The 57,671-nt window shown below is 40.2% G+C and carries 51 protein-coding genes, 1 other RNA gene, 1 pseudogene and 1 other annotated feature (1 of these 54 running past the window's edge); of the genes and pseudogenes, 5 read left to right on the top strand and 48 right to left on the bottom strand.

The features are described 5' to 3' along the window. Both mfd and pth read right to left on the bottom strand, forming a co-directional pair. A protein-coding gene (mfd, locus tag ACJYYY_RS00265; RefSeq protein WP_408868980.1) for a transcription-repair coupling factor crosses the window boundary here: on the bottom strand, window positions 1-1,415 show its 5' end (the start). 2,116 nt of this gene lie to the left of the window's left edge; only the first 1,415 of its 3,531 coding nucleotides appear in the window; its start codon is at window positions 1,413-1,415; the stop codon falls past the left edge of the window. Window positions 1,416-1,431: 16 nt separating this feature from the next. Further along, window positions 1,432-1,998 (bottom strand): aminoacyl-tRNA hydrolase, encoded by a 567-nt coding sequence (gene pth, locus ACJYYY_RS00260; protein WP_035315468.1) that lies wholly within the window; start codon window positions 1,996-1,998, stop codon window positions 1,432-1,434. A 303-nt stretch (window positions 1,999-2,301) separates the two neighbouring features. On the opposite strand from pth, the gene ACJYYY_RS00255 reads away from it, so the two are divergent. Beyond that, on the top strand, window positions 2,302-3,186 hold the full coding sequence (locus ACJYYY_RS00255) for a cation diffusion facilitator family transporter (protein ID WP_408868979.1): 885 nt from the start codon (window positions 2,302-2,304) through the stop codon (window positions 3,184-3,186). A gap of 53 nt (window positions 3,187-3,239) precedes the next feature. On the opposite strand, the gene ACJYYY_RS00250 is transcribed toward ACJYYY_RS00255, so the two are convergent. Next, a complete protein-coding gene (locus ACJYYY_RS00250) occupies window positions 3,240-3,860 on the bottom strand; it encodes a 50S ribosomal protein L25/general stress protein Ctc (protein WP_035315466.1) in 621 nt (206 codons plus the stop codon). A gap of 182 nt (window positions 3,861-4,042) precedes the next feature. Between ACJYYY_RS00250 and ACJYYY_RS00245 the strand changes: the two genes are divergently transcribed. Further along, complete coding sequence (locus ACJYYY_RS00245) at window positions 4,043-4,984, top strand: L-lactate dehydrogenase (protein WP_035315464.1); 942 nt, start codon at window positions 4,043-4,045, stop codon at window positions 4,982-4,984. A 47-nt stretch (window positions 4,985-5,031) separates the two neighbouring features. On the opposite strand, the gene ACJYYY_RS00240 is transcribed toward ACJYYY_RS00245, so the two are convergent. From ACJYYY_RS00240 to ACJYYY_RS00105, 28 genes are all read right to left on the bottom strand, one after another. Then, window positions 5,032-5,988 carry a ribose-phosphate diphosphokinase gene (locus tag ACJYYY_RS00240; protein WP_408868978.1) on the bottom strand — a complete coding sequence of 319 codons (957 nt, stop codon included), beginning with the start codon at window positions 5,986-5,988 and terminating at the stop codon, window positions 5,032-5,034. A 15-nt stretch (window positions 5,989-6,003) separates the two neighbouring features. Continuing rightward, window positions 6,004-7,380: a bifunctional UDP-N-acetylglucosamine diphosphorylase/glucosamine-1-phosphate N-acetyltransferase GlmU gene (gene glmU, locus ACJYYY_RS00235; protein ID WP_035315462.1), complete on the bottom strand. Its 1,377-nt coding sequence runs from the start codon at window positions 7,378-7,380 to the stop codon at window positions 6,004-6,006. Between the two features lie 180 nt (window positions 7,381-7,560). Next, window positions 7,561-7,875: a septation regulator SpoVG gene (spoVG, locus tag ACJYYY_RS00230; protein ID WP_035315461.1), complete on the bottom strand. Its 315-nt coding sequence runs from the start codon at window positions 7,873-7,875 to the stop codon at window positions 7,561-7,563. Between the two features lie 130 nt (window positions 7,876-8,005). Next, entirely contained in the window at window positions 8,006-8,824 is an 819-nt protein-coding gene (purR, locus tag ACJYYY_RS00225; RefSeq protein WP_035315459.1) for a pur operon repressor, read from the bottom strand. 377 nt (window positions 8,825-9,201) lie between these two features. Then, window positions 9,202-9,456: a biofilm formation stimulator Veg gene (gene veg / locus ACJYYY_RS00220; RefSeq protein ID WP_408868977.1), complete on the bottom strand. Its 255-nt coding sequence runs from the start codon at window positions 9,454-9,456 to the stop codon at window positions 9,202-9,204. Window positions 9,457-9,782: 326 nt separating this feature from the next. Then, the gene (gene rsmA / locus ACJYYY_RS00215; RefSeq protein WP_035315457.1) at window positions 9,783-10,670 is read right to left on the bottom strand and encodes a 16S rRNA (adenine(1518)-N(6)/adenine(1519)-N(6))-dimethyltransferase RsmA; all 888 of its coding nucleotides are present in this window, start codon (window positions 10,668-10,670) and stop codon (window positions 9,783-9,785) included. Further along, on the bottom strand, window positions 10,667-11,230 hold the full coding sequence (gene rnmV / locus ACJYYY_RS00210; RefSeq protein ID WP_035315455.1) for a ribonuclease M5: 564 nt from the start codon (window positions 11,228-11,230) through the stop codon (window positions 10,667-10,669). The genes rsmA and rnmV overlap by 4 nt, the downstream gene beginning before the upstream one ends. A 107-nt stretch (window positions 11,231-11,337) precedes the next feature. Further along, complete coding sequence (locus ACJYYY_RS00205) at window positions 11,338-12,330, bottom strand: 3D domain-containing protein (RefSeq protein WP_408868976.1); 993 nt, start codon at window positions 12,328-12,330, stop codon at window positions 11,338-11,340. Between the two features lie 355 nt (window positions 12,331-12,685). Continuing rightward, entirely contained in the window at window positions 12,686-13,459 is a 774-nt protein-coding gene (locus ACJYYY_RS00200; RefSeq protein ID WP_035315454.1) for a TatD family hydrolase, read from the bottom strand. Window positions 13,460-13,518: 59 nt separating this feature from the next. Further along, entirely contained in the window at window positions 13,519-15,522 is a 2,004-nt protein-coding gene (gene metG, locus ACJYYY_RS00195; RefSeq protein ID WP_035315452.1) for a methionine--tRNA ligase, read from the bottom strand. Window positions 15,523-15,601: 79 nt separating this feature from the next. Then, window positions 15,602-16,480 (bottom strand): 16S rRNA (cytidine(1402)-2'-O)-methyltransferase, encoded by an 879-nt coding sequence (gene rsmI / locus ACJYYY_RS00190; protein ID WP_408868975.1) that lies wholly within the window; start codon window positions 16,478-16,480, stop codon window positions 15,602-15,604. Between the two features lies 1 nt (window position 16,481). Beyond that, window positions 16,482-16,751 (bottom strand): GIY-YIG nuclease family protein, encoded by a 270-nt coding sequence (locus ACJYYY_RS00185; protein ID WP_408868974.1) that lies wholly within the window; start codon window positions 16,749-16,751, stop codon window positions 16,482-16,484. Further along, window positions 16,738-17,484: a tRNA1(Val) (adenine(37)-N6)-methyltransferase gene (locus tag ACJYYY_RS00180; protein ID WP_035315450.1), complete on the bottom strand. Its 747-nt coding sequence runs from the start codon at window positions 17,482-17,484 to the stop codon at window positions 16,738-16,740. Before ACJYYY_RS00180 ends, ACJYYY_RS00185 begins: the two co-directional genes overlap by 14 nt. Before the next feature lie 66 nt (window positions 17,485-17,550). Next, a complete protein-coding gene (yabA, locus tag ACJYYY_RS00175; protein ID WP_035315449.1) occupies window positions 17,551-17,916 on the bottom strand; it encodes a DNA replication initiation control protein YabA in 366 nt (121 codons plus the stop codon). A gap of 17 nt (window positions 17,917-17,933) precedes the next feature. Beyond that, a complete protein-coding gene (locus ACJYYY_RS00170) occupies window positions 17,934-18,749 on the bottom strand; it encodes a stage 0 sporulation family protein (protein WP_035315447.1) in 816 nt (271 codons plus the stop codon). After that, window positions 18,750-19,760, bottom strand: a complete 1,011-nt coding sequence (gene holB / locus ACJYYY_RS00165; protein WP_051457041.1) for a DNA polymerase III subunit delta' — start codon at window positions 19,758-19,760, stop codon at window positions 18,750-18,752. A gap of 176 nt (window positions 19,761-19,936) precedes the next feature. Beyond that, window positions 19,937-21,412, bottom strand: coding sequence for a peptide MFS transporter (locus tag ACJYYY_RS00160; RefSeq protein ID WP_035315446.1), 1,476 nt, complete (start codon window positions 21,410-21,412; stop codon window positions 19,937-19,939). 63 nt (window positions 21,413-21,475) lie between these two features. Continuing rightward, on the bottom strand, window positions 21,476-21,805 hold the full coding sequence (locus ACJYYY_RS00155; RefSeq protein WP_035315444.1) for a cyclic-di-AMP receptor: 330 nt from the start codon (window positions 21,803-21,805) through the stop codon (window positions 21,476-21,478). 13 nt (window positions 21,806-21,818) lie between these two features. Beyond that, window positions 21,819-22,469, bottom strand: a complete 651-nt coding sequence (gene tmk / locus ACJYYY_RS00150) for a dTMP kinase (RefSeq protein ID WP_408868973.1) — start codon at window positions 22,467-22,469, stop codon at window positions 21,819-21,821. 193 nt (window positions 22,470-22,662) lie between these two features. Continuing rightward, the gene (locus ACJYYY_RS00145) at window positions 22,663-22,905 is read right to left on the bottom strand and encodes a DUF2508 family protein (RefSeq protein ID WP_408868972.1); all 243 of its coding nucleotides are present in this window, start codon (window positions 22,903-22,905) and stop codon (window positions 22,663-22,665) included. Between the two features lie 21 nt (window positions 22,906-22,926). Further along, a complete protein-coding gene (gene recR, locus ACJYYY_RS00140; RefSeq protein ID WP_035315440.1) occupies window positions 22,927-23,523 on the bottom strand; it encodes a recombination mediator RecR in 597 nt (198 codons plus the stop codon). A 113-nt stretch (window positions 23,524-23,636) separates the two neighbouring features. After that, a complete protein-coding gene (locus ACJYYY_RS00135; RefSeq protein ID WP_408868971.1) occupies window positions 23,637-23,957 on the bottom strand; it encodes a YbaB/EbfC family nucleoid-associated protein in 321 nt (106 codons plus the stop codon). Window positions 23,958-23,973: 16 nt separating this feature from the next. After that, on the bottom strand, window positions 23,974-25,722 hold the full coding sequence (gene dnaX, locus ACJYYY_RS00130; protein ID WP_035315439.1) for a DNA polymerase III subunit gamma/tau: 1,749 nt from the start codon (window positions 25,720-25,722) through the stop codon (window positions 23,974-23,976). Between the two features lie 245 nt (window positions 25,723-25,967). Then, window positions 25,968-26,232: signal recognition particle sRNA large type (gene ffs, locus ACJYYY_RS00125), an RNA gene on the bottom strand. 57 nt (window positions 26,233-26,289) lie between these two features. Then, the gene (gene cydC / locus ACJYYY_RS00120) at window positions 26,290-28,041 is read right to left on the bottom strand and encodes a thiol reductant ABC exporter subunit CydC (protein ID WP_035315438.1); all 1,752 of its coding nucleotides are present in this window, start codon (window positions 28,039-28,041) and stop codon (window positions 26,290-26,292) included. A 1-nt stretch (window position 28,042) separates the two neighbouring features. Beyond that, window positions 28,043-29,752, bottom strand: a complete 1,710-nt coding sequence (gene cydD, locus ACJYYY_RS00115) for a thiol reductant ABC exporter subunit CydD (RefSeq protein ID WP_408868970.1) — start codon at window positions 29,750-29,752, stop codon at window positions 28,043-28,045. Then, a complete protein-coding gene (cydB, locus tag ACJYYY_RS00110; protein WP_035315436.1) occupies window positions 29,752-30,765 on the bottom strand; it encodes a cytochrome d ubiquinol oxidase subunit II in 1,014 nt (337 codons plus the stop codon). Before cydB ends, cydD begins: the two co-directional genes overlap by 1 nt. After that, a complete protein-coding gene (locus tag ACJYYY_RS00105; protein ID WP_035315434.1) occupies window positions 30,755-32,173 on the bottom strand; it encodes a cytochrome ubiquinol oxidase subunit I in 1,419 nt (472 codons plus the stop codon). The genes cydB and ACJYYY_RS00105 overlap by 11 nt, the downstream gene beginning before the upstream one ends. Before the next feature lie 386 nt (window positions 32,174-32,559). On the opposite strand from ACJYYY_RS00105, the gene guaC reads away from it, so the two are divergent. Next, complete coding sequence (gene guaC / locus ACJYYY_RS00100; protein WP_408868969.1) at window positions 32,560-33,540, top strand: GMP reductase; 981 nt, start codon at window positions 32,560-32,562, stop codon at window positions 33,538-33,540. Between the two features lie 404 nt (window positions 33,541-33,944). Then, window positions 33,945-34,190: pseudogene (locus ACJYYY_RS00095) on the top strand (IS3 family transposase); the annotation flags it as partial. Between the two features lie 67 nt (window positions 34,191-34,257). Here the strand turns inward: ACJYYY_RS00095 and tadA are convergent. Further along, on the bottom strand, window positions 34,258-34,773 hold the full coding sequence (gene tadA / locus ACJYYY_RS00090) for a tRNA adenosine(34) deaminase TadA (RefSeq protein WP_035315433.1): 516 nt from the start codon (window positions 34,771-34,773) through the stop codon (window positions 34,258-34,260). A 135-nt stretch (window positions 34,774-34,908) separates the two neighbouring features. On the opposite strand from tadA, the gene ACJYYY_RS00085 reads away from it, so the two are divergent. Next, on the top strand, window positions 34,909-36,483 hold the full coding sequence (locus ACJYYY_RS00085; RefSeq protein ID WP_408868968.1) for an acyl-CoA synthetase: 1,575 nt from the start codon (window positions 34,909-34,911) through the stop codon (window positions 36,481-36,483). Window positions 36,484-36,817: 334 nt separating this feature from the next. On the opposite strand, the gene ACJYYY_RS00080 is transcribed toward ACJYYY_RS00085, so the two are convergent. From ACJYYY_RS00080 to dnaA, 16 genes are all read right to left on the bottom strand, one after another. Continuing rightward, entirely contained in the window at window positions 36,818-37,450 is a 633-nt protein-coding gene (locus ACJYYY_RS00080) for a histidine phosphatase family protein (protein ID WP_035315431.1), read from the bottom strand. Window positions 37,451-37,467: 17 nt separating this feature from the next. Next, entirely contained in the window at window positions 37,468-38,742 is a 1,275-nt protein-coding gene (serS, locus tag ACJYYY_RS00075; RefSeq protein WP_035315430.1) for a serine--tRNA ligase, read from the bottom strand. Window positions 38,743-38,803: 61 nt separating this feature from the next. After that, window positions 38,804-39,032, bottom strand: a binding site (T-box leader). Window positions 39,033-39,096: 64 nt separating this feature from the next. Beyond that, the gene (locus tag ACJYYY_RS00070; RefSeq protein ID WP_408868967.1) at window positions 39,097-40,449 is read right to left on the bottom strand and encodes a D-alanyl-D-alanine carboxypeptidase family protein; all 1,353 of its coding nucleotides are present in this window, start codon (window positions 40,447-40,449) and stop codon (window positions 39,097-39,099) included. 115 nt (window positions 40,450-40,564) lie between these two features. Then, window positions 40,565-42,202, bottom strand: a complete 1,638-nt coding sequence (locus ACJYYY_RS00065) for a CocE/NonD family hydrolase (RefSeq protein ID WP_035315427.1) — start codon at window positions 42,200-42,202, stop codon at window positions 40,565-40,567. Between the two features lie 330 nt (window positions 42,203-42,532). Then, window positions 42,533-44,008: an IMP dehydrogenase gene (guaB, locus tag ACJYYY_RS00060; protein WP_035315425.1), complete on the bottom strand. Its 1,476-nt coding sequence runs from the start codon at window positions 44,006-44,008 to the stop codon at window positions 42,533-42,535. An 84-nt stretch (window positions 44,009-44,092) separates the two neighbouring features. Continuing rightward, window positions 44,093-44,341, bottom strand: coding sequence for a hypothetical protein (locus tag ACJYYY_RS00055; protein ID WP_035315424.1), 249 nt, complete (start codon window positions 44,339-44,341; stop codon window positions 44,093-44,095). Between the two features lie 67 nt (window positions 44,342-44,408). Next, window positions 44,409-44,729, bottom strand: coding sequence for a cytochrome aa3 quinol oxidase subunit IV (gene qoxD, locus ACJYYY_RS00050; protein ID WP_035315422.1), 321 nt, complete (start codon window positions 44,727-44,729; stop codon window positions 44,409-44,411). A gap of 18 nt (window positions 44,730-44,747) precedes the next feature. Then, on the bottom strand, window positions 44,748-45,362 hold the full coding sequence (qoxC, locus tag ACJYYY_RS00045) for a cytochrome aa3 quinol oxidase subunit III (RefSeq protein WP_035315421.1): 615 nt from the start codon (window positions 45,360-45,362) through the stop codon (window positions 44,748-44,750). After that, window positions 45,362-47,362 (bottom strand): cytochrome aa3 quinol oxidase subunit I, encoded by a 2,001-nt coding sequence (qoxB, locus tag ACJYYY_RS00040; RefSeq protein ID WP_408868966.1) that lies wholly within the window; start codon window positions 47,360-47,362, stop codon window positions 45,362-45,364. Before qoxB ends, qoxC begins: the two co-directional genes overlap by 1 nt. 51 nt (window positions 47,363-47,413) lie before the next feature. After that, window positions 47,414-48,424 (bottom strand): cytochrome aa3 quinol oxidase subunit II, encoded by a 1,011-nt coding sequence (gene qoxA / locus ACJYYY_RS00035; protein WP_051456805.1) that lies wholly within the window; start codon window positions 48,422-48,424, stop codon window positions 47,414-47,416. Window positions 48,425-48,972: 548 nt separating this feature from the next. Next, on the bottom strand, window positions 48,973-51,441 hold the full coding sequence (gene gyrA, locus ACJYYY_RS00030) for a DNA gyrase subunit A (protein ID WP_035313235.1): 2,469 nt from the start codon (window positions 51,439-51,441) through the stop codon (window positions 48,973-48,975). Between the two features lie 35 nt (window positions 51,442-51,476). Next, complete coding sequence (gyrB, locus tag ACJYYY_RS00025; RefSeq protein WP_035313237.1) at window positions 51,477-53,417, bottom strand: DNA topoisomerase (ATP-hydrolyzing) subunit B; 1,941 nt, start codon at window positions 53,415-53,417, stop codon at window positions 51,477-51,479. Then, the gene (gene recF / locus ACJYYY_RS00020; RefSeq protein ID WP_035313239.1) at window positions 53,407-54,555 is read right to left on the bottom strand and encodes a DNA replication/repair protein RecF; all 1,149 of its coding nucleotides are present in this window, start codon (window positions 54,553-54,555) and stop codon (window positions 53,407-53,409) included. The genes gyrB and recF overlap by 11 nt, the downstream gene beginning before the upstream one ends. Before the next feature lie 11 nt (window positions 54,556-54,566). Further along, entirely contained in the window at window positions 54,567-54,785 is a 219-nt protein-coding gene (yaaA, locus tag ACJYYY_RS00015; RefSeq protein ID WP_035313240.1) for a S4 domain-containing protein YaaA, read from the bottom strand. Window positions 54,786-55,025: 240 nt separating this feature from the next. Beyond that, a complete protein-coding gene (gene dnaN / locus ACJYYY_RS00010; protein ID WP_035313241.1) occupies window positions 55,026-56,171 on the bottom strand; it encodes a DNA polymerase III subunit beta in 1,146 nt (381 codons plus the stop codon). Window positions 56,172-56,327: 156 nt separating this feature from the next. Then, window positions 56,328-57,671, bottom strand: a complete 1,344-nt coding sequence (gene dnaA, locus ACJYYY_RS00005; protein WP_408868965.1) for a chromosomal replication initiator protein DnaA — start codon at window positions 57,669-57,671, stop codon at window positions 56,328-56,330.

The following is a 57,671-nucleotide window of genomic DNA, read 5'->3' as shown; positions in this document are numbered from 1 at the left end:
TCGGTTACAACCGCTAAATGCGCTAACGGCAACTCAAACCCTTCATTCAACTGCCCCGTCACCAATTGAATTTTCCCACGAACCAATGTCGCATTTTCATCTAGCAACTGCGTCTCGAGCTCATAGTCACTAAAGGTGCCTTTTATTTTAGCGATCCGTTCAGCCGACGGCGCTACCACAACAACCGCCATCTCATTATTTTGCCAGCTCGCCATTTCCGTTTGCACTGCGGGCATTTGCCCATGGAATTGTTGCATTTGTTTATAGACAAAATTGGTCGACTGATACACGCGATAATTACCCATTGTTTTTTGAAAGAGCGATAAGTATATCCGTGGGCCTTCAGCCTGTTTAAGCACGGTAGCCAACGGTTGATGAATCGTCGTTTGCGGCATGATTTCCGAACGCGAAATACCATCCAACAGCCAATTGATTTCTTCTTGCCGTAATTGCTCATCGGTTTCTTGTAACCGTGCCATTTCATCGAGCACAAGAATACTGTCTGTAGCCGCGTAATCTAATAACGACGCAGGTTCTGCATAAAAATAGGCATTGTATTTAACAACATCAGTCGGAATTTGTCCTTCTGTTAATTGCATCAAGTCGGTCTCTACGCGTTCAATCAAGTGTAATTGATCGGCTTCGTTCTTCACCTTTTTAACGGCTTTTTTTAGTTCTTTTTGTACTTGCTTCGTTAAATAGTCACGATCACCTGCTGTTAACACCCATTCTTTTGCTGGCAATAACGTGAAACGCTCTTTCGTTTCAAGTGAACGTTGACTATCAATATCAAACGAACGAATCGAATCAATGTCAGTATCAAACAACTCCAACCGTAGTGGATGACTCTCCGTCATCGGAAACACATCGATAATACCACCACGAACACTGTACTCACCTTGTAACGAAACTTTATCAACCATCGTATAACCGGTTTCAATCATCTTTTGATGAAAGACGGCTAACTCCATTTCGCCACCAACTTCAAATGTTTGCTGACTGGAGCGCCACTGTTGTACCGGTGTCATCCGTTTCCGTATCGCCGAAATCGGCACGACCACAATTCCAGGTTGATCCGTCTGCATAAAAGCCAACGTCTCAAGGCGTTGGGCTTTTAACTCTGGGCTAGCAATACTCATATCCGTTGCGACAAAATCATCGGCGGGATACAATTTCACCTGTTGCTCAGGTAAAAAGGCGCGCAGCGATTCATGCACTTGTTGTGCTTGAAAGAGATTATGAGCGACATAAATGATTTGACGTTCAAGCGTTTCTGCTAACACACTAGCAAACAACGAACGGACAGAACCCGTTAGACCTGTCACTAATTGTGCCCGTTGATCGGTTAACAGCATTGACATGACTTGTTCCATTTCGGGCTGCTGTTTGAATTGTTGTTTAAGTTGCTTCAACATAATGTGAGATGCTCCTTTAAATTGAGGTTTGATTGTATTGATTCATCGCTTTAATAAAGTCAGTCGCTAACCAACTTTGCGAGGCATCGGCAGCTGTCTTAATCGCTACATCTACCTCTGTTTGCTCAGCCTTACTAAAACGTCCCAAGACCCAATTAACAATGTTGCCGTCGATTGGACGTGTAATCCCGACTTTAATGCGTTTGAAATTTTGGGTGCCAAGATGTTGAATCGTTGACTTAATCCCGTTATGACCACCTGCACTACCTTTTTGTCGTAGGCGCAGTTGTCCGATTGGCAAATCTAAATCATCATAAATGACCACGATGTCTTCAAGCGCAATTTCGTAATAATCAGCCAGTTGACGAATACAAAGACCCGATTCATTCATAAAAGTGGTCGGTTTAACGAGCATTACTTTCACACCCTTAAACAGCACCGTACTAACAGATCCATTATACTTAGTTAATTTAAAGGTACCTCCTAACCGTTGATTGAGTTCATCAACGACCATGAAACCAATATTATGTCGTGTACCCTCATATTTTTTTCCAACATTACCTAAGCCTACAATCATTTTCATTAGTGTTTCCTCCATTTGTTTCTTTACAGTTTAAGAACACCGAAACAATACCAAGCTTCTTCAGCCTGGTTTCTGTTTAATATTTAATGTGCTTACTATCCTGTCATTATAACATAGCTCTGATTACCACCCTACTTAAAACGCCCTTTTTCGTTTCACGTGAAACAGCCGGCATTGCCCTAATGCAACAATACTTGCCCGAGCTTATAGTCTATCTATCCGCAAACATCATTGCTATAGACCCACACTAACAGTCGATGTTATGATACACTCATGTCTTAACTTAAATATTGGAGGCCACCCATGAAATCTCATACAAACATCACATTGTTATCAATTATTAGCAATCTAACAATGTTTATTCTCAAACTAATCGTTGGTTTTTTAACCGGATCGGTCGCAATTATATCCGAAGCAATCCATACATCGATGGATTTATTCGCTTCCATTTTGACCTTTTTTTCGATTCAAATCGCCCGTCAACCTGCTGATAAAAAACACCCGTACGGACACGGTAAAGCAGAAAACCTCTCGGGGACTGTTGAGACGTTACTGATTTATGTCGCCGGCATTTGGATTATCGTTGAATGTATCGACAAACTACGACACCCCGCTGAAATCACCCTCCCTTTTTTAGGGATTGGCGTAATGCTCCTCGGGGCGGTTGTTAACGGCATCGTCGGAATGATTGTTAAACGCGCTGCCGAAAAGGCCGGTTCTGTTGCGATGAAGTCCAATGCGTTGCACTTAACAACTGACGTTTTGACTTCACTGGGCGTGGCACTCAGTTTACTGCTTGTACATTACACCGGTCTATTATGGTTGGATCCAGTGATTGGGATGTTAACTGCTCTTTACATTATGTACGAGGCAACCTTACTACTAAAAGAATCGTTTCCGCCGTTGATGGATTCACGCTTATCACCAAAAGAAGAACGTTTAATCGAAGATACGATTAATAGTTACCACGCTCATTTTATCGATTACCATGACTTTCGCACACGTAAGGCAGGTACAGAAGTGTATGTCGATTTCCATCTGGTCGTCCCACACGATATGACGGTTGGTAATGCACATCGTTTATGCGATCACATCGAAAACTCCATCAAAAAACATTTCGCTTTGGCTGAAGTACTCATTCACATCGAACCCGAAACAGAGCTATTAATATCAAATTTCAGTCATTAAACCGAAAAAAAGCGTCAAATCCAGTCAACACTGGGTTTGACGCTTTTTTCGATTTAGACTTTTTCTTCATCCGTACCATGGATTGCTTCTGGTTCAGGTACATCCACCGTACCAGCAGTTGGTTCTTCAAGCTCTTGAGGTGCTTGTAAATTAACAACGGCATCTTCACCATCTGCTAAGATCGTATATTCTTTACCTGCTGTTAAATCAGCAACTGTTAAAGTGTCTCCTATTTCCAATTTCGAAACATCTAATTCTAATGTTTCTGGTACATTGGCCGGTGTAGCTGAAATAATGACCTCATAGAGAACTTGTTCTAATACACCAGCTTTCGCCTTCGGTTCGCCAACGAGTCGAATCGATACAGCTGTTTCAAGTTCTTCTTTCATATTAACGGCTAATAAATCAATATGAACTAAATTACCGTACAATGGATGCTTTTGATAGTCATGAAAAACAACATTTGTTTTTTTATTATCTAACGTAATTGTCAGAACCGCATTACGTCCATTTTCTCTCAACGTCTTGATCAATTCGACCTCATCCACATTGACATTGGTATTTTTAATACCGTAACCGTAAACAACTGCTGGAATATTTCCTGCCTCACGGTCACGTCTTACGTCTGAATGTTTCTCTAAAGATCTTGGCTTAGTCTTCAATTCAATGGTCATAATAGTTTCCTCCTATAATTAATTAGACTTCTCTCTTACTATACCCTTTGTCTGTTATTCTAATCAATTTTCACAACAGCTCTAGCAATCAAGACACTTGAACAATTGTGTTTAATTGCAATTTATAATTAACTGCCCGTATACTATTAGATGTAACACTACTTTAAGGGAGGTAATGATGGATGGTAGTTTCTAACAAACAAAAAGTTATTTTGATTGGGGATGGAGCCGTTGGTTCCGCCTACGCTTTCGCTCTTGTTAACCAAGGAATCGGTCATGAATTAGGTATCATTGATGTCGATACCGCTCGAACAGAAGGAGATGCATTAGATTTAAGACACGCCCTTCCCTTTCTGCCACCGAAAAAAATCTATTCTGCAAGCTACACTGACTGTGCAGATGCTGATCTTATTTGCATCACCGCTGGTACTGCTCAAAAGCCCGGTGAAACACGACTCGATTTAGTGTCACGTAACCTTTCCATTTTAAAAACGATTGTCGATGCAGTGATGGCAACTGGCTTCAAAGGTATCTTTTTAATTGCATCCAATCCTGTTGATATCCTTACATACGCTACGCTTAAATGGAGCGGATTGCCCTCCGAACAAGTGATTGGCTCTGGCACATCACTCGATACAGCCCGTCTTCGTCAAACTTTAGCCGAAAAAATAAATGTGGAAGCTGGTAGCGTTCACGGCTATGTCCTCGGTGAACATGGCGACACTGGCTTTATCGCTTGGTCAAACATCCGTATCGGTAATCTCCCGATTGAAAAATGGCTTCCTGATTTTACCGATGAAGCGAAAGAAGAATTTCGCATCGCCGTTCGTGATGCAGCATACTCGATTATCGCGAAAAAAGGCTCTACCTCATATGGTGTCGCTAGTGCCTTAGCACGAATTACGCGTGCCGTCTTCAACAATGAAAATGCGGTCTTACCTGTCAGCGCATATATGGATGGTAGCCATTATGGCATCTCTGATATTTACCTCGGCACCCCTGCCGTAATTGGACGTAGCGGTATTTCTCTCGTAGCAGAAGTTCCTTTAAATAGAAAAGAACAAGAAGAGATGGAACATTCCGCAGCAACCTTAAAAGCAATTTTAAAAGATTCAATCGTTTAAAAAAAGCCCTTACCGCTAAAAAATCGGTAAGGGCTTTTAAACACAATTTATTCGAACAATCCACTAACTGAACGGTTTTCATGCACACGTAAAATCGCTTCGCCTAACAGTCCACCAACTGAAATTTGTGTGATTTTATCGCATTGTTTCTCTTCAGGTAACACGATTGTATTTGTAACAACCATTGTTTTGATACTTGAGTTACTGATACGTTCAATTGCTGGACCCGATAAAACAGGGTGTGTACAACAAGCGTAAACTTCTTTCGCACCACTGTCTAATAAAGCTTGGGCAGCTAACGTAATTGTACCCGCTGTATCGATAATGTCATCAACTAAAATACAAGTTGCACCTTCAACATTACCAACAATGTTCATTACTTCAGCAACGTTCGGACGCGGACGACGTTTATCAATAATGGCAATTGGTGCTTTTAATTTATCAGCCATTTTACGCGCACGTGTGACACCACCGTGATCAGGTGAAACAACGACCACATTGCTCGTATCAACTGTGTTTTTAAAATGTTCTGCTAATAATGGCACACCTGTCAGATGATCGATTGGCATATCGAAAAATCCTTGGATTTGAGGTGCATGTAAATCAATCATAATCGCACGAGTTGCACCGGCTTTTTCAATTAAATCCGCTACTAGCTTAGCAGTGATTGGTTCACGTGATCGTGCTTTACGATCTTGACGTGCGTAACCGTAATAAGGCATTACAATATTGATTGTTGCAGCTGATGCACGTTTAAGCGCATCAATCATAATTAGTAATTCCATTAAATTAGAGTTAACAGGGCCACTTGTTGACTGAACAACGTACACGTGACAACCACGAATACTTTCTTCAATACTAATTTGAATTTCACCATCGCTAAAGTGTGTCACTGATGATTTACCGAGTGGAACACCGACCTTGTTGGCAATTTCTTCTGCTAGTTTAGGGTTTGAACTTAATGAGAAAATCTTGAGCTTTGAATCTTCGTACAATTTAGACATGAGAACCTCCGCGTATTATTTTTTAGAAAAGCCGAATTTTTCAGCGTATCCTTCTTTATTTGTTTGACGTGCACGTGCAACTGCAAGCGCATGTTCAGGAACATTTTTTGTAATGGTCGATCCGGCCGCAATAAATGTATTGCTCGCAATCGTAACAGGTGCTACAAGGTTACTATTACAGCCAACAAACACGTTGTTACCAATTGCAGTGTGGTGTTTGTTCGTACCATCATAGTTGACAGTAATACTCCCACAACCAATGTTCACATCGTGACCCACTGTGGCGTCACCAACATAGCTTAAGTGCGGAATTTTAGACCCTTCATCAATTGTTGCATTTTTAACCTCGACAAAGTTACCGATTTTAACCTGTGAGGCGATGTTAGAATTCGGACGAATATGAGCATATGGACCAACTTGTACACCGTCTGAAATGTTGCTTTCTTCAATCGCCGATGAACGTACCGTCACTTTATTCCCAATTGTTGAATCAACAATTTCGGTATCCCCTGAAATAATACAATCAGAGCCGATTATTGTGTTACCTTTTAAACGTACACCCGGTTCAATCACCGTATCAGCTGCAATAATAACATCGCTTTCGATATATGTATTCAAAGGATCGACAATCGTAACACCTTGACGCATATGCGTTTCATTAATACGTTGTTTCATCAACTGCTGTGCTTGTGCTAAGGCTACACGATCGTTAACTCCAAGTGATTCTGAAAAATCATGCATCCGGTAAGCTGCTACAACATCATTTTGTTCGCGTAAAATACCGATAACATCGGTTAAATAAAATTCTGCTTGCGCATTTTCGTTTGTTACTTTATTTAACGCCGCAAACAACGCCTTGTTATCAAAACAAAATGTGCCTGTGTTTATTTCAGTAATCGTTTGAATTTTTTCAGAGGCATCTTTCTGTTCAACAATTTTTTCGACAATTCCTAAATCATTACGTACAATCCGACCGTATCCCATCGGATTTTGTGCTTCTGCCGTTAAAATTGTTGCCATCGCTTTTTTATCTTTATGATACGTAACGAGTTCTGCCAACGTTTCACTTGTTAAGAGCGGCGTATCGCCACATAAAACAAGCGTAATCCCTTCTTTACCTTCTAAGAGAGGGGCAGCTTGCATAACAGCATGCGCTGTTCCTAATTGTTCTTCTTGTTTCACAAATAGACTCTTACCATTGAGATGAGATTCAACCGTTTCGGCACCATGGCCAACCACTGTAACTATTTCACCAAAATCAAGTGCCTTTACTTGTTCAACGACATGTTCAACCATCGGCTTACCACAAACAGGGTGCAATACTTTGTATAATTTTGATTTCATACGTGTGCCCTGACCTGCCGCAAGTACAATCGCATAGTGATTTTCCATGCTTTGACTCCTCCTCACGCTTACTTTAAAAAAAGGTCATATACATCAATATGATAGCGTAAATCAACACTTTTTTCAAGGAAATAGTCATAATCAATTAATTATAAAAAAACAGATTAAAGTCTAACGTTCATCTAACTCAACGTCCCACTTCAATCTGCCCTTCTATTTCGCAGATATTTAACTTTCTGCATCCGTATCAACACTATCCTCTACTGGCTTTTCTGCCTTCACATCCGTCTCGTCGGTTGCATGATAAGCCGCCAGAACCGCCGCTTGAATTTTAGCACGTGTATCGGAGTTAATTGGGTGAGCAATATCTCTAAATTCGCCATCAGCGCCACGCTTACTCGGCATTGCAACGAACAGATCATCATTCCCGTCGATAATACGGATATCGTGCACCACAAATTCACCATCAAAGGTTATTGATGCAATTGCTTTCATCCGACCATCAGTTTCTACCTTACGTAACCTCACATCTGTCACTTGCATATTCAACACGTCCTTTATTCATGATGGATGAACCACTCTGGTGTGTGAAAAATCAGAGGTTTCATTATTTATACTTACCCATCATCCTATCAGTTCAAACGTGTTTGTATAAGAACCATTATTAGATTCCTCAGTCGTTAAAAACATTTCCCTTTTCGACTTCAATTGATTGCTGACGAATATCTACATTTTGGACACGTACTATCGAAACATAGTCATCGACTAATTTCTCACCGACATTCTCATCTTCTACCAAAACACCGATACCCGCTAACTTAGCATCAAATTCCTCTAACAAACTCTTCATGCCGTTAACCGTTCCGCCGGCTTTCATAAAATCATCGACGACAAGAACATTTGAACCAACAGGTAAACTACGCTTAGACAACGCCATTTTCTCAATCCGTGACGATGACCCTGAGACGTAATTTATACTTACTGTCGAGCCTTCAGTCACTTTATTATCACGACGCACAATCACAAACGGCACATTCAATTCACTCGCCACAGCTTGTGCAATCGGAATTCCTTTCGTCGCCACAGTCATAATAATATCGATTTTAGTATTCACAAATTTCGAAGCAAAGATTTTACCAATGGTATGTAACGTTTCCGGTTCCCCTAAAATATCAGACAAAAACAAATACCCTCCTGGTAATAGGCGTTCTTTGTCCGCAATCCGTGTACATAATTCCCCCACGAAAGCATCTGCGTTTTCTCGGCTCATTTTAGATAAATATCGTACACCGCCAGCTGCTCCAGGCAATGTTTCTAACGTTCCAATCCCTCTATTCTCAAACGTTTTTTTGATAATCATTAAATCTTCACTAATTGAAGATTTAGCTGATTCATAACGATTAGCAAAAAAACTGAGTGAAATGAGTGTTCTTGGATGAGCTAAAAGATGTTGCGTCATATCAATTAATCGTTCACTTCTTCTTACTTTCACTGTTTTACCCCCCACTTTTCTATTAAACACAAACAATCATGTCGTGTTTTCTTTTTTTATTCGGTTATCTCTTATTATAGTAGAAAAAACGAGCGTGCGCTTGTTTTTTTAATGATGAATAAATTGAACGAGATATACCTTTTTATAAAAGCCTTTGACACTATTATAGAGCCGTTGTGCTTTCTTTTTATTTTTAACAATCCTCGTCAGCACTGTCATCGTTTAAGCTTTGTTTTTTATAGTACCACTTAATCGATAACGCTATCAAGTTCTTTCGCGATTAAACGTTCTGTGAGCGTTTTTTTATAATTGGACATAAAAAAAGGCAAACTAAGTGTTCGCCACATGAAAAATAACTCATTTTTGTTAATTATAAATTAAGCCTCGATTGCTTTTTCTACATCAAACACAATTTCCACAGCATCTGTTAATACATCTGCATAACTGTATGATACACGTTCGAAATTGTTTTCGTCTTGATCTAATTCAACCACAAAAACTGACGGATACGTTTCGGATAAAATACCACTACGCTCTACAATTTTTTTTCGACCACCATTTGCCTTTAACATTAAACGATCACCTAAATGACTATCAAGTTTATTTTTGATAGTTGCCAGTGTTTTTGACATGCGCATCCACCTCACTATACTTAATGATACCATAACCAAACAAAAAAAGCAAGTAACTAACCATTTTATCAGTGATGACACGCCAAGTCAATTATTTTTCGGGATAAAAATCAGTTTTTTTTTATTTCAGCTAATTACTGACTAAATTGTGAAGAACCGCCTTATAAAAGGCGGTTCTAGCTTGTAGACAAAGACGAATCATGCTTCTTCTTCTTTCGAAAAATAGTAATGCGGCCTTGGTTACGAGATGATCAGTTTGATTAGGAATGTCGTTTGCTTCTATTTCTAACCAGTTGATTTCACTTTCATTCGAGGTGACATTCTCTTTATTTATGGGTCACATATTTCAATAATACATTTGCTAAGTTAGCAAAGTCAACAATCGATAATGTTTCCCCACGTTGTGTTAACGAAATATCATACGCCGACAATTCATCTGCAAACGCCTCTTTTTGCGGTTTTAATTCTGCGAAGCTCGCTGTTAAATTATTCCATAACGTTTTACGACGTTGTTGGAACGAGGCACGTGTCACAACGAAGAAAAAGGCTTCATCTTCAACATGCGCCACTGGCTGTTCATGACGGCGTAAATGAATAACAGCGGACTCAACGTTAGGTTGAGGCATAAAGACCGTCTTAGGTACAATCAAAGCCACCTCAGCTTGCATATAGTACTGAACAGCAATTGATAAACTACCGTAAGCCTTCGTGCCAGGTTTTGCCGAAATACGATCCGCCACTTCTTTTTGCATCATGATTGTGAACGATTCAATCCGCGGCACTTTTAACAATCCTAGAATAATCGGTGTCGTAACATAGTATGGTAAATTAGCCACCACATGAACACCACCTTCAGCAGGCAGGTATTGATCCAGTAAGGCTGGCACATCCGCTTTCAACACGTCCTCATGATGAACGTGAATATTATCATAATCAGACAAGGTATCTTCTAAAATAGGCAAAAGACGTTGATCAATTTCAAACGCCAATACTTGTTTACTATATTTCGCCAACTGTTCGGTTAGAGCACCAATACCTGGCCCTACCTCCATAACATTTGACTCTTCATCGATGCGTGCCGCCTCGACAATATTCAATAAAATATTCGTATCGATAATAAAGTTTTGACCTAAGCTCTTTTTAAACATAAAATCATATTTTTGGAGGATCTCTTTTGTTTTAGATGGTGTTGAAATTGCATTTTGACGTGTCATTTTTTACTTCCCTTCTCGATTGCTGCTTGAGCAGCTTCAAACTGTTCTCTCGTTATCTGGAACATCCGTAGCCGATTCAACAACTGTTTTCCATTCGTATAACCTATTTTTAACGCATCTCCCAATAAGGCACGTTTTTGTTTCGATCCTGTGCCTCCTAAGTAGCCCAGCGCCATTAACTCAGCCTGTGTTATTTCCGATTTAAATGCGTCTGGATCAGACGTATACACATGCTCTAACGCTTCTTTAATCACAGCCACCGACGCATGCTCAACACCTAAGCTAGCTCCCACCCGTTTAGAACGGGCATCGTTACGCTCGATAAACGCATGTTTACACCCTGGTACATAGGCTTCGATTGTCTGTCTAATTTTATTACCCGGAAAATCAGGGTCGGTAAAAACGATTACCCCCCGAACTGCTTGCGCTTTTTTTATTCGTTCTAACGTGCCTGGTGCAATTTCAGACCCGTTCGTCTCGATTGTATCCGCCTCAACAGCCCGATGAATCGCTCGTGTGTCATCCTTGCCCTCAACCACTATCACTTCTTTAATTTTCATATAAACCGTCCTTCGTTTCATTTAATACTCTTACCTATATTACCACAACAAAAAAAAACTGCCTACCTTCACTCGTTCAGACGAGGAAGATAGACAGTTGAAATAACTTACTTGATAATATGAATGGTTAATGCCCGACGTCCGAATGAAATAGCTTCGCTTTGTGTCGCTACATAAAGATCGACAATGTTACCGTGAATCGCACCACCAGTATCGCCTGCAATGTATTCACCATAGCCATCAATCATTACGCGGCTGCCTAAAGGTATAACAGAAGGATCAACCGCAATTACCTTAGAGTTATCATTTAAATGAATCCCTGTCGCAGTAATACCTCCGCCAGTATAAGCTGTCGCTTCAACTTGTAATGTAGTACCAGTAGTTGTAGTGGCTGGTTCTACCGTTGTTTCGTTAGTTATTGTATCTGTTTCGCCAGTTTCTTCGACAATTGCTTGAGTTATCGAAGTGGATTTTTCAGCTGTAACCTTTTTAGCGATTACTTTTTCTTTTGTACCGACTAAAACAATTTTGGTTACTGGTTTTTTAGTTACTTTAGTTGTAACTGTGTTGCTAGCTACAATTTTTTCATTAATAACTGTTTGCTCAATCGTAACCTTTTTTTCACCTTGATGCCCTTGTTGCTTAACTGTCTTCTTACCTTTAGCTAAGGTATCGTCTTCTTTTTCAATTGTTGCAAATCCGATTTTTTTTGTTTCAACCTTTTCTTGGTAGGCTTTCAACATAACCGTCATATCTGCTGTTACGATTGTATCCAAGCTGACAGTTAAATCTTCAGACAGCGGTAATTGGAAGTTTGCATTTTTAAATGCTTGTGCCAATGTGATGCCTTTAATGGCTGACAAACTTGTGACACTACCTTTTGAATCAATGATATCCACTTTAACAATTTCATTAACAATGGCTGATTTGCCTACTTTAGGAGCTTCCATCATACCTTGATGTGTTGTACCCTCAGTTGCAGCTTGTACAGTGATTGCTGATATGTTAGTTGTGGCAATTATACTCGAACTCGCGATCATTAGGGCAACTAGTGCAACACTAATTGACCAGTGGGGCAAAATTTTATTGAATAACTTCATTTTTTTTGCTCCCCCTTTCTACTCAAACTAGTATATGAGAAAGCAATGGGGAATTGCAAATAACATTCACAACTACTAGGGCATATCGAAAGAAAGACCGACAAACCAACGTTTACAACGATTCACTTCTCAATAAACACTCCGAATTCTCGATTATATTGCAAATCATTGCAAATATATCAAATAGAGCGAAAACCTTATAACAATAGCATTAAAGACTGTTTTCAACCTTTAAAATAAGCGGTTATGTGTTATTAACGTTACAAATAGATTACTTTTTTCACAATCTATGATGAAAAACAAAAAGAACCCTTTTAATTAAAGATTAATATTAAAATATCTTTGTGAAAAAACATCATTTCTCATTTATTTTGAACAAAGACAAGGCGTTTTCTGTCGTTTTTTTAGCAATTTCCGTGTATTCCATTTCTCTTAACTTGGCAATTTCTTTGGCAACGAGTTGCACATAGGCAGGTTCATTCCGTTTGCCACGGTATGGTGTTGGTGCTAAATACGGACAATCTGTTTCGATTAACAAACGATTAAGTGGCACCGTTTTGGCAGCTTCTTTTGGTAGCAACGTATTTTTGAAGGTGACTGTTCCACCAATGCCAATGTGGAAATCCAACGCTAATACTTGTTGCATAACCGCTTGTGTTTCACCGAAGCAATGCATAATGCCACCGACTGTTTGGGCTTGTTCTTCTTGTAAAATTTGTAATGTATCCGCCGTCGCCTCACGATTGTGAATAACAATCGGCAGCTTCATTTCATGAGCCAGGCGAATTTGTTGGCGAAAAACGTCTTTTTGAACATCTTTTGGCGCGATATCCCAATGATAATCCAGTCCCATTTCACCGAGCGCTACCATCTTTGGATGGGCGCATAACGTTCGTAACCACGCTAAATGTTCTGCTGTAAAATCATTAGCGTCGCATGGATGCCAGCCGAGCACAAGGTATACGAACTCATATTTGTCGGCCAATTCAAGAGCACGCTTAATCGTTACTTCATTAAAACCAACCACCGCCATAAACTGCACATCGTGCGCCTTGGCATTTTCTAGCACTTGTTCAAGATCTTCATTATATGCCTCATCATTAATGTGGACATGTGTATCAAATAACATTTACATGCTTCCTTTCGTTAAGAAAAAAGGCAGGAACAGTTGTCCCTACCTCCATCTACTTATTTAATAACCGCTCCATTTGGTAACGATGCATCAGCTTCTATCAAGCATAATTTTCCATCTTGTTCAGCTGATAAAATCATCCCTTCTGATAGTTTCCCTCGTAATTTAACCGGTTTTAAATTCGTAACAACTGTTACTTTTTTACCAATCAACGTAGCCGGTTCATAAAATTCCGCAATCCCTGAAATAACTTGACGATGACGTTCATCGCCAGCATCCAATTGGAAGCAGAGCAATTTGTCTGCTCCCTTCACTTTTTCAACAGCGATAACCTCAGCGACACGTAATTCAATTTTACGAAAATCATCAATCGTAATCTCCGGTAATTGTTCAACCGTTTCAACGATTGCTGTTTTTTCAACTTGTTTCGCAGGTTGACTACCACCCATTTGGGCTGCGATAAACGCGACTTCTTCGTCAGTATCAAGACGAGGGAACATTGGCACAGCCTTTGCGATTACGTGTGTACCTGCTGGAATTGCCGCAAATGTTGCAACACTCGACCATTCAGCTAACCCATCTTTCGCTAAACCTAATTGTTCAAACATCTTAATCGGCGCTTCGGTCAAGAACGGTTGTAACATCACTGCTGTAATACGCAATGCTTCCGCTAAATGAGACATCACACTCGCAAGCTCATCACGTTTCGATTCATCGCGTGCTAACGCCCACGGTGCTGTTTCATCAATATACTTATTAGTACGGCTCACAAAGCCCCAGAGCTCGCTGAGAGCGACTGAGAACTGGAAGTTGTCCATCGCTTGGTCAAACTTGAGGACCATCGCCTCTTTGTACTGTACTAATGACTCGTCAAAAGCCGTAACATTCGCTTTATAAACTGGGATTTCACCATCGAAGTATTTGTTGATCATTGAAATTGAACGATTCAATAAGTTGCCTAAGTCATTCGATAAATCAAAGTTCGAACGCGCGATAAAGTCTTCTGGTGTAAAAATCCCATCAGAGCCAAATGGCACTTCACGCAATAAGTAATAACGTAACGCATCAAGACCGTAACGATCAATTAATACTTCTGGATCAACGACGTTCCCTTTTGATTTAGACATTTTGCCGTCTTTCATCAACAACCATCCGTGAGCAAATACTTGCTTCGGTAATGGTAAATCAAGTGCCATTAAAATAATCGGCCAATAAATCGTATGAAAACGAACGATTTCTTTCCCAACAATTTGGACATTAGCTGGCCAAAATTTGTTGAATTTTTCTGGGTTGTCAGTATCGTAACCGAGCGCCGTAATATAGTTGACCAACGCATCAATCCAAACATAAACGACATGTTTTGGATTACTTGGCACTTTAATCCCCCAGTCAAACGTCGTCCGTGAAACAGCTAAATCTTCTAACCCTGGCTTAATAAAGTTATTCACCATTTCATTTTTACGTGATTCTGGTTGAATAAAGGCAGGGTTTTCATCGTAATATTGTAAGAGACGTTCCGCATACTGACTCACACGGAAGAAATACGATTCCTCTTTCACAAGTTCAACTGGATGACCACTGTCAGGACTTTTCGCTGAAATGATTTGACCGTTTTCATCGCGGACAATATCGTCTAACTGTGTTTCGGTATAGAAGGTTTCATCTGAAATACTGTACCACCCTTCGTACTGATCCAAATAAATATCGCCTTGTTTTAAGAGACGTTCAAAAATAGCAGCAACTGTCTTCGTATGACGTTCTTCGGTTGTACGAATAAAATCATCATTCGAGATATCAAGTTTCTTCCATAGTTTTTGAATGCCTTCAGCCATTGTATCAACGTAAGCCTGCGGTGTAATATTCAGCTCTGCTGCCTTTTGTTGAATCTTTTGACCATGCTCATCAACGCCTGTTAAATAAAAAACATCGTAGTTGTTTAAACGTTTATAACGGGCGATCGCATCTCCTGCGACAGTTGTGTAGGCGTGGCCGATGTGTAGGCGACCGCTTGGGTAATAAATCGGTGTTGTTAAATAAAATGGTTTCTTTTCGATTGGCAAATGAAGCCCTCCTCTTAGTAAATCGTACTATTGATAACATTATAGCATCTCACCTTATGAATGAGCGCTTAATCCTTGATTATTTTTCATCTAGTTGGTGATACTGCGCATAGACGTCACGTTTCACAGTGCCTCGTAAAACAGCGACTGCTTTAATCGCTTCTTTGGCTGATAAATTATCTGTTACCATCAATTCTTCAACATGCTCTTTTAAGGTTAAATGATCGTACGAGATGACATCCTCATCAACGATTGCATCATTCCCTGCAACAACGATGACAAACTCGCCACGGATTTCAGTTGCCTGAGCCCAGTTAATCAGTTCGCTGATGGTTCCACGGATAAATTCTTCATAACGTTTCGTCAATTCGCGACAGAGCGTGATTTGACGATCACCCATCCCTTTAAGTAAGGCGTTCAACGTCTCTTTTAACCGATGTGGCGACTCATAAAATAGCAATGTTTCTGGTTTTTTCGCCAATTGTTCAATTTCGCGTATTCGCTCTTTTTTTGATCGTGAAATAAAGCCATAAAACAAAAAGGGTTGCGGTGCAATCCCCGATGAAATGAGGGCTGTTAAGGCCGCATTCGCCCCTGGTAATGGCACAACCGTAATACCGACCGCAATCGCTGCTTGAACGAGCTCATGACCTGGATCCGAAATAGACGGCATCCCTGCATCACTTACCTGCGCGATGTTCTCACCTTTTAGCAAGCGATCAATTAACTCCTCACCACGGGTATGTTTATTATGTTCGTGATAACTAATCATTGGTGTTTTTATTTCAAAGTGGTTCAGCAACTTAATTGTGTTGCGGGTATCTTCAGCCGCAATCGCATCGACTTCTTTTAAAATCTTAATCGCTCGAAATGTCATGTCTTCGAGATTACCGATTGGTGTTGGTACAAGGTACAACTTCCCCTTGTCGGATGCTTGAAAACTCTGTTGTGAGTGCATGTTATTCCTCCTTTAATGACTGTTCGCTTAGGTAACGCTCTTTAGCCGCGCGTGATTGGTGCTTGAAGGCGTACTCTGCCTTCATTGCCAACGAACGGGTCTCAAACACCTCGTAATGAATCAACGTCACTGGACGACGGGTAAAGGTATATTTACAACCGATGCCGTCATTATGCTCGCTTTCACGCCGTTCAATGTCGACCGTATAGCCGCCATAAAAGGTGTTATCGGCACAGCGTAACACATAAAAATAATGGTTAGTCTTCGCCATATAACCACCCGCGAATTTGAGCCGTATAGCCACCATCCTCATGAACAAAAATCGGCGGTTCATAAACGACACCTGGTTTGCCATCTTTAATCGCTTCAATCAAAATCGTATTGGCTGGCTTCATTTGTGTTGGATGTACCCATTGGATTCGTTTTGGTTCTAAACGATAACGTCTCATCAAGTCAATAATTTCAAGCAAACGTTCCGGACGATGAACCATTCCGACTTTACCGTTTTGCTTCGTTAATTCACTCGCGGTTTTCACGACATCCTCTAACGTACAGAGCACTTCATGACGCGCAATCGTATAATGCTCGTTTTTATTTTTTTCACCTGCTGGCGGTGTCGAAAAATAGGGGGGATTAACCGTTACGTAAGCATACGTTTCCTTTTCGAATCGACCCGAAGCCTCCTTTAAATCGCCTTCGTACATCGTAATTTGCTGTGCTAAGTCGTTGTAGGCGATTGAACGCGTCGCCATCTCCGCCAAACGCGGTTGGATTTCTAACGCATCAATCAGTGACTCCGTTTTGGAACTGAGCAGTAATGGAATCACACCATTACCACTACAAAGGTCCATAATTTTACCTTTGCGATACGGGATTCGACAAAAGTTAGCGAGTAGGACTGCATCTAATGAAAAAGAAAAGACACTCGGACTTTGAACAATCCGTAACTGTTGCGCTAACAAATGGTCGAGCCGTTCGTCGGCTTTTAATTCAATCTTCACAATGGCTCCTTTCCGGTTCGTTTAACGATCCGTGCAAAAAAAAGAGTCTCCATTTAGAGGCGACTCATTTTATTTATTATTTTGTTGATTTAAAAAACCAAGACAGAACAAACAATCTTCACCATTAATACGCGGACTACCAAAATGCACATTGCAAATATGGAAACCTTCTTTGTACAGCTGCATCAAGTTATCATGGCCAGCCGACTGGTCGACCTCAGGATGATTACCTTGTGGCGATACCAACGCCTGTTCTGCTTTAGCTGCTTGTTGTTCAGCCATCGCTTCACGTAAATGCGTATTTTCAATTGCGAGACGATTATTTTCTTCTAACACAAGTTGCAAATTATCTTTCAAACTCGTTAACTGACCATAGAGGTCACTAATTTGTTCTTCCATATGTGTAACAGAATCAAAAAACGCTTTTTTATCCATACTACATCCGCCCTTTGCTAACCTTTTATGCTGTTCATTTCAAGCAATTCATCCAAAGTATACTCAACTACTCCAGCGTTGTCTTCCAGTTTCACCTGAACGACTCGCGCTAACATATTCAGACCAATGACGCGTCCATTACCAGCGGTCGTAACAAGCTTACGTCCCACATCTGGCATCGCTTTTTTCGCTTCTTCATATGTATCATTCTCGTATTTCAAGCAACACATCAGTCGCCCACATAAACCCGATATTTTAGTCGGGTTCAACGAGAGGTTTTGATCCTTCGCCATCTTAATCGATACCGGTTCAAAATCACCTAAGAATGTTGAACAACAGAGCATGCGACCACAGGGACCAATTCCACCTAAGAGCTTGGCTTCATCACGTACACCGATTTGTCGCAACTCAATCCGCGTACGAAAAACAGCTGCGAGATCTTTGACTAACTGACGAAAATCAATCCGCCCTTCTGCCGTAAAATAAAAAATCATCCGGTGACGATCAAACGCAATTTCGACATCAACCAATTGCATGTCTAGTTTCCGTTTTTTTATGCGTTCTTTTGCTACCGTTACAGCTTCTATTTCTCGTTTTTCATTTTCAATTACCTTTGTCATGTCTGTTGCGGTCGCTTTACGTATAATTTTTTGAAGTGGTAACACGACATCTTCTTCATCAATTACACGATTAGCATACACAACTTTTCCAAATTCCAAGCCATGTCCATTTTCGACAATTACAGCATCACCTTGTTGCAATGGTTTGCGTAATGGTGCAAAATAATGAATTTTACCAACTGGTTTAAAGCGAATCCCTACAACTTCTATCATCTAGTTACCTCCTTGGTCCGATTGAGCGATAAAGGTGAGCACCAGTTCTTCCATCGTTAATTGTGCTCCAACATTCGCCTCTAATCGTTTTTTTGCAGTTAATATATGGGTGATTTCATTCGTTGTGTTTGTTACTTTACCCTGTAAGGCATCTTGTTGAATCATTTTCGCTTGTTGCATACAAATAAGTGGCTGTTCACTCATTAATTGTACGTGTAATTTATCTTCATACAGAGCTAATAATAAATCGAGCCCTGTTTGCACCTGTTGTTTTTCTTTAAAATGCGACATCCAATCGGTTTGGATAAAAATAAAGGCCATTGGATCTGCCATGCGTAAATAACCATACAATTGAACGACGTGTTTACGTGCCTCTGCAAACCATTCGTCCGTGGCCATCGCTACGGCCTCGGTAACGCTTTGTGTTAAATGCGCCACCACACGGCCACGAGCTTCAGACACACCGTTTGCTTCCAGCTCTTTTACTAATACGCTCGTCGCCAATGGTTGAAACTTCAACAACTGGCAACGTGATTGAATCGTCGGCAATAACCGTTGTACAGCTGTCGTCAAAAATAAAATCAAGACGTCAGCGTCTGGCTCTTCAATAAACTTCAAGAGACTATTCGCGGATTTCGCTGTCATTTTCTCAGCTTCATCGATGATAATGATTTTTTTATCGGACTCCATCCCTCGTTTAACAAAGGTCTGTTTAAGTTCTTTAATTTGATGTGTTTTGATTGATGCTCCCTCAGGTGCGACAAAATGTACATCTGGATGATTGCGCTCAGCAATACGTCGACAATTCATACAGGCATCACATACCGCTTGATCGGACGTTGCTTGTAAACAAAATTGAGCCTTCGTTAACCAAAGTGCAACGTCACGTTTACCGATTCCGCGTGGTCCTTCAAAAATATAAGCATGTCCAAGGCGATTTTCTGCCATACTTTGACTCAGAATCCGCATTACAACCGGTTGTTTTGTTACATATTCAGTTTGAATGTTCACTCGCAACTTCTCCTTTTATTGAAAACCGTCTCCTTTTATTATACATCTTAAAAGACTGTTTCGCACTCTTTAGATTGCAGACCGCTTGATTTATCGATGGGAGGTTGAACAAATCCTAAAAAAAGACACAGTCGTCCTTAGCCTCGCTAAGATCGCTGTGTCTTTTAAACAAGTATTTATTTAATACCCTTCATTAATTTAAGTAATTTTGGAGTGATGATGAATAAGATAATCCCAATCACTACTGCAATTGTACCTAAAATACCAAAGTATTGAATTTCAATATCCGCGCTGAACACTTGACCAATTTGCGCGTTAATCCCTTGTGCCATTGAGTTTGATAAGAACCAAACACCCATTGTTTGAGCGGCAAAGGCCCGTGGTGCAAGCTGTGTTGTAACACCTAAACCAACAGGAGATAAGCAAAGCTCACCGATTGTAACAAGCAAGAAGCTTAATACTAACCAAATCGGACTGGCAGAATGCATTTCTGTTCCGCCTAAAATACCTGGTAACATCATAATTAAGAATGAGAGACCGGCAAAGAATAACCCAAGCGCAAATTTACGCGGGGTCGACGGTTGACGATCGCCTAATTTAGTCCAAATCATCGCAAATACTGGTGATAAGAAAATAACGAATAACGGGTTAAATGATTGGTAGAAAGCTGGTGAAATCGTCCATCCAAAAAACGAACCGGTGACACGATCACTCGCAAATACTGCCAAGACACTAGAACCCTGTTCTTGAATCATCCAAAACATTACGGCGGTAATGAATAATGGAATGTAAGCTAATAAGCGTGATTTTTCATCGCTATCTGTTTTCTTGCTGCGTAACATAACGATAAAGTAAACGATGGGTAAAATAATGGCAACGCAACTAATAAAGTTGATGACATATTTAATCGTTAATACATCGAACGCATACGCTACACAAGCAATAATAAGTAGACCAACTGCAATTGAGCTGAATAAGATCGCAACACGACCTCGTTCTTCTTTCGCAATTGGGTTTGTGACCGTTTTACCTGCATCACCTAAAAATTTATTTTGAGTGATTAAGAAAAACGCTAAACCAAGCGCCATTCCGACCGCTGCCACAAGGAAACCTAAATGGAAGTTATCCATAAATGAACCTGTTACATAAGGGGCTAAGAAACCACCAAGGTTTATTCCCATGTAGAAAATACTGAATCCACCAGCACGACGAACATCTTTAGGATCGTATAAATCGCCAATCATCGATGAAACGTTCGGTTTCAGTAAACCAGTACCAACTGCTAATAATACCATCGCTGAGAATAAACCGGTAATGCCTGAGTTTGGTAGTGATAAAACAATGTGTCCAACCATGATGAGAACCCCACCAAGGAAAACTGCTTTACGGGTACCAAAGACCCGGTCAGCTAACCAACCACCAAGGACACCTGTCATATAAATAAGTGAACCATAAATTGACATAAGAGCAATCGAAGTCGATTTATCTAAATCCAAACCGCCATTTGCCACTGAATAGTACATGTAGAAAATTAAAATAGCACGCATACCGTAGTATGAAAAACGCTCCCATAATTCGGTAAAGAATAATGTAGACAGTCCTTTAGGATGTCCAAAGAAACCTTTGTCTGTTGCTTTTTGACTTGCTGACATTGTGTAAAACATTCCTCTCGTAATAAACTAATTTTATAACCTTTACTAAAGTGTGTTCGTGTCTTAGAAACGATAAAAATCATCGACAGGTAGGACAAACACTGTTGCGCCTCCGACCTGTACTTCGACTGGATACGGGACATAAGTGTCGACTGTCACACTCAATGAAGCAACCGGCGATACCGCTTGTTCACGAGCCTGGCAATTATCTTTAATAATCGCTAATACATCATCGACTTTTTCATCTTCTGTCCCAATAATAAACGTTGTATTACCAGCTTTTAAAAAGCCACCTGTTGTTGCAAGTTTTGTCGTACGAAATTTAGCTTTCATTAACTTTGTTTGTAGTTTGCCGCTATCCTGATCTTGGACAATCGCTAAAATTAATTTCATTGTAAATTCCTCCTCACAAATTGCCGAATTGATTAGGAAAACGCTCACTAAGCACGTTCAGAATCGCCTCGGTTACTTCTTCTACGGGTTGGTTGGCATTAATAACAACAATTCGTTCCGGAAAACGAGAGATAACTGCTCGATAGCCTTCTACCACCGTTTGATGAAATTCTTTTTTTTCCAAATCCAAGCGATTGACTTCACGCTCTTTATTAGCAAAGATTCGTTCGAAACCGACTTCAATCGGTACATCGAGATAAAAGGTAATTTGCGGCATTACATCTGCAATGGCAAACTGGTTCATTTCCCAAACACTATCGATTCCAATCTTTCTTCCATAACCTTGATACGCCAAAGAACTATCAACAAAGCGATCGCAAATGACAATCTTATTTGCAGCTAAAGCAGGTAGTACTTTTTCAACAAGATGTTGACGCCGTGAAGCCGTATATAACAACGCTTCGGTTTTAGCATCCATCATCGTGTGTGAAACATCCAATATGACATCACGAATTTTTTCAGAAATTTCGATACCACCCGGTTCACGCGTTAGCACAAGTTCTGTTTCCAGTCGTTCAGCTAATTTCGCCATGAGTTGTTGAGCAACAGTTGTTTTTCCAGATCCCTCTGGTCCTTCTAATGTCATAAAAAAACCTTTTGTCATAATGAGTACCCCATTTATCTTTCTGTAAATCCGCTTATCATCGCTTCTATAACACTTAAAAAAAACAAACTTTAAATATTATATTTAGTTATTATATCGCAAATCAGCATAGATTTCACATTTTTTTCTGATTATTTCGTATACAACGACAATTTAACGCGTTAAACTGCCATTTCACTGCCTTTTTTTTTTTTTAATAACGATACATGTACTTTGGATTACTCACTAATCGTTCGTTTCTAATCTCCCGCAGCACAAAATAATACGCCGCTTTCGCTCGTAGTTCATTCAAAAGCAGAAGATCATTTCCTTCATCACTTAACCGTTGTAATTGTTCTGTTTGCTTCCAGTTATCGTACGTTCGCTTAGATAACGCTAAAAGTAATTCATCACTTTCACGGTGCATTTTACGTTTTTTTGTTTTTGTCTTTACCATGCGTGTGCTCCTTTACAGTTGTTATAGTTCACGACGACCTTCCATCGCTTTTGATAACGTTACCTCATCAGCATATTCTAAATCGCCACCCATTGGTAAGCCATGGGCAATCCGCGTTACCTTAATACCCGACGGTTTAATAAGACGCGAAATATACATCGAAGTTGCTTCACCTTCGACATTAGGGTTCATTGCTAAAATCACTTCCGTTACTGCTTCATCTTGCAAACGTTTAAGCAGCTGCGGGACATTAATATCTTCAGGTCCAATACCATCCATCGGGCTAATCGTGCCGTGTAAAACGTGATAAAGCCCACCAAAGTCCCGCATTTTTTCCATCGCAATCACATCTTGGGGTGTCTCAACAACACAAATCAAACTACGATCACGGTTTTTATCATCACAAATGTAACAGGGGTCTGTATCGGTAATATGCCCACAAATCGAACAAAAACCGAGGTCACGTTTCGCCTTAATTAAGGCTTGTGCAAAATCGAGCACATCGTCCTCTTTCATATCTAATACAAAAAATGCTAAACGAGCAGCTGTTTTTGGCCCGATTCCTGGTAATTTAGAAAAACTATCCATCAATTTGGTGATTGGTTCTGGGTAATGCATCGTTTGTCAGTCCTTTTTTTATCATTTAGTAGTAATTAAAAACACACCTTTTGCCCTACTGAACAAAAGGTGTGTACTTATTCTCGGTTGTAAAACAGTCGGCTTGATGTTTATTACATTAGGCCAGGAATATTCATACCACTTGTGTATTTGCCCATCGTTTTAGCCGTTTGTTCTTCGACTTTTTTGATGGCCTCATTTGTTGCTGTTAAAATTAAATCTTGTAACATTTCAATGTCTTCTGGATCTACAACATCTTCAGCTAACTCGACGTTTGTTACCATTTTAGCACCTGTTACAGTGACCTTAACTACGCCACCACCAGCAGTACCTTCAAATAAAGTTACTTCTAATTCTGCCTGAGCCTCTGCCATTTCTTTTTGCATTTTTTGCATTTTTTTCATCATACCTTGCATATTTCCCATTCCACGCATCGTGAGCGCCTCCTTATTAATCTGCTTTTATTTCAACAAGTTCTTTCCCAAACAAAGCCACGGCTGCGGCAATAGCTGGATTAGTTGAACTTGGTTGTTCGACAGGTTCTCCCTGTGATGCTGTTGCTGTGTTACTTGGTTCTTCATTCACCTGACGTTTTGCAATAAAACTAGTTCGTAACGCATTCCAACCGTCTTCAGGTACCCCTATCACGTTTAACGTTTTGTTTGTTAAACGCAACACATGTGCCTTCATATCTTCAACAAAGGTGGCGTTCCCCATTGCCATTTGGCAATGAATATCATACTTAAACTTGATAACCATCGCTTGTTCTGATGCGGCCACTGGCTCTGCCTCGGCTAATAATGCCGCCTGCGATTTCATCAACATATTAAGTATATCCGACCAATTTTGTCTTATCAAGATTAATTGCTCACTAGTGGCATTATCCAATACAGTATTAATCGCATTTGTTTCAATCTTCGCTCTGCGACCAGATGAATGACTCGAACGTGCCGTTGAACGAACCGCTTTGTCAGCCGGTTTTATTTGGCCATTGCCAGCGTTTAAATCGGCAAGTTGTTGCTGCATCGCTTTAATTTGTTGTTGTAGGTCTGCCATCGCCTCGTTATCAGGCGCCTGCTGCTGGTCTTGACTTACAACAGCCGGTTTAATTGTTGCTGCTTGCGACATGTTTACAAGTGTCACTTCTAAATAAATTTGCGGATGATTTGAAAAGCGCATTTGTTGTTGTGCCTCATTTAATTGCGCAACGTAACGATAGATTAAGTTTGTATCTATCCGTGAACTCACTTCAATGAATGCATCATCCAAGGTAACGCGTTGAAACGACTCGGTGTAGCTCGGTGCTTGTTGATACAGCATCACATCACGGTAATACAACAATAAATCTTCAACAATCCGCGTTGCATCTTTGCCTTCGTTTAAAAGTTTAATCAAAGTCGCCACTGCCCCTTGGGCATCACCAGCAGTGACTAATCCAACCATCTCGGTCAACAGTTGTTGCGAAGAGGCACCGGTAATCATCAAGGCGTTTTCTACCAACACTTCTGCTGGATTATAAGCAATTGTTTGATCTAATAAACTTAAGGCATCTCGCATCCCGCCTTCAGCGGCACGGCCCACAACTTGGAGCGCCTCGGCTTCGTAGTTGATTTTTTCTGCCTCTAAAATAAATTGCATCCGACCGACAATATCCGCGGTTGTAATTCGTTTGAAATCAAACCGTTGACAGCGCGAAATAATCGTCAATGGCAATTTATGTGGCTCAGTTGTCGCTAAAATGAAAATAACATTCGCCGGCGGTTCTTCTAACGTCTTCAGTAAGGCGTTAAAAGCTCCGGTTGAGAGCATATGGACTTCATCGATAATATAAATTTTAAAGGCTGCACGTGTCGGTGCATATTTAACCTTATCACGAATGTCACGTATCTCATCGACGCCGTTGTTTGAAGCTGCATCAATTTCCAGTACGTCATCTAACGTGCCGTTTGTAATTGACTGACACACGTCACACGTGTTACATGGTTCCATCTCGTCATTCTTATGTTCACAGTTAATTGCTTTTGCAAATATTTTAGCAACACTTGTCTTACCTGTTCCTCGTGGCCCCGAAAAAAGATAGGCATGTGATGTCTTATTTTGCGAAATAGCATTTTGTAACGTCTGTGTAATGTGTTGTTGACCTACAACGTCTGCAAAGGTTTGCGAACGCCACACACGATACATGGCACGATAGCTCATAATCCAGAACTCCCTTTTGTTTACTTCATACCTTCTATTATACATCATTAGACGCATTTTTCGCCACTATCGTAACAACCAACACACCTAAAATTAACCAACGTACTCCTCAGCCTTAAAACAGCAAAAAGGACGCTATCGAATGATAGCGTCCCAGATTGGAGCCAAAGTCGAATTCTATTACAGTGACTTCGGCTATGCCTTAGAGTGTTCCTTTATGGGTGGTTCATCAACTTTAATTTAAGTCGTGCACCTCTGTTCGAACGTAATAAAAATGCGTTACACAAGCAGTTAACTCCGCCCAGGCAACCCCACGGCACATGAATTGATTCACTTAATGCTGCTTCCTTCCGGACCTGACATAGTTCATGAAGATTCATTGCGCAGGACCCAAACCTCAACATCACTTACTTCTGGCTGCCATCCCTATTATCGCCCTCCTCAGAGGAATTCAATCTCGCTAAGCGGATTGCGAGTTACAGGACGCCGCTACCATCCCATCTAGCACGATAAGTATATTTTACCTATTTTTTCCAAAAAGCGCAAGTGTTAACTATAACTAACAGCTTAGCTACTCGCTATTTGTGGCCGATCGAGCTGATAAAGACGTTGGTATCGAACATTGCTGGCTAATAACTCAACATGTGTACCAGACATTTCAACTTTTCCCTTTTCTAAAAAGAGAACTTTATCCATCTGTTCGACACCGATTAAATGATGCGTCACCCAAATAACTGTTTTATCCTGTAACGTCTCAAACATCGTTGCCAACAATTGTTGCTCTGTAATCGGATCGAGACCCACGGTTGGTTCATCTAAAACAACAACCGGTGTTTTTTGTAATAAAATACGGGCCAACGCAATGCGTTGACGTTCACCACCAGAAAAACGTTCACCTGCTTCTCGCATCTGTGTTTTAAAACCTGCAGGTAAGCGCTCAACTAAGGATGTAAGACCGACTTGTTGCACCACCGCTGTTAATTCCGCATCGGTTGCCTGTTGGTTACCCATCCGTAAATTATTGGCTAAGGTCGTATCAAATAAATAGGCTTTTTGATTCAAGACACCCATCACCTCGGCAATATTAACACCCCACTGCGAGACAGCTGTATCACCATAGCTCACCAAACCACTGGTCGGTTCTAATGCGCCTTGTAGCAGTTGTAACAAAGTGGACTTCCCCGTTCCTGATCGACCAATAATGGCCGTTTTTGTTCCGGGTCCAAAAGAGAGATTCAAGTCAGCGATAATTTGTTCCGTACTGTTGGGATACGTGAAATTGACGTTTTCAACAACGAGCGTTGCCTCACGTGGCAAGGTTAAGTTCTGCTCGACCGCTACGCCTTCTTCTTCCCATGATGGCAGTTGGTTATCTTCCAATTGATGCAGTCGTTTGAGGGATTCTACATAGGTTGCTTTTTCACTCACTGCGCCTGCAACTGGTAAAAAGACCTCACCTAATGATAATAAGGCGAGGGCAAATGCTGCGACCAATGTCGGTGAAAAGACACCCGCACCGACCTGTGCATTTGACCACCAAATAATTAACACTACACCCACTGCCAATATCAATTGACTGCAGAAATCACGGTAGGCGATGAAACGGTTCTTTTTATTTTCAATCACTAAGAGCGCTTGTTCGGATCCTTCATACTGCGTGATAAAACGCTGTGATTGCCCACTGAATAGCCAATCACCCATCCCTAAAATCGCATCGGCGAAGGTCGTATATAATTGTCCCCGACCGGCTTTCAACTGTTCATTTTTAGCACCGACATATAACAATGAGATGAGCGGCCCAACAAACATCAACAGCGCTAACACACAGCCTAGTAACAGGGCAAATGGCACAGACCACGCACCGATTAGCAAAATAATAATCGCGTACATAATTAACGAGACTACTGCAGGGAAAAATGTTTTCAAGTAGTAATCTTGCAAATGTTCAATGTCATTCGATAAGGCACCGAGCATGTCACCTGTTTTAAATCGTTTCCGGATAAATAACGCTTGCGGTTCTAACACCCGATACAGGCGACTACGCATTTCTGCTAATATTTTTAAAATTAAATTATGGCTTGTTAAACGTTCAAGGTAACGCGAAACTGAACGACCAATCCCAAATGCACGTACTGCGACAGTTGGCACATAGACCATTAAAATCGACTCTGGTTGCGTGGCTGATTTTGTAATTAAATAACCTGACACGTACATGAGCGCACCCGATAATAAAAAGGTCAAGGTCCCGATGGCGACCACACCAATAAATAAGCCGCGATATTTTCTCATATAAGGTCGAATCCACGAATCTTGTAACATGTTAGACTCCTAACTGGGCACAGACTAGCTCGTAGTAGGCCCCTTTTTTTGCATAGAGTTTTTCAGGCTCGCCCTGCTCAACAATTTGGCCTTGTGCCAACACAATCACCCAATCCATTTGTTGCATCCAATGCAACCGATGAGTCGCTAAGACGACTAATTTTCGTTCGAATAGCGGCACCATTGTTGCTTTTAATTCCGCCTCTGTTTCGATATCCAAATGGGCGGTCGGTTCATCGAGCAACATGATTGGACGACGTGCAATATAGGCCCTCGCTAAAGCCACCCGTTGCTCTTGACCCCCACTCATTTGACGCCCGCTCTCTCCCACATATGTATCAAGACCGTCAGGTAATTGCGCAACAAAGTCCTCCAACCCTGCTTGTTTAACGGCTGAATACACCTCATCTTCAGAGGCATCAGGACGATAAAAGCGAATATTATCACGTAAACTTAAATGAAACACATAGGGATGTTGCGGAATAAATGTCACCTGCTCTTGCCAACTTGCTTGCGCTAGGCTGCTTATCGGCTGACTGTCTTGCATCATGGTTCCTTCCGCCTCCAAAAAACCACCTAACAAGTTGATAAAAGTCGATTTACCAGAGCCACTCGCGCCAATCACACCGATTTTTTGATTTCCCTTAAAGGTTAATGCATCATTGAGTTGCAACCTAACTGCATCATCCTCACCCTTAACGACGACGTTATTCATTGTCAAACTACTCGTTGATGTCCATGCTGCAACAACCGCTGTTGTTTCACGTGTAACCTCGCTATTCAGTACTGCTTGCATTGCCTTTCCAGCTTCTTGACCATCAAGCGATGCATGAAAATCGGTTCCGACTTCCCTTACCGGTAAGAAAAATTCCGGCGCTAAAATAAGGGCAAGCAAGGCTGGATAAAGCATCATCGTGCCGTTAATTAATTGCACGCCTAAAAAGACAGCAATCGTTGCGACACCTAGCATTGTGAAAAAGTCGAGAGCAAAAGAAGATAAGAAGGCTACTTTCAACGTTGACATCGTTGATTTTCGGTAATTTTCACTGACAAAAGCAATCTGTTTTTCATGTTTACGACTTATCCCTAAATAACGCAACGTTTCGATACCTCGAAGCGAGTCGACAAAGTGATTGCTCAGTTTTTCATAGGATGCCCATTTCGCATCCGCATTTTTTTGAGCTGCCCATCCGAGTAAAATCATAAAACCAATTAAAATAATAAAGGTAAGCCCCAGAACCACTGCTGACTTGAGATCGACAAACAACAGATAGACACCAATCATTAGTGGAATCACTGCCATACTGGCAAACTTTGGCAAAAACAATTCAAGATAGCGGCGAAACTTAGCCACACCTTCCATCATCAAGGTCACTGTTTGTCCTGTACCTATGTGACTCAGTTCCACCGATCCAAGTCTGAACAATTGCTCAATCACTGCCCGACGATAAGTCGTGCCTGTTTTAGCAGCAAACTGATAGGCCAAGCGATTTTTAAAAGACTGCATAAAGTAACGGACGATAATTGCGATTACGAACCCGAGTAATTGGCCTGACACTGCTTGAAAAGAGTGGCCCGCAAACAAATCACTAAGAGCTGTCGCTAAATAAATCGCCTGCATAATAATGGAAAAACCTTGAATGATCGATAAGATCACCAAGGCTACCATAACAGATTTAATTCCCTTATACGTAAAGAGACTGCGATCCATTAATAAATATGTTTATCTTCCTGAGTTACGCGTTTGCGGAAGACGTAGTAACTCCAAATTTGATACCCAAGAACAAATGGCAGTAAGCTACAAGCGACAATTGTCATCACTTTTAATGAATAAGCCCCGCTTGCCGCATTTGTAATTGTTAAGTTATAAGCAGTATCAATACTGCTGATCATTACCCGTGGGAATAATGACACGAAAATGAGTGAAATGACACCAGCGATACCGAGTCCAGAAAAAGTAAACGATAACTTCTCTGCCTTTTTCAACGTCATCAACCATGACGCAGCGTACATGACGACAATAAAACCAATCGTAATCAATACCGGCACGAGACGAACTTCAAAAATATCAGTATAAAGCACTGACAATCCTACAAAAACAACAAGTGCAACAACAACGCCTACACCTACTTTTAATGCTAACGACCGGGCGCGACCACGTAAGTCATGATCAACACGTAACGTAATGTAGAGCAACCCATGATATAAGCATAAGAGCATTAACGTTAAACCACCCCAAACAGAGTAAACATTAATATAATCGGTAAAGCCCGCATACATGTTCATGTTTGCATCAATTGGCATCCCTTTTAATAGGCTAGTAAATAGAACACCAAACAATAATGGAATTAACGTACTGGAAACAAAGATGACCCAGTCCCATGTTTTAGTCCAATTCGGATGGTCATGTTTTCGACGAAATTCAAACGAAACACCTCGTCCAATCAAGAGCATTAGCACTGCAAAAAGTGGCAAGTAATACCCACTGAACATCGTTGCATACCAGTGTGGAAAAGCTGCAAATAACGCCCCACCAGCGGTGAGTAACCACACCTCATTCGCATCCCAAAACGGTCCAATCGTTGAGACAAGCACAGTTCGTTCTTTTTCATCTTTCGCGAGCATACGCATACTCATACCGACGCCAAAATCAAAACCTTCTAAGAAGAAGAAGCCGATAAACAAGACCGCTACTAGTAGAAACCATAATTCATTAAGACTCATGTGTGTAACCTCCTTCTTCGAATGGATCGACGGTGTCGTCATCATGCCCTTTATCCGCATGATCTGGTCCTTCTTTAATGGCCTTAACCATTAAGAATACCAATACGGCTGCTAATAACGCAAAGATTGCGATAAATAATATGGTTGAGAATAAAATACTACCGGCGGACACGTTCGGTGAAACCGCATCTGCCGTCGTTTGATAACCAAACACCACCCATGGTTGACGACCAATTTCAGTCATTACCCAACCAAATGAGTTAGCTAAAAACGGCAAGGCCATTACTGGTGCGAGTAGTTTCAAGTAACGTGTACTTGTTTCAAGTTTACGACGCCAGTCGAGGAATAATCCTAAGGTTGCCATTAACAACATCGCCATCCCTGAAAAGACCATACCGCGGAAACTCCAATATGTCGTTTTAACTGGTGGAATGTAGTTCATATTTTCACCCGCCACGCTTGCATATTGTTTTTCATATTTTGCTTGTAACGATTTCATCCCCTCAACACTGCCACTAAATTTAGAATAAGATAAGAAACTTAAGGCGTAAGGGATTTCTAAATCAAACTCATTTTTTTGCTCTTTAACATTAATATTCGCAATTAGAGACCACGGTGCCGGATCGGCTGAATCTTCCCATAATCCTTCAGCTGCCGCCATTTTCATCGGCTGTGTTTTCACTAAATGCTGCCCTTGCCAGTGACCACTAAACGCTACACCTAATGATCCCACTAAGGCTACGATTAAAGCAATCCGTAACGATGTTTTATAGAAGTTAACATGACGTTTTTTCGCCATTTGAAAACCACTGACGCCTGCGATAAAGAAGGCTCCAGTACATAAGGCTCCAAAAATAACGTGAGGGAATTCAACAATGAGTTGCGGATTTGTTAACAAAGCCCCAAAGTCATTCATTTCAGCACGACCGTTAACCATTTGAAAACCAACCGGTTCTTGCATAAATGAGTTAGCCGCTAAAATCCACAGTGCCGATAACGTTGTTCCTAACGAAACAAGCCAAATACTAAGTAAATGTACTTTTGGCGACAAACGATCTCGCCCAAAAATCCATACCCCAATAAAAGTTGATTCCATAAAGAAGGCTAACAACGCTTCAATCGCAAGCGGTGCTCCGAACACATCCCCGACAAAACGAGAATAATCCGACCAGTTCATTCCAAACTGAAATTCTTGAATAATACCAGTTACAACCCCGACTGCAAAATTGAGCAGGAATAAATGTCCCCAAAAGATGGCCATTTTACGATAAACTGGTTTTTTCTTATAAACATGTAATGTTTCCATTAACGCAACCATAAATACAAGACCGATACTTAATGGTACAAATAAAAAGTGAAAGATTGTGGTTGACGCAAACTGAAAACGCGCTAAAAATAGTTGATCCATAGTTTTCTCCTCCGAACGTATTAAGTTAGTCCTTACTCAAAAGCTTCATCATACTTAAACAATAGAACATATTACATCGTTTTCATCGTGACTTTAGACCTGTATTTGTGAACATTATGCGTCTATTCGTCATCTAATTAGTGTCTTTTAGACATAGTTAGTAACATCACTCAGCAACAACTAGCAAAAACGTCGTAAATATTTTACTTTTGTGGCAATTGCTGTTCTACACATTCCCTTTTTTATAATATATGTAACATTCTGACATATACCTTTTTAATAAAAAAACCTCTTTGACAAAGTCATTAAGATGGTGTAATCTTTTAAAAGTACGAACAATTTATTAAGACGAGTTATGTTTAATTCGTATTTAGGAGTGTATTCGAATGGAAAATGTATTTGATTATGAAGATATTCAGTTAATACCTGCAAAATGTGTTGTCACAAGTCGTTCAGAGTGTGATACCTCAGTTACACTTGGTAAACATCGTTTTAAAATACCAGTCGTCCCTGCCAATATGCAAACAATTATCGATGAAACAATCGCAACTAAATTAGCCGAAAATGGTTATTTCTATATTATGCATCGTTTTGAACCACAAAAACGGGCAGCTTTTATCAAAACAATGATGGATAAAAATTTAATTTCGTCTATTAGCGTCGGTGTCAAAGAAGAAGAATATACTTTTGTGGAGCAATTGGCTTCGTCACAACTCGTGCCTGATTATGTGACGATTGACATTGCTCACGGACACTCAAATGCTGTTATCCATATGATTCAACACCTCAAAAAACACTTGCCTGAGACGTTCGTTATTGCGGGCAATGTTGGCACACCAGAGGCAGTCCGTGAACTTGAAAATGCTGGCGCCGATGCTACAAAAGTCGGTATCGGACCTGGAAAAGTCTGTATCACTAAAATCAAAACTGGTTTTGGTACAGGTGGCTGGCAGTTAGCGGCTCTTCGCTGGTGTGCAAAAGCGGCTTCAAAACCGATTATTGCTGATGGTGGTATTCGTACAAATGGCGATATCGCTAAATCAGTTCGCTTTGGTGCCTCAATGGTAATGATTGGTTCGTTATTTGCCGCTCATAATGAGTCACCGGGCTCTACAATTGAAATCGCTGGTAAGTTTTATAAAGAATATTTTGGATCAGCTTCAGAATTCCAAAAAGGTGAGAAAAAGAATGTTGAAGGTAAAAAAATGCACGTTGAAAATAAGGGGAACTTAAAAGATACCCTCATTGAAATGCAACAAGACCTTCAATCTGCTATCTCATATTCTGGCGGAACAAAACTAGAGGCTATTCGTAATGTTGACTATGTGGTTGTTAAAAACTCCATTTTTAATGGGGATAACCACTAAAGCGAAATCAGCTCGTTCAACTTCGAAGAGATTGGAAGAGAAAAGATCAACGACTATTTACCGTCGCTGTCTTTTTTCTGAAATATCACAGAAGTTAGCTGATTGAACTTGATAACTAAAAGCGAAATCAGCTCGTTCAACTTCGAAGAGATTGGAAGAGAAAAGATCAACGACTATTTACCGTCGCTGTCTTTTTTCTGAAATATCACAGAAGTTAGCTGATTGAACTTGATAACTAAAAGCGAAATCAGCTCGATAAATATATAAAAAAATGAGCTATCGTGTACTGCCCCAAAAATTTAGACTAAAAAATCTAACTTTTCGGGGTATTTTTTATGATCAAATATGATGCGGAATTTAAAATGAAAGTAGTTAGAGATTATTTGAAAGGCTATGGTGGTTATCAATATTTAGCTAATAAGCAGCAAATTAAAAGTATGTCCCGAAAAGGAAACTGTTTGGATAACTCTCTAATGGAAGATTTCTTTGGACTATTAAAGCAAGAAATGTATTATGGTAAAGTATTTCATAGTTTTGAAGAATTAAAAGGGGAACTAGAAAAAGGGATTCATTACTACAATCATAAGAGAGTAAAACTGAAATTAAACGGTTTAAGCCCAGTGGCTTATCGACTAAAATTAACTGCATAAAATAAAAAATCGGAGCAGATTTATCTACTCCAATTAAAGTCTAACTTTTTGGGTTCACTACATCGCTTTACTCGATAGCTCCTTTTTCTATTTGCTCACTTAAACGACGTATACGTTTCGCCTCTTTTTGACGCAGACGAATGGCTCTAAAAAAATCCGTTAAAATTTGACCACATTCTTCTTCTAAAACACCCGCATGAACTTCACATTGATGATTAAAACGCTCATCGGTCAACAAATTCATTAAAGTGCCAGCTGTACCGGCTTTAACATCTGCTGCACCGTAATAGACTGTCCGCATTCTGGCTAATATAAGTGCCCCACTACACATTGGACAAGGCTCTAATGTTACGTAAATATCACATTCTTCTAAACGCCAAGAACCAATTGCTCGACAAGCTGCTTGAATCGCTAACACTTCCGCATGACTCGTGGCATCTTGACTTGTTTCACGTAAATTATGCCCTCGTCCCACAATTCGATCATTATGAACAACAATTGCACCAATCGGCACTTCTCCAATCGCTTTTGCCTTCTCAGCCTCTGCTAAAGCGACCTTCATATACTCTTCAATTTTTGTCATCTTAAACTCCTTTAGTTTCGTTCTTCTTAATTTAGCATATTTTCACTTTTTATTCTTCAAATCAAACTATTGACTCTGAATTTAGTTGGTGATAATCTAGTGTTAGTACCAGGTTATAAAAAAGGGGGATTTACAATGAATTTACAGGATTTACTTGCACCCATCCACTATAATATTGTGGATGATATTGAAAAACACCGCTCAGATAAGACCGCGTTGATGATGGAAGATGAATCAGGCGTTGTCACAACACTTACTTATAAAGAATTATTAAATAAAGCCAATCAATTTGCCAATGCCCTAATTAAAAAGGGCGTGAAAAAAGGCGACGGCGTACTTGTCATTATGCATCGTTCACTTGAAACTTACATCGCCTATTTAGGTTTATGGAAGGTCGGTGCGGTCATTAGTCCAGCTTCTGAAATGCTGAAAGCTAAAGATTTACACCTCCGTTTTAAATTAGCAGATATTAAAGGCGTCGTTGCTCATGGTCATTATACAACAGAGGTCGATAAGGCCAACAACGATTATAATGCATTAACGGTTAAAATCGCTGTCGATCAACACGTGGCCTCTTGGGATAACTTTGATGACCTCTCAACAACTGAATCAAACACCTTTACTAATGTAGTCACTGCCAGTACTGACCCTGCTCTAATTGCCTTCACTTCAGGGACAACCGGCAATCCGAAAGGTGTCGTTCATATTCACGGTTGGGGCTATGCGCATTTACGTACAGCTTCAGAACGATGGTTAGATATTCGTGAAGACGACATGGTATGGGCAACAGCTGGACCCGGTTGGCAAAAATGGGTTTGGTCTCCGTTCCTCTCTGTGTTAGGACGTGGCGCGACCGGCTTTTTATTCCAAGGTCGTTTCAACCCTGAAAAACAACTGACACTCGTTGAAAAATACAACATCAACGTCTTTTGTTGCACACCAACAGAATACCGTTTACTCGCAAAAGTTGATCAATTAGAGCGATTCAACCTCGACTCATTACGTAGCACTGTATCAGCTGGTGAACCTTTAAACAGCGAGGTAATTAACATCTTCCAAGAAAAATTCGGTTTAAAAGTGCGTGATGGCTACGGTCAAACAGAAAGCACCTTATTAATTGGAACCTTAAAAGACGCGGAAATACGGCCCGGATCAATGGGTCAACCACTCTTGCCTGAATTCATCCATGTTATCGATGAAAACGGCCAACCAGTTAAAGAAGGCGAAGTCGGCGATATTGCGATTTTACGCTCATTCCCTGCCTTATTTAAAGGCTATCATAAAGAACCAGAGCGTTTAGCTAAAGCCATACGCGGGGATTACTTTGTCACTGGTGACCGTGCCACCTTTGATGCCGATAACTACTTTTGGTTCCAAGGACGTAATGACGATATCATCATCAGCTCTGGCTATACAATCGGCCCCTTCGAAGTTGAAGACGCCCTTACGAAACATCCTGCCGTCAAAGAAGTCGGTGTTGTTGCTAGTCCACATGAGTTCCGTGGGGCGATTGTTAAAGCGTTTATCGTCTTAACCGATGGTTACACAGCCTCCGATGACCTTGTTAAAGAACTGCAAAACTTCACAAAAAAAATCACCGCTCCTTATAAGTACCCACGAAGCATCAGCTTTGTTAGCGCCCTTCCTAAAACGGATTCAGGCAAGGTTAAGCGAGTGACACTACGCAACCAGGAATACGGTATTAAGTAATCAAAAAGATGTTCCATTCGACTTTGTCTACAATAAAAAAGCCACCCTTTTTAGGGGGCGGCTTCAGACTGAAGATAAACGCTGTTCTAGGTCGTCAATGCCTCGCCTTCTCGGAGTCGAGTACCATCTGTACACTCACCTCAAAGGCTCGTGTTTCCTAGAACAAAAGAATTTAAAGCCGTTCTAAACGGAAGTGATTGGAGAAAATAACGTTTCTTTTCAGTCAAGTCATCTTGTAGGCAAAGTCACTTGAACTAACGTTAAAAGTCAAACCAGTTTAATTCGACTTTGTCTACAATCTGAAAGCCACCCTTTTTAAGGGTGGCTTTTTTTATTAATCGTTTATTAAATGATCGGTGCCATTAACAAGGCGAACACTATACGTGTTATCTTGATAGTCGACAATGCTGATGCTTGCATTCATAATGTTTTCACTGTTATCACGGTGTTCGCGCCAATCGCCGCCACCTAAGACATACATTAATTGGCGTAAAACCATCCCATGACTCACAATCAAGACATTACCTTCAACGCCTGATTCTTCAATCCGTTTCAAGGCGCGTTTAGTGCGTTCGAGCATTTGCGAATACGTTTCACCACCACTTACTTGCGCACGATACTTAGCAGGTGTATCACGCATCGTATGGAATTCTTCGTATTTTTTCGCTTCTGATGAAGCCATTCCATCCCAAATACCAAAATACATTTCACGTAAATCAGGTGAAGCAAACCGCGGTACATCAGCATGATGCTCCGCTAATATATGATCAGCGGTTTGTTTCGTACGATTACTCGTACTTGTAAAGCAAGCGTTAAATACAACGTCAGCTAAGGCTGCTCCAACTGCTTTAGCGCCATCGATGCCTTCTTGGATTAACGGTGAATCACCCCAGCCTTGCATTAAACCTTGTTCGTTCCACTCTGTTTTACCGTGACGAATAAAATAATAAGTTATTTGCTTAGACACAACGCATTCGACTCCCTTTATTTAATAATTTCTAACCCACGCATGTATGGACGCAATGCTGTTGGTACAACAATTGAACCATCTGCTTGTTGGTAGTTCTCCATAATTGCTGCCACCGTACGGCCAACTGCTAAGCCTGATCCGTTTAATGTATGAACATATTCAACCTTACCGTTCACTTCACGACGGAAGCGAATGTTGGCACGACGCGCTTGGAACGTTTCAAAGTTTGAACATGATGAAATTTCACGGTAAACATTTTGACTTGGAATCCATACTTCAATGTCGTATTTTTTCGCAGCCGTAAAGCCAAGATCAGCTGTACACATGCTCAATACTTGGTATGGCAATTCTAAACGTTGTAAAATATCTTCCGCATCATTAGTTAATTTTTCTAATTCATTGTATGAATCTTCTGGCTTAGAAAATTTAACCATTTCAACCTTATTAAACTGATGTTGGCGAATTAAACCACGTGTATCACGACCGGCTGACCCTGCTTCTGAACGGAAAGACGCACTATAAGCGACATATTTAAGCGGTAATTCATCTGCTTTTAAAATTTCATCACGATGATAGTTCGTTACAGGCACTTCAGCAGTTGGCACTAAGAAGTTATCGCTTTCTTCTAAGAGAAAGGCATCTTCCTCGAATTTAGGCAGTTGACCTGTACCTGTCATGCTTGCACGGTTAACAATATAAGGTGGTAACATTTCTTCGTAGCCATGTTCTGCCGCATGAATATCCATAAAGAAGTTAATTAACGCACGTTCTAATTGTGCACCTGCTTTTTTATAAAATACAAAACGACTACCCGTTACTTTCGCCGCACGTTCAAAGTCTAAAATATCTAAATCTGTTCCTAAGTCCCAATGTGGTTTCGGTTCAAATTCAAATGCACGTGGTGTTCCAACCGAACGAATGACAATATTATCATCTTCCGTATCGCCCACTGGTGTTGATTCATGAGGAATATTAGGGATTGATAACATCAGTTGTTTTAGTTTTTCATTCACAGCAACCAATTGGTCATCTAAACCTTTAATGTCTTCACCAACTTGTTTCATTGCAGCAATTTGCTCATCGGCATTTTCCTTCGCCCGTTTTTTCGTTGCAATTTCACCGGATACTCGATTACGTTCACTTTTTAGTTCTTCCGCTTTTAAAATCAAATCACGGCGAACCGCATCATATTCTGGGAATTTATCTAGCTCACCTAAGTTTTCACCGCGGGCAGCTAACTTTGCTTTTACATTTTCAAAATCATTACGTAACACTTTAATATCTAACATTGTACATCCTCCTATGAATTATTTTATTGTATTAAAAAACTCGTCGACTTCTTGTTGACCAAGAAGGGACGAGTCGAATTATCGCGGTGCCACCCTAATTGAAAGGCCCTTTTACCGGGTCTTTCCACTTAATTGGGATAACGGCTCAGCACCGGAACAATTTAATAGAGCGTACTCATTCCATTGTTCACTCAAAGATGGATTCATAAAGGATGACTCATCAGTTCACACCAACCACTGACTCTCTTTGCAGTCTTCACCTTACTACTATTTCTTCTCAACGTTTTAATTATACGATTACCTTCATTTTACAATACTTTATTGAAAATGAACAGTGGCTTTACTGATTAGATTTTACTCAAACCAACCTTTAGCACCCTCAACAATGTAATCTTTAGCCGTTAGCAAACCTGACTTGCTTACACGCCAAGCACTCAAGAAAAAGCCAGCTCCCGCAATGTCGTCCGCTGCAATAACGTCAACGATACGACCTTGGGCATTATCGATATACCCATAACTAAACGGATCGTTCGCTGCTACCATTGCTTGACCGACAACTTTATCCTTCGCAATTGGGGCAATGAGTTGACCATCACCCGTAGTTAATTTATCCGACAACGTTAGTTTACTAGCAACAACAACCTTATCATCTTTCGGCACAACAAATGATGGTGTAACGCTTGTTGTTAAGGTTGCACTTTCTTTATCGCCTTTAGCGATATTCACCTTCAATTGCTGACCGAGTTCTTTTTTCACCAGTTTATAATTATCAAAACCGTAATTAAGTAGTTTCGCTGTTTCTACAAACCGTGCGCCACTATGTTGATCTTTTGGATTCTTTTTATCGATAACATTCATCACGACCGAAATAAGACGCATGTCAGCTTTTTGGGCTGTAGCAGTAAAAGTCATTCCCGCATGGTCTGTTGTTCCTGTTTTCAAACCATCGACCGGTAAGTTCTTATCTTCATTCACAAGACCTGGTAACATCCAGTTCCAGTTTTCCATTTTGATTTGATCATCAGTGCCTTCTTGAAAGGTCTTTTTGGGAATTTTAGCAAACTCTAAAATTTCAGGATAGTCCATAATTAAAGCACGGCCCAATTTAGCGATACCTCGAGCAGTTAATTCATTTTCAGACTTATTTTTTTGAACACTTTTCCCCTTAACATCTTCATAGCTCAATCCGGTTGAGTTAACAAAGTTATGTGGCCCTAAATCCAATTTGTCAGCTAATTTATTCATTAAGCCAATGTACTTTGTTTCATCGCCACCAGCTAGTTTTTCAGCGATAGCAATCGTCGCACCATTAGCTGAATAAATACTCATCGCTTCAGTTAATTCACGGACTGTGTATGTTTTATCTTGACGTAAAGGAACATTTGATAAGGTATTATCTTGTGATACATTATATGCCGCTTTCGAAATCGGTAACTTATCGTCCCAGTTAAGTTTACCTTCTTTGATAGCTTCCAATAATAAATATTCGGTTACCATCTTCGTCATCGATGCGATTCCTAGACGCTCATCGCCATTTTTATTATAGATGACTTTCCCGGTAGATGCTTCAATCATAAAGGCCGCTTTGGCATTTACGTTAATCGGATTTTTAGCAGTAGTTGCAGCCTCTGTCTTTGACGGTAAAAGCAGCGTCGAAAGCGCGAGCAAAGTGATGAGCGTTAATGAAATGATTTTTTTAAAATACATTGTAAGTAAGGGCCTCCTATTTATTATTGTTAATCTGTCCATGTACAATTACTACGCTATTTTATCACATTATAAGCATGAATAGTAGCTATATGACAAGTATTACAGACGATTTTCAAAAAGTAATATTTGGAAAAATAACCCGTGAATTCGACTCGCCACCCGTGATAATCCGTTGTGTACTTTCACGACATTCTGTTGTGTTGAAAAAAGAAGAACCTGTTCCTGGGTTCACGTCAAAACGAGGGAAATTACTTGAAGCAATATCGATTCGAATGCGATGACCCGTTAAAAAGACATTGCTTGTTGGCCAAAGTTCGATTTCAACTGTAAATTGTTCTTTTTGACTAACCTCATGAATGCGCATAATGTCATCCGTTAAATTATAAGTACGTCCATCGGGTAACACATCGCTGAGTTTCGCTGTAAAATCCACACTCAGCGCATCTGTTGTAACTGCTAGAATCACCCGTACGTTCCCGGTAACATTAAACGGTTCTGTCAGCGGTTCTGTTTCAAACGTCAAAACTGACGGATGCTCATGTGCTGGCAGCTGTTGTTTCGCACCCTCAACCGGATGCTCATGCATGAATGTAACGCCACCACGAGTCGATACAGGACGTTTTGGGTCGTGGTCGTACGAAAGTTCAGCCGCATTGTCTGATGGTTTTAACGTCAACTGAGAGCCGTTAAAATAATAGGTGACAGGAGTTGTATTTGTGAGTGGCCACTCAGAGGCCGTATGCCATTCATTAGTTCCCATCGTAAAATAGCGCACATTGTCTTCAAGGGCTAACGGCTCACCTTTTAACTGATGATTAAACCAATCCAAATGCCAGCCATAGATGTTGCCTCGTGCTTGTTCACCAAAGTAGCGTTCCCCACTTCGTGGTGAGAAATCACCATGAACCCATGGTCCGATAATTAATTTATCGCCAAGTTGTTTATCTTGGCCATTTTGAAAGTTTTCGAGCGTTCCTTTTAAGAAACAGTCATACCAACCAGCAATGTGTAATCCCGGTATTTGGACTTTTTCATACTGTGTATTAACGGATATTTTATCCCAAAACGGATCGGTTAAAGGGGTTTTGTACATTTGACGCAAATAAAAATCAGGCAAGAGATCGTAAATAGGTGGCCATTTTTCGTAAGGATATTTATCGTAATTGCTTGCACCATTCGTTATATTAGCCTGTAACAATGCATACTTACGCGCTAACTCCGACTCATCCTTGACGGTTCGTTCGAGTAGATTAGCCGCAATACTTTCCAGACTCCATACTTGCCACATTGACAGTTCGGTCGCTCCGTTATGATCTTGACTGACGTCAATGAAACTATTTTGACTCATAGTCGGTGCCATCGCCACTAAATGAGGCGGTTGAGTGAGGGCTGCTAACATTTGTGTGTAACCAAAATAAGACAACCCGAGCATACCGACTTTGCCATTGCTATACGGCAATTGAGCTGCCCATTCAACAGTATCATAGCCGTCTGCTTGTTCAGCAATATAAGGACCTTCAAACACGCCTTCTGAGTGATAGCGACCACGAACATCCTGGATAATTACAACATAACCGTGACTAGCTAATACTTGTGGCCGTAAAAAATCAAAGGCATACGTTTTATTATAAGGTAAGCGTGATAGTAAGACGGGATAGGTACCCTCATCAGCTGGACGATAAATATCCGCAGCTAATTTTATGCCATCACGCATCGTTGCCATGACATCTGTTTCAATTGTTAACTTCATTTCATTCCTCCCTCGCTCAATTAAGACTCATATTACTGCCCATTATAACGAGGATTTGTTTGAAATAAAAACAATAAGACTAAGCGAAACAAGCTGTTTACACAAACAACTAAAAAGCATAGGAGCGAATCTAAACGTGTTTATTACAAAAAAAAGCATCGACACTGAGGTCGATGCTTCCAATTTGCTCGTTTCTACCGTTTGGTTTCACTTTTAACTTGTCCAGTTACGCCAAACAGAAACTGTCAAATTTCAGAAAAACCTACGCGATACAAATCATCGCTTTCGTTTTCCTTCCAATTTGCTCGTTTCTACCGTTTGGTTTCACTTTTAACTTTGAATGCTATAGTTTGGTGCTTCTTTCGTAATTTGAATATCGTGTGGATGTGATTCACGTAATCCAGCACCAGTCATTTTAACGAATTGCGCATTTTCAATTAAGTCAGGAATTGAACCACAGCCGGTGTATCCCATACCTGAGCGTAAACCACCAATCATTTGGAAGATAACATCTCCTAATGAACCTTTATAAGCCATGCGGCCTTCAATACCTTCAGGCACTAATTTTTTAGCGTCAGTGTTTGATTGGAAGTAACGGTCTTTTGAGCCATTTTCCATCGCTGCTAACGAGCCCATACCACGGTATGTTTTAAAGCGACGACCTTGGTAAATTTCAGTTTCGCCAGGCGATTCATCTGTTCCTGCAAGCATACTACCGAGCATTACAGCATTACCACCGGCAGCAATTGCTTTAACGATATCACCTGAGTATTTAATCCCACCATCAGCGATGATTGTTTTACCGTATTCACGAGCAACGGCAGCACAGTCATTAATCGCTGTGATTTGAGGAACACCCACACCTGCTACAACACGTGTTGTACAGATTGAACCGGGACCAATTCCTACTTTAACAACATCAACACCGAGTTCGAATAAATCACGGGCTGCAGCAGCTGTCGCTACGTTACCTGCAATAATATTTGTTTTTGGGAAAGCAGCACGCATCTCAGCGAATTTTTTCATTACCCCTTCAGAATGACCATGAGCCGTATCGATCACAAGTGCATCAACACCCGCATCGACTAATTTTGTCGCACGTTGGAAGGTGTCATTTGAAACACCGACTGCTGCTGCAACTAATAAACGACCTAATGTATCTTTAGCTGCATTCGGGAATTCGATGACTTTTTCAATATCTTTAATCGTAATTAAACCTTTTAAAACACCTGTATTGCTAACTAATGGTAATTTTTCGATACGATGTTTTTGAAGGATTTTTTCAGCTTCTTGTAAGGTAGTACCTACTTCAGCTGTGACAAGATTCTCCTTAGTCATCACATCGTTAATTAAAATTGAGTAATCTTGAATAAAGCGCATATCACGGTTTGTAATGATACCGACAAGAATGCGATCTTCGTTGTTGTTAACGATTGGCACACCTGAAATACGGTATTTGCTCATTAAATGTTCGGCATCGAACACTTGGTTGTCTGGTGTTAAATAAAAGGGGTCAATAATAACGCCACTTTCAGAACGTTTTACTTTTTCAACTTCTTCAGCTTGTTGTTCAATTGACATGTTTTTATGAATAACACCCATACCACCTTGACGTGCCATTGCAATCGCCATTTTGGCTTCTGTGACTGTGTCCATTGCAGAACTTAAAATTGGAATGTTTAATTTTAATGTTGGTGTTAGTGCAACACTTAAATCCACATCATTTGGTAATACGTTCGATTTAGCTGGTACTAACAAGACATCATCAAATGTTAGTCCTTCTTTAACAAATTTATTTTCCCACACCGTGTATACATCCCCTTTATTTTTTATATTAATTACGAGATTACCAGTAATTTTAGACGTTGTCAACAATCGCAAATTGTCAGATTATTTAAACAAAAAGCCGATAGAAACAACGATTGCACAATCGATTAAAATCATGAAACCTTTTAAGAGTGGCGCTTTTGTTTGAGTGGTTAAGCGTGGATAAAGATGCCACAGCGCCATCATGATTAATGTTGTTACTACAATTAACAGTGACATACTGACAGGTGACACCAAATGCCGGAGCCAGAGGGCTGCCAAACAAACAATAATTACTTCTAGACTTACCAATAGCAGTTTTTTGATTAACATTAATTAAGCCCCCTCATTTAATTGAGAAAAAAGCACTGACTCTCAAACCGAAAGTCAGTGCTCATCCTTACATTAAGTGGTTTGCGTGTGCCATTTCCATAACCCAGTAAGAACCAATAACGATAATAACTGCGATAACCGCAGCAAATAAGAAGTTACCGAGTTGTGTGTAATCGGGGTCTTCTTCATTCACGTGCATGAACATGAACAGTTGAATACCTGCTTGAACAAATGCCATGATAAAGATAAACACAAGAATAATATTAACACTTAAATCAGAAACAGCTGCATACGCTGCTAATAAGGTTAAAACGATTGATAAAACAAAACCGATAACGTGTTTCCAAGGGAAGCCCGCATGCGATTGATGAGATGTTTTTTCTGTCATAATGGTCTACCTCCTTTTCTATTGCATTATTCCGAACAAGTAAACGCCAGTGTAGATAAAGATCCAAATAACGTCAAGGAAATGCCAGTAAAGACTTGAGACGAAAAATTTCGACGCAAGTTTTGGTGTCATTGATCCCATTCGTTTGAATTGAATTAATAAACCAATAATCCAAATGATACCGACAGATACGTGGGCACCGTGGGTCCCAAGTAAAACGAAGAATGCTGACCAGTAAGAGCCTACGCCTAAGTTAACGCCTTCGCTTACATAGTGAACAAACTCATAAACTTCATAGTAGACAAAGCCCATACCCATTAAGAGTGTGAGGATTTGATACACCATAAACTGTGTCCACTTAGATTGACGCATTGCGTGTAAGGCAAGACCACAAGTAAAACTACTTGTTAATAACAAGAACGTCATTTTAAAGACAAGTGGTAATTCAAACATATCCGCAGGGTGGAAACCGGCATCAGAACCGCCAGCTTTCATTACGAAGTAAGTCGCAAACAAAGTAGCGAAAAGCGCTACCTCAGCTCCTAAGAAAATCCAAAAACCGATAATGTTTAAGTGACCTTGGTGGTCTTGATACTCCAACGGTTTATTTACATCGACTTGGTGTGATGACATTACGCTTCGCCCCCTTTCGCTGCAGCTTCTTGTTTCGCTTTAATCGCATTTTCAGTTGCAACAATTTCTTCAACTGATACGTAGTAACCGTCGTCTTTTGTTGTTGAGAACGAACGGTAAATCATACATACAAATACGCCGATTAAACCGGCAATCGCAATTCCATTCCAATAGAACACAAGTCCAAAGGCACCGATAAACATAAATAATGAAATCGTCATCCCAAAGTAAGTGTTTTTAGGCATGTGAATTGGTTTATAATCTTTTTCAGTGTAAACAGGTACAGTATTTGTTTCTTTTTTATGATAGAAATCATCATGGTCGTTCCATTCTGGTTCAATTGCAAAGTTGTAAAATGGTGGCATTGCTGAAGTAGTTGCCCACTCTAACGTACGACCATGTCCCCAAGCATCGCCTGATACTTCGCGTTTTGATTTGAAGAAACTGTAACCAATGTTGTAAGCAAGAATAAGGAAACCAATGGCCATTAATAACGCACCCATTGATGAGATAAAGTTAAGTGTTGTCCAACCATCTTCGGCACTGTAAGTGTAAATACGACGAGGCATACCATCTAAGCCTAAGAAGTATTGTGGGAAGAAGCAGACGTTGAAACCAATCATGAAGAACCAGAAGAACCATTTACCAATACGTTCGTTTAACTTATGTCCGAACATTAATGGGTACCAGTAGATGAAACCTGCAAAACAGGCAAATACAGTTGCCGCAATTAATACGTAGTGGAAATGTGAAACAAGGAAGTATGTGTTGTGGTATTGGTAATCGGCAGCTGCCATTGCAAGCATAACGCCGGTTACACCACCGATTACAAAGTTAGGGATAAAGGCAATTGCCCAAATCATTGGTGTTGTAAACGTGATACGTCCTTTGTACATTGTAAAGAGCCAGTTAAATATTTTAACCCCGGTTGGGATTGAAATTAACATTGTTGTTATCGAGAAAGCAGAGTTAACAGCTGTACCGTTACCCATTGTGAAGAAATGGTGAACCCATACTAAGAAACTCAAGAATGAAATGACGACGATTGAGCCGACCATTGCGTTGTAACCGAACAAGCGTTTACGCGAGAAGGTTGCAATAATTTCTGAGAAAATACCGAAAGCTGGAATCGCAACGATATATACTTCAGGATGACCCCAAACCCAGAAAAGGTTGGCCCACATCATTGGCATCCCACCATCAGCAAGCGTAAAGAATGCAGTACCGAATAAACGGTCAAATGTTAATAATGCTAACGCAATTGTTAAAACTGGGAACGCAAGAATAATAATTAAACTTGTAATTAATGTTGTCCAACTAAACATTGGCATATTCATTAACTTCATGCCTTTCGTACGCATACGCATAATCGTAACGATGAAGTTAATACCGGTCATCAATGTACCGACACCCGATAATTGAATACCTAATAGATAGAAGTTAACACCGTAACCGGCGTTGAACGGCGTTGTTGCCAGTGTGGCATAGTTTGTCCAACCAGCATCTGGTGAACCCCCAACAACGAATGAAATATTGAATAACATCGCACCTAAGAAGAAAGCCCAGAAGCTCAAGTTATTAAGTACTGGGAACGCTACATCGCGTGCCCCGATTTGTAACGGCATTACTACGTTCATTAAACCTAATAAGAACGGCATTGCCATGAAGATGATCATAATAACACCATGAGTAGAAAAGACCTCATTATAATGTTGAGCATCTAAAAATTTCATGCCTGGTAAAGCTAATTGTGTTCGGATCATTAAAGCATCGACCCCGCCACGGAATAACATAATGATTGCAGCAATCATGTACATTACACCGATACGTTTGTGATCGACTGATGAAAGCCATTCACTAAATAACCATTTCCATTTTTTGAAGTACGTTAAGCCAGCAACAATCGCGATTGAAGCAAGACCAATGGAAACTTGTGCGCCTAGTATTAGTGGATCACCAGTAATGATGTACTCACTTAATACAGATAAAATATCCGCCATGTGTTTTGAACCTCCTCTAAATTTATGAAAAAGAGCGATGAATTACGTCGCTTAATGTGCCGTTTTTGCAGTTGTTGGACCGTGTTTCATTTCGCCATCTTCTGTGTAACGTGCATTTGTAACCGTTGTTTCACGTGCAGGTAATAATGGTTTATCTGAAAGTTCTTGTTTTTCATTTGGATTATGTGGATTTAACGGTACATAGTTGTAACGTTTCCAAGCATAGAAAACGTATTCCGGATCGGTCACATGATTAGCAAACCCTAAGTGAGTGCCACTAAACGTTTGTTGTTCTTCATGACCAGGAATTAACATTTTATCGTATGCATCCTGTGTTAATTTATCTTTTGTTTGTGCCGTTTTAACCCAAGCATTGAAATCTGCTTCAGATTGCGCGTTGACATCAAATTTTTGACCTTCAAAGCCACGACCATTGTAGTTCGAGTTACGACCTTGGTATGTACCCTCGTGATCAGCTTGTAAGAATAAGTTCATGACCATACCAGTCATTGCATATTTTTGACCACCTAATTGCGGTACCCAGAAAGATGTCATTGTATCCGCTGCTACTAATTTGAACTCGATTGGACGGTCAACTGGAATGTTAACATAGTTAACTGTTTCGATGTCGCTGTCTTCATAACTAAAGAACCATTTCCAGTCAGCAGATGTTGCTGTAATTACAAGTGGCTCCTTATCCTTAGAAACAGCTGGCGCTTCTTCTAATGAATAGATTGCTTTAACTGTAGGAATAGTTAAGGCCACAACAATTAGAATTGGAATAACTGTCCAAATGACTTCTAATTTGATACTCCCGTGCATATTCGGTTCATAATTGTCTAGATTTTTACGTTCGCGATACTTAACAAGCATTACAGCAAGTAACACCATCACGACTAAGACGATGACAACCATAAAGATGATTGAATACATGATTAGTCCGCTTTGCGTTTTTGCAACTGGTCCTTTTGGATCCAATACTGCAATATTACTACAACCGCTTACTAATGCTGCAATACTTAAAATACCTGTTAACAAGAGCAATTTAAATCGCTTTGCCAATAGAATCCCCCCACTTTCTCATATTTTAGATAGCGACATGAACGTCCTATCTGTATAATTGCTTTGTTCTAAAATAATTAACAATTTGTTCGCATTTTAGACAAAAGACTACCAACACTAATATAACCCTAATAGGCTCTTTTTTCAATCAATTTTTAACAGTTACCTTCAGTAATAAGCTTGTTCTGTTACATACAAGCGATAAGCCTTTCACTAAACAAGCCCTTTTTTCGACCGACACATTTTAGACAATAATTAGACATATTTAAAAGACAAAGAAAAGAGGAGACGCTTGTCTCCTCTAAGAGTGAAGATAATAATGTCTCAGATTATCGGAGTCGAGTACGCTATGTACAACACTCACCTCAAATATTCACATTGTCAATAGAACAACGTTTCTATTCAGTTTACTCATTTCGTAGCCAACGAAAGTCGTATTAAACGTCGTTTCACTTTGAAAATAATGCAACTGACTTTGACTACGGGACGATAAAAGCTAAAGAAAAATGTAGTTGTAGCTGTTTACTTCTAACCGGCTGATTTCACTTTTATTCCGCTACTTCTTCAGTTGCAACGTCAACTTCTTCCAGTTCTTTTTCGGTTGGCGCAATGGTTGCGACCTTATCTTTTTCATCGAGACGGATTAAACGCACACCCATCGTTGAACGACTTGTTTCTGAAATCGCGTCAACAGACATTCGGATTAAGACACCTTCAACCGTCATAATCATCAAGTCTTCTTCACCATTGACCGTAATCATGTTAGTAAGCGGGCCATTTTTCGCCGTAATACTCACGGTTTTGACACCTTTACCGCCACGACCTTGAACAGAATATTGTTCAATCGGTGTTTGCTTACCATAACCATTCTCAGTCACAATTAAAACCTTATCTGCTGGTTTTACAACTTCCATTCCAACAACATAGTCGGCTTCGTTTAGACGAATACCACGCACACCTGCTGCTGTACGACCCATGATGCGGACATCTTCCTCTTGGAAGTGAATACTTTGTCCTAAATGCGTTGCCATGATGACATGATTTGTTCCGTTGGTAATTTGCACACGGATTAATTCATCATTTTCACGTAAATCGATTGCTCGTAAACCACTCGTTCTAATGTTAGTGAATTGCGAAAGCTGTGTCCGTTTTACAACACCGTTACGGGTTGCAAAGAAAAGGAAATGATCTTGCGGCACATCTTTAATCGAAATCATGGCATTGATTTCTTCATCTTTTTCAATACCAAGTAAGTTAACAACCGGTAATCCTTTAGCTGTTCGACTAAATTCAGGAATCTCATAGCCTTTAGCACGGTATACCTTACCTGTATTCGTAAAGAAGAGAATCGTATCATGGGTTGACGTTGCTAACAGTTGTTCAACAAAGTCCCCTTCATGAATCGCCATTCCTTGCACACCACGACCACCGCGGTTTTGCGCACGATAGGTTGAGGCAGGTAAACGTTTAATATAATTGTTTTTTGTAATCGTAATAACGATATCTTCTTGCTCGATTAAATCTTCATCTTCTACCGATAAAATATCACCGACTGTGATTTCAGTACGACGCGTATCGTTAAAGCGTTCTTTAATCTCAAGTAATTCTTCACGAATGACCTGCAAGAGATTTTCTTTATCCGCTAACACCGCTTTTAATTCTTGCATTAATGCGACTAACGCTTGGTATTCTTCTTCGATTTTATCACGTTCTAAGCCAGTTAAACGACGCAGACGCATATCTAAAATCGCCTGTGCTTGTTTTTCACTCAATTTGAACTGCGTCATCAACCCATCTTTAGCTACTGCATCCGATGTTGATGAACGAATCAATTTAATAATTGCATCAATGTTATCTAACGCAATCCGTAATCCTTCTAAAATATGGGCACGTGCTTCGGCACGACGAAGATCAAATTCAACCCGACGACGAACAATGACTTCTTGATGTTTTAAGTAATGATAGAGCATTTCTTTTAAGTTTAAGACCTTTGGTTGGTTGTTGACTAACGCCAACATATTAATCCCGAAGTTCGTTTGTAAGGCCGTCATTTTATAAAGATTGTTAAGGATGACACTTGCACTCGCATCACGACGAACTTCAATCACGATACGCATGCCATCACGGTCAGACTCGTCGTTTAAATCACTAATACCGACAATCCGTTTTTCGCGCGCTAACTCAGCAATCCGTTCAATTAAACGGGCTTTGTTAACTTGGTAAGGCAACTCAGTCACGATAATTGTTTCTTTACCGTTTTTCTTCGTTTCAATTTCAACCTTCGAACGCATTGTCACGCTTCCTTTACCGGTTGCGTATGCACTACGAATACCACTGGCACCCATAATGTAACCACCCGTTGGGAAATCCGGACCTTTCACATGTTCCATTAATTCAGGAATCGTAATATCGGCATTATAACTTAAGGCCAAGACGCCGTCGATGACTTCACCTAATTGATGTGGTGGGATATTCGTTGCCATTCCGACAGCGATACCCGAAGAACCGTTGACGAGTAAGTTAGGGAAACGCGACGGTAACACAGCCGGCTCCTTTTCACTCCCATCAAAGTTTTCCACATAATCAACCGTATCCTTGTTAATGTCTCGCAATAACTCATTTGATATTTTTGATAAACGGGCTTCAGTATAACGCATCGCTGCGGCTGAATCGCCATCGACAGATCCGAAGTTACCATGACCGTCAACAAGTAAATAACGGGTGCTGAAATCCTGAGCAAGACGGACCATTGTTTCATAGACCGCTGTATCACCGTGTGGGTGATACTTACCGATAACTTCACCGACAATACGAGCTGATTTTTTATACGCTTTATCACTAGTCATTCCCAAATCATTCATCGCATAAAGAATACGACGGTGAACGGGTTTCAAACCATCACGAACATCGGGCAAAGCACGGGCAACAATAACACTCATTGCATAATCTAAAAAGGCTGTTTTCATCTGTTTGCTTAAATTGACTTCTTCCACTCTTTGCTCTGGTGCATCTGACATAGATCAGAACCTCCTATTTCCCAGGTAATAACTGCTTAAATATCTAAGTTATCAACATACTCTGCGTTTTCTTCAATGAATTGACGACGTGGATCAACGCGATCCCCCATTAACATTTCAAACGTTTCATCAGCTTCAATTGCATCCGATAGTTTAACTTGCAATAGCACACGGTGGTCTGGGTCCATTGTTGTATCCCATAACTGTTCAGCATTCATTTCGCCTAAACCTTTGTAGCGTTGGAGACTGTATTTTGTGTTTTCAGGCAATGATGCTAAGTACGTTTCTAATTCTTTATCGCTATATACATAATGCTCTTTACGTCCATGAGCAATTTTGAATAGCGGTGGCTGAGCGATATAAACATAGCCTGCTTCGATTAATGGGCGCATGTATCGATAAAACAATGTTAATAATAATGTTCGAATATGAGCACCGTCGACATCGGCATCGGTCATAATGACTAATTTATGGTAACGTGATTTAGCGACATCAAACTCGCCACCAAAGCCAGTTCCCATTGCAGTAAAGATCGTTCGAATTTCTTCGTTTGCTAAAATACGATCTAAGCTGGCTTTTTCAACGTTTAAAATCTTACCTCGAATCGGTAAAATCGCTTGGAACATCCGGTTACGACCTTGCTTTGCTGACCCACCGGCTGAATCCCCTTCGACGATGAACAATTCACTTAAATCAGGTTTACGAGACGAACAATCGGCTAATTTACCTGGTAAGTTTGAAATTTCAAGACCACTTTTCTTCCGTGCAACTTCACGAGCACGTTTGGCAGCAATACGAGCTCGTGAGGCTACCATCCCTTTTTCGACGATTTTACGACCAACATCAGGGTTTTCCATTAAAAACTTCTCAAAGGCTGCCGAGAATAAACGGTCGGTAATGTTACGCGCTTCTGAGTTTCCTAATTTTGTTTTCGTTTGTCCTTCAAACTGTGGATCAGGGTGTTTAATTGAGACAATCGCAATCAACCCTTCACGAATATCATCACCGGTTAAGTTCGGTTCTGCTTCTTTAAGAATTTTTTGTTTCCGCGAATAGTCATTGACAACCCGAGTTAACGCAATCTTAAAGCCTGACTCATGTGTTCCACCTTCATACGTATGAATGTTGTTAGCATACGACATAATGTTGCTTGAAAAGCCACTGTTGTACTGCATCGCAACTTCGACAGTAATGCCATCTTTTTCGCCTTCTGTATAAATCGGTTCAACGTTTAAGGCTTCTTTTGAGCCGTTGAGGAATTCGACGTACGATTTAATACCGCCTTCGTAGAAGTATTTTTGTTTCGTCATTTTACCTTCACGTTTATCTTCAATAATTAATGTGAGACCTTTATTTAAGAACGCTAATTCACGCGTTCTCACTGCTAAGGTTTCAAAATCAAACTCAGTTGTTTCCGTGAAAATTTCATCATCTGGATAGAAATGAACCTTCGTTCCACGGTCTTCAGTTGTACCGATAACAGACATGTCATCGATTACTTGGCCACGTTCAAACGCTTGGAAGTATTGTTGCCCTTCGCGCGAAACGGTGACTTCAAGACGGGTTGATAACGCATTAACAACCGATGCACCAACACCGTGAAGACCACCAGAGACTTTATAGCCCCCGCCGCCGAATTTACCACCTGCATGCAAGACGGTGAAAATAACTTCAACTGCCGGACGACCGGTTTTTGCTTGAATCCCAACAGGAATGCCGCGGCCATTATCAACAACAGTGATGCTGTTATCTGCTTCAATCGCGATATGTATTTCGTCACAATAACCCGCTAAGGCTTCGTCAATTGCGTTATCGACAATTTCCCAGACTAAATGGTGTAAGCCTCGTGCACTCGTTGATCCGATATACATACCTGGTCGTTTACGAACTGCTTCTAAACCTTCCAAAACTTGAATCTGACTTGCGTCATAATCACTACCATTGTTGTCGATATCATTCAGATGTTTATCTGTCATCGTTGTCCACCTCATCCATTCTATTAATCGTGCCATTGTCTACATTAAAACAAGTTGCGTTTGCCAACGTTTGATGATGAATCCCTTCAACACCTGTGGCTGTAACAAAGGTTTGTACCTTCCCTTGAATTGCATTGAGCAAATGTGTTTGCCGATGCCCATCTAACTCACTTAAAACATCATCAAGCAATAGTAAGGGATATTCATTTGTTTCTTTAAAAATCAAATCAATTTCAGCCAATTTCACTGCTAAGGCTGTCGTGCGTTGTTGACCTTGTGAGCCAAAAACCTGCACATTGCGCTCATTGACGATAAAACTTAAATCATCTCGATGCGGACCAATTAAAGAAAGACCTCGATCAATTTCTCGTGCTCGTTTTTGCACTAATTCTTCGAGTAATTGCTCACGTACCTGGTTGAACTCATCCGCTGTGTTCGTGACTGTTAAATTAACGGATGAATCATAGCTGATTTGAAGTGTTTCCGTCTCCCGCGAAATTTGCGAATGAATCGGAATGGCATAGCCTGCCAACTGCTCAACAAAATCACGCCGTTTCAGCGTGATTTTAACAGCTAATTCACTGTACTGTTCATCGAGAACATCGAGCATTGTCGTATCAGTTGTTTTCCGCGTTTGCAGCCGTTTCAAATAATGATTCCGCTGCTGTAAAATACGCTGGAATTGTGTTAAATCATACAAGTAAACCGGTAACATTTGACCAAGTTCCATATCAATAAAACGGCGTCGGCCACTTGGAGAGCCTTTGACTAACGACAAATCTTCAGGAGCAAACATCACGACATTCAAATTGCCAATATAATGGCTTAAACGTTTTTGTTCCAAGTGATTAACTTTTGCTTTTTTTCCTTTAGAAGTGACAATCAAACTCATTGGTAGCGACTGCCCGCGTTTATGAATCCTACCTTCTATTTTAGCATAGTCGTGTTGCCACTGGATTAAATCTTTATCCGTTGATGTGCGGTGCGATTTTGCCATCGCTAACGTATAAATGGCCTCTAACACATTTGTTTTACCCTGTGCATTTTGTCCTAGAAATAACGTGACACCTTGCGAAAATGCTAGTTCTGCATGATCATAGTTACGAAAATGATCAATGCTCATCTTTTCTAGAAACATAGTAACCCCTCTCAGTCAGCTTGAGCAATTTGATATTCGCCAAAACCAATGACTGCTATTTTATCGTTTGGGTAAAGCTTACGGCCCCGACGATTGTCAGCTTCCCCGTTCACCATAATTTCATGCTCGCTCAAAAACCATTTAGCCATGCCACCAGAAGAAATAATATCGGTAATTTTCAACAGTTGGCCTAAGGTAATGTACTCCGTATTGATATTTACTTGTTCCATTTTCATCTCACCTCGAGTTTAGTCATTCATACTTCTATTTTACTAGATTTCGGAGGCGATTACAAATAAACGGCAAAAAAATCGGCTTTACTGCTTTTTTTTGTAAGATAGAGTAGGCATACGTTTAACCGATAAATCTTCTTAGAACGAAAATAAAGCCCAAATAAATTGAAACACGTCTTTTAGCATAAAAAAAAGCATCGAGCGTTCTGCTCGGTGCTTTTTTGGTTAAACGTTTATTTAGAATGTACGTACGGGGGTAATCAATTGTAAAATATCATTGCCTTCTTCATGATCCACTGGACGGATGACAAATTGATGCATCGATCCTGAAAAAGCGATTTTAACTGTTTGGTTTTCAAACACACGTAAGGCATCAATCATGTATTTCCCATTGAATGAAATTAAGATCGATTCACCAGCGAAGCTCACTGGCATGAGTTCTTCACTAACGTTACCTACTTCAGGAGAATTAGATGAAATTTCAATTTCATTCGCTGTAGTTGATGCTAATTTAATGACATTATTGCGGTTATCACGTGCAAGTAATGACGCACGATCAATCGCTTGCAATAAACTTTTGGCAGCAATTTCAACATCTGTTGTATTTGAAGTTGGAATCAGACGTGTCGTATCTGGATAGTTACCTTCTAATAAACGTGAGTAAAATAAAATATCAGTGATTTTGAAAAGGATTTGATTGTTATTGACAACAATTTCTACTTTTTCAGTCGTATCATCTAAGATTTTATTTAATTCAGTCAAGCTTTTACCAGGAATAACAATATTAAATTGGGAATCCGCTGGTAAATCTACAATAATTTTACGTAAAGCCAGACGATGTGAATCGGTTGCAACCGATAAAAGTGTACTGTCTTTTAATATCCAGTTAACCCCTGTCAATACCGGACGAACTTCGACAGTACTAACTGCAAAAGCCGTTTGACGAATGAGATTTTTTAACATGTCTGCCGGAATTTTCATTGTTGGTGCATTACCAATTTCTGGTAATTGTGGATAATCATTTGCATCTAACCCGTTTAATGAAAAGGATGCTGAACCAGATGTAATTAAAGTTTGGAATCCTTCAGTAACTTCGATTGAGACTGTTTCATTAGGTAAACGTTTGACAATGTCTGTCACGTAACGTGACGGTAAGACGATGCTGCCGTATTTTTCAATGGTGATCAATTGTTCATCATCTTTTTCTAAGGGAATAAAGGCTTCAATCGAAATATCTGAGTCACTACCAGTTAAGATTGCACCTTCGTCATTAATGCTTAGTTTAATACCGGTTAAGATTGGAATGGCAGTACGGGCTGAAATAGCGCGTGTTACTTCGTTAAGAGCTTGAATTAAATAATCACGTTTGATTGTAATTTTCATGGGAGAATCTCCTTTTATATATTAATAATTAAGTTAGTAGTAGTAGTAGGGGCTGTGGATATGTGGATAACTCAAGTTAGCCTTACAATCGTTTATTTTAAGGCGTTTAATAACATGTGGATAACCGTGTCGTCAAAACGGCAGTTATGCACAACCTTAATTTTTCAGCGTCTTGCTAATCGTTTCTAATTCACGTTTTAATTTATCGTCTGTTTTTAGCTTTGTCGCAATTTTTTCATGAGCATGGATGACTGTTGTATGATCACGCCCACCAAATTCTTCACCAATTTTAGGCAAAGAGGAATCAGTTAGTTCACGAGATAAGTACATTGCAATTTGACGTGGAAAAACAATGGATTGTGTTCTTTTTTTCGCTTTAAAGTCTTCTAGTTTAATGTGATAAAAATCACCAACTTCTTTTTGGATCGCTGCAATCGTAATAATCTTTGGTGTTGCATTTGGAATGATATCTTTTAGGGCTTCGGCAGCAACACTAGCATCAATCGTTTTATTAACGAGAGATGAATAGGCAACAACGCGTATTAAGGCGCCTTCAAGTTCACGAATATTAGTATCAATTTGATTGGCAATGTAAAGCATTACTTCATTAGGAATATCCAAACCATCAGAATCAGCTTTTTTTCGTAAAATGGCAATCCGTGTTTCTAAGTCAGGTGGAGTAATATCAGTAATTAAGCCCCATTCAAAGCGCGAACGCAGGCGATCTTCTAAGGTTGGAATTTCTTTTGGTGGTCGATCACTTGAAATAATAATTTGTTTTTGTTCTTCATATAATGCGTTGAACGTGTGGAAGAATTCTTCTTGTGTTTGTTCTTTTCCGGCAATAAATTGAATATCATCAATTAATAGAATATCGACATTGCGGTATTTATTACGAAATTCTTCGGCACGGTTATCACGAATAGAATTAATAAATTCGTTGGTGAATTTTTCAGATGACAAATAAATTACACGTTGATTGGGATTATGTTCTAGGACATAATGACCGATAGCGTGCATTAAATGTGTTTTTCCGAGTCCAACTCCACCGTATAAAAAGAGTGGATTATAGGCTTTTCCAGGCGCTTCAGCAACCGCAAGTGACGCCGCGTGCGCAAAACGATTCCCACTACCAATGACAAATGAATCAAAATCATATTTTGGATTGAGATTGAGTTCACCATGTTGTTTGTAGTCGGCACGGGAATTGGTTAAAGCTTTTTTTTCATCTAAAGCGGTCTGCGTTGCTTGTTCGCCTTCGACAATGACTCTAATATTATAGCGTTGACCAGTGACACCTTCGATAATTTCAGAAATAATATCAACATAGTTCGCCCGAAGGCGTTCTTGCATAAATTTTTCTGGTGTCGAAATTGTAAACGTATTACCGTCAATACTAAATGGTTTTGATGGTTTGATCCAAGTTTCATAACTTGGTCCGCTTAAATAATGTTGCATTTTACTTGAAGCCTCAAACCAAATTTGATGGATGTCTGACAT

This window comes from Brochothrix campestris (assembly GCF_046058945.1).
GTDB lineage: Bacteria > Bacillota > Bacilli > Lactobacillales > Listeriaceae > Brochothrix > Brochothrix campestris.
This window is presented reverse-complemented; position numbering and strand designations above follow the sequence as displayed.

Bases quoted from the DNA above. Each gene is read 5' to 3' on its own strand.
- ACJYYY_RS00250 (WP_035315466.1), bottom strand. From the start codon at position 3,860: ATGACCATTGAATTGAAGACTAAGCCAAGATCTTTAGAGAAACATTCA.
- ACJYYY_RS00200 (WP_035315454.1), bottom strand. From the start codon at position 13,459: ATGTTATTTGATACACATGTCCACATTAATGATGAGGCATATAATGAA.
- ACJYYY_RS00160 (WP_035315446.1), bottom strand. From the start codon at position 21,412: ATGTCAGCAAGTCAAAAAGCAACAGACAAAGGTTTCTTTGGACATCCT.
- ACJYYY_RS00185 (WP_408868974.1), bottom strand. From the start codon at position 16,751: ATGGCGAAGACTAACCATTATTTTTATGTGTTACGCTGTGCCGATAAC.
- ACJYYY_RS00205 (WP_408868976.1), bottom strand. From the start codon at position 12,330: ATGAAGTTATTCAATAAAATTTTGCCCCACTGGTCAATTAGTGTTGCA.
- glmU (WP_035315462.1), bottom strand. From the start codon at position 7,380: ATGGAAAATCACTATGCGATTGTACTTGCGGCAGGTCAGGGCACACGT.
- pth (WP_035315468.1), bottom strand. From the start codon at position 1,998: ATGAAAATGATTGTAGGCTTAGGTAATGTTGGAAAAAAATATGAGGGT.
- gyrA (WP_035313235.1), bottom strand. From the start codon at position 51,441: ATGTCAGATGCACCAGAGCAAAGAGTGGAAGAAGTCAATTTAAGCAAA.
- rnmV (WP_035315455.1), bottom strand. From the start codon at position 11,230: ATGAAAATTAAAGAAGTGATAGTGGTTGAGGGCAAGGATGACACACGA.
- yaaA (WP_035313240.1), bottom strand. From the start codon at position 54,785: ATGGAACAAGTAAATATCAATACGGAGTACATTACCTTAGGCCAACTG.
- dnaX (WP_035315439.1), bottom strand. From the start codon at position 25,722: ATGAGCTATCGTGCCATGTATCGTGTGTGGCGTTCGCAAACCTTTGCA.
- ACJYYY_RS00055 (WP_035315424.1), bottom strand. From the start codon at position 44,341: ATGTTAATCAAAAAACTGCTATTGGTAAGTCTAGAAGTAATTATTGTT.
- recF (WP_035313239.1), bottom strand. From the start codon at position 54,555: ATGTTTCTAGAAAAGATGAGCATTGATCATTTTCGTAACTATGATCAT.
- dnaN (WP_035313241.1), bottom strand. From the start codon at position 56,171: ATGAAAATTACAATCAAACGTGATTATTTAATTCAAGCTCTTAACGAA.
- ACJYYY_RS00155 (WP_035315444.1), bottom strand. From the start codon at position 21,805: ATGAAATTAATTTTAGCGATTGTCCAAGATCAGGATAGCGGCAAACTA.
- dnaA (WP_408868965.1), bottom strand. From the start codon at position 57,671: ATGTCAGACATCCATCAAATTTGGTTTGAGGCTTCAAGTAAAATGCAA.
- ACJYYY_RS00255 (WP_408868979.1), top strand. From the start codon at position 2,302: ATGAAATCTCATACAAACATCACATTGTTATCAATTATTAGCAATCTA.
- tadA (WP_035315433.1), bottom strand. From the start codon at position 34,773: ATGACAAAAATTGAAGAGTATATGAAGGTCGCTTTAGCAGAGGCTGAG.
- ACJYYY_RS00085 (WP_408868968.1), top strand. From the start codon at position 34,909: ATGAATTTACAGGATTTACTTGCACCCATCCACTATAATATTGTGGAT.
- rsmI (WP_408868975.1), bottom strand. From the start codon at position 16,480: ATGCACTCACAACAGAGTTTTCAAGCATCCGACAAGGGGAAGTTGTAC.
- recR (WP_035315440.1), bottom strand. From the start codon at position 23,523: ATGCATTACCCAGAACCAATCACCAAATTGATGGATAGTTTTTCTAAA.
- qoxB (WP_408868966.1), bottom strand. From the start codon at position 47,362: ATGGCGGATATTTTATCTGTATTAAGTGAGTACATCATTACTGGTGAT.
- guaC (WP_408868969.1), top strand. From the start codon at position 32,560: ATGGAAAATGTATTTGATTATGAAGATATTCAGTTAATACCTGCAAAA.
- cydB (WP_035315436.1), bottom strand. From the start codon at position 30,765: ATGAGTCTTAATGAATTATGGTTTCTACTAGTAGCGGTCTTGTTTATC.
- ACJYYY_RS00065 (WP_035315427.1), bottom strand. From the start codon at position 42,202: ATGAAGTTAACAATTGAAACAGATGTCATGGCAACGATGCGTGATGGC.
- ACJYYY_RS00135 (WP_408868971.1), bottom strand. From the start codon at position 23,957: ATGCGTGGAATGGGAAATATGCAAGGTATGATGAAAAAAATGCAAAAA.
- qoxC (WP_035315421.1), bottom strand. From the start codon at position 45,362: ATGTCATCACACCAAGTCGATGTAAATAAACCGTTGGAGTATCAAGAC.
- ACJYYY_RS00240 (WP_408868978.1), bottom strand. From the start codon at position 5,988: ATGTCTAAATTGTACGAAGATTCAAAGCTCAAGATTTTCTCATTAAGT.
- ACJYYY_RS00105 (WP_035315434.1), bottom strand. From the start codon at position 32,173: ATGGATCAACTATTTTTAGCGCGTTTTCAGTTTGCGTCAACCACAATC.
- veg (WP_408868977.1), bottom strand. From the start codon at position 9,456: ATGTCAAAAACACTGGCAACTATCAAAAATAAACTTGATAGTCATTTA.
- spoVG (WP_035315461.1), bottom strand. From the start codon at position 7,875: ATGCAAGTGACAGATGTGAGGTTACGTAAGGTAGAAACTGATGGTCGG.
- ACJYYY_RS00070 (WP_408868967.1), bottom strand. From the start codon at position 40,449: ATGTATTTTAAAAAAATCATTTCATTAACGCTCATCACTTTGCTCGCG.
- rsmA (WP_035315457.1), bottom strand. From the start codon at position 10,670: ATGACACGTCAAAATGCAATTTCAACACCATCTAAAACAAAAGAGATC.
- qoxD (WP_035315422.1), bottom strand. From the start codon at position 44,729: ATGACAGAAAAAACATCTCATCAATCGCATGCGGGCTTCCCTTGGAAA.
- ACJYYY_RS00170 (WP_035315447.1), bottom strand. From the start codon at position 18,749: ATGATAGAAGTTGTAGGGATTCGCTTTAAACCAGTTGGTAAAATTCAT.
- yabA (WP_035315449.1), bottom strand. From the start codon at position 17,916: ATGGATAAAAAAGCGTTTTTTGATTCTGTTACACATATGGAAGAACAA.
- ACJYYY_RS00245 (WP_035315464.1), top strand. From the start codon at position 4,043: ATGGTAGTTTCTAACAAACAAAAAGTTATTTTGATTGGGGATGGAGCC.
- cydC (WP_035315438.1), bottom strand. From the start codon at position 28,041: ATGTTACAAGATTCGTGGATTCGACCTTATATGAGAAAATATCGCGGC.
- tmk (WP_408868973.1), bottom strand. From the start codon at position 22,469: ATGACAAAAGGTTTTTTTATGACATTAGAAGGACCAGAGGGATCTGGA.
- serS (WP_035315430.1), bottom strand. From the start codon at position 38,742: ATGTTAGATATTAAAGTGTTACGTAATGATTTTGAAAATGTAAAAGCA.
- ACJYYY_RS00145 (WP_408868972.1), bottom strand. From the start codon at position 22,905: ATGGTAAAGACAAAAACAAAAAAACGTAAAATGCACCGTGAAAGTGAT.
- gyrB (WP_035313237.1), bottom strand. From the start codon at position 53,417: ATGACAGATAAACATCTGAATGATATCGACAACAATGGTAGTGATTAT.
- cydD (WP_408868970.1), bottom strand. From the start codon at position 29,752: ATGGATCGCAGTCTCTTTACGTATAAGGGAATTAAATCTGTTATGGTA.